Raw genomic sequence first — 57,671 nt, 5'->3', positions numbered from 1 at the left:
TGGCGTTGACGACGGTTGGCAGCGCCCAGGGTAGGATCATCAGCGCACGAAGTGCGGTGCGGCCACGAAACTGCTGGTTCAGCAGCAAGGCTGCCAGAACGCCGATTACCATTTCGGCGGCGACCGAAACGATCGCGAACCATGCGGTGGTGATGAGCGTGCGCTGGAAATTCGAGCCGGAGATCATGTTCGCGTAGTTGTCGATGCCGACGAAGTTCCCTTCCGTGCCGACGAGCTTGGCATCGGTGAAGGAGAGGCCGACGGTATCGATCAGAGGCCAGCCAATGACTGATATCATGACCACGAGAAGCGGCAGCATCAAAAGCCACGCGCGGGTTGTCAGCCAAGTGCCCGACATCAAGGCGACCCTTCTTCATTACAGGTTTTGGAGACCGGGCGACGGCCGGCGCCGCCCGGGTTTTCATGGCTTGATCAGAGGCCGCTATTATCTGCGGCCGACTTCAGCGCGTCCTCTGGAGAGGACTGGCCGAGCAGCGATTCCTGGATCGCCTGCTGCAGCGCGGTCGAGAGCTCCTGGTATTTCGGCGTCGTCGGACGCGGATACATCGCGGCCAGGCCGATCTTGGCGGCGGAGATCAGCTCTTCCTGGCCCTTGGTGACGGCTGGGTCCTCATAGGAGGACGCCCAGATCGGCAGGCTGAGCTTGGCATAGGCATTCTGCGTCGCCTGCGAGGTCATGAAGGTGATGTATTTCCAGGCTTCATCCGGATGCTTGCTGGCCGAGGTGATGCCAAGGCCCATCGAGCCGTTGACGGCGGAAGCCTCGCTCTTGCCGGCAACACCGGGCGCCGGCACGACGCCGACCTTGCCTGCGACCTTGCTGTCCTTCGGATCGTTGGCCATGTTGTACATGTAGGTCCAGTTCAGCGCGAAGGCGGCATCGCCGTTTTCGAAGACCTTGCGGACGTCCTCTTCCAGGAATTCCTTGGAATTCGGATTGGTGAGGCCGGAGGAATAGCTGGAGACCATGTACTTCAGGGCGTCGAGGCCGCCGCCGGTCTGGAAGGCCGGCTTGCCGTCCTTAAGGAAATCGCCGCCATAGGCGCTGACGAGCGTGGTGTAGTCGCAGATCGCGGCTTCGGCCTGCGACCAGCTCCAGGCGATCGGCGTGGCAAGCAAGCCCTTGTCCTTGATCGTCTTTGCCTGTTCGGTCAGTTCGTCCCAGGTCTTGGGCGGGGTCTTGATGCCGGCCTTTTCGAGGATTTCCTTGTTGTAGAACAGGTATTTGGTGTCGAGGATCCACGGCATGCCGTAATATTTGCTATCATATTGCACAGTGGTCCAGGCACCCGGCAGCACGCCTTTCTTCATCTCGTCGGTGACGCGAGAGGAGACGTCGACCAGCACCTTGTTGGTGGCGTATTCGGCCGGCCAGATGACGTCGAAGAGGACGACGTCATAACCACCGCCGGAACCCTGCGCCAGCACCGTCTTGTCGTGCAGGCCTTCATAGGGAACGAATTCGAGATTTACCTTGATATCGGGGTTCGCCTTGGCGAAGGCGTCGGTCATGGCGCGTACATCGGCCTCGCTATAGGCGGCCTGCGCCATGAAGAGCGCGTTCAGCGTCGTTTCGGCGAAAGCATGCGGCGCAAGGGATGCGCCGATCAAGGCCGCACCCAGAAGCGTCTTGTTAAAGGATTTCAGCATTGCAGCCTCCAGATTTTGACATTTACGCATTGCCGAGGGCGGTCCTCCGCCATCGGTGTTCGAGAAGGCACGCGCGAAAACGTGCCGGTTCGTCGTCTCGGAGCGTCGTCGGAGGCCTTGCCGGCCTCCTGCGTTCCCTGGAACTCTTCGGTCCCTTAATAAGTCAAGTGTCTTGACTTATTACTTCTTCAACATTCTATTGGAGTCAAGAGGAAATTGCACATGAATGACAGCCGCCCGATCCGGGCCAAGAGCGGGACCAATCACGAAGGCACCAGTGCGCATAACCGGCGCGTGATGATCGATGCCCTCAGGATCAACGGTGCGCTTTCACGCGCCGATCTGGCGCGGGCGACGCGGCTGACCAAGCAGACGGTGTCGAATATCATCGAGGAACTCGAGCGCGACGGTCTCGTCAGTTCGCAGGAGGCAGTGAGGAGGGGCAGAGGCCAGCCGTCGACACCCTACGGCCTGGTGCCCGAGGGCGCCTTTGCGATCGGCCTGCAGATCGACCGGCATGTGACGCGGGCGGTCGCAGTCGATCTCGTCGGCAGCGTTCTCGTGCGTGATGAGGCCGGCCTCCCACCCGGAGGTCCGTCGAACGGGACGAAGGTCATCCTCGACCTCGTCGCCGGCATACGCTCAAAGCTTGCCGGGATCGTCCAGCAGTCGGAAAAGCGGCTGGTTGGTCTCGGCGCCGCCATGCCCGGGCCTTTCGGAGTTGCCGGCAGCGGCGACGATCCGTGGATGATGGAGGCCTGGCAGAAATTTCCATTGTTGGAAACGCTGACCGCCGGCACCGGGCTCGATGTCGGCCTGCAGAACGATGCGGCGGCGGCGGCGACTGCCGAACGCATGGTGGGAGCTGCCCATGGCCTCGACCATGCCGTCTGCCTCTTCGTCGGTTATGGCATCGGCGCCGGCCTCATTCTGAACGGCGAACTCTACCGCGGCACCAACGGCAATGCCGGCGAGATCGGCATGGCGCTGCTGTTTGCCGACGGCAAATCGACGCCGCTCGAACATCGCGCCTCGCTCGCCTCGCTGTATCAGCATCTATCGGTCGATCCCGCCGATCCTCATCTGCACGCACGTATCAACGATCTTGCCTTGAGAGGCGATCAAAGCATCCACTCCTGGGTCGAAGCAGCGGCATTGGACCTGCGCTGGAGCATCCATCTCATCGAGACGCTGTTCGATCCGCAGACGGTGATCCTCTGCGGCAGCGCGCCGGAAGCGCTGGTGAACAGGTTGATTGCGGCAATCGGGCCGTTGCTGCCCTCGATCGCCGAACGTCGTGGCCGGACGCTGCCGCGCCTGCAGCCCGGCATGGCCGATTCCTGGTCGGTGGCGCTTGGCGCTGCCGCCGGACCAATCAGCCGTGCATTCGATCCGCGTTTTGCGGCGATCCTGAAGGATTCTCTTCAATCTTAAGGCCCAAACCCTGAAGCCTAATCTCTGAGGTTGCACACCAGTGCAATGGCGAAAATGACAGAGTTTTTGCAAGTTTCGTTGCGGCGGAGTAACCGAATAAAGGCGCTCTGCCACAATATAAATAAATATTAAATATCCCCTAAAATTCCATTGTTTTCGAATATATCTGTAATTTATTGGCAACATGCTGAAGCAAGCTTTGAAATTTCTCTAAATATTTCTCTGGGATTTGCGAATAATGGTTGTATGAATGTTTTGTGACAACTGTATTTAGAAAGTTTCATCTCATGTAATATTCATTGGCCGCGGCAATTTGAACCGGCTAATAGGGCGTGCGCTGAAAGTGCGCGTCTCTTTTACGTTCGAGGTTCTCATGCAAGCCAAGCTTCTCGGCGCCGTTGGCGCCCTTCTCGCTACAGCGTTTCTTGCTGGCCCCGCCGCCGCCGCCGATAAGACCAAGATTGACTTCTGGTTCGGCAATTCCGGTGACATCGCAAAGCGTGTCCAGGAGCAGTGCGATCGCTTCAACCAGTCGCAGGCAGACTACGAAGTCGTCTGCACCAGCCAGGGCAGCTACGACGCGTCCCTGCAGAATACCATTGCTGCGTTCCGCGCCGGCAAGCAGCCGACCATCGCCCAGGTCTCCGACGCCGGCACCCTCGACATCATGCTCTCCGGCGCGTACTACCCGGCCAACAAGCTGATGGCCGACATGGGCTACACCGTCGACTGGAAGGACTACTTCTCCGGTATCTCCGGCTACTACGCGACATCGAAGGGCGAGATGTACTCCTTCCCCTTCAACTCCTCGACCGCTCTTCTCTACTGGAACAAGGACGCCTTCGCCAAGATCGGCAAGGATCATGCTCCTTCGACCTGGAAGGAAGCAGGCGAGGACCTCAAGGCTCTGAAGGATGCAGGCTATGCTTGCCCGCTCGGCTTTGACATCTCCAACAACGAAGTCTGGCAGTACATCGAGCAGTTCGAAGCGGTCAACGGCGAAGCGATCGCCACGAAGAAGAACGGTTTTGAAGGTCTTGATGCGGAGCTGGTGTTCAACAAGAACCCGCTTCTCGTCAGCTACGTTAAGGACCTCAAGTCCTGGTACGACAACAAGCTTGCCGTCATCAAGAACAAGGCTGTCGGCCAGACCTTCGTCGAAGCCTTTGCCGCTGGCGATTGCCAGGTCATCCTGACCTCTGTCGGCGACCACGGCAATGTTGGCCGCACCGCCAAACAGGGCATGAACTGGGGCGTTGCCATGCTCCCGACCTACGGCGACGCAACCCGGCACAGCTCTTATGTTGGCGGCGCTTCGCTCTGGGTTTTGAAGGGTCATTCCGACGCTGAATACAAGGCTGCCGCTGCCTTCTTCAATTTCATCGCAAAGCCGGAAGAAGCTCTTACCTGGTCAACCGTTACTGGTTACATCCCGGTTCGTAACTCCGGCTTCGAATATCTGAACAAGCAGGGCTTCTACGACAAGGCTCCTTATGCCGGCCGCGAACTCGCCATTCAGAGCCTGACCGCTTCGCCGGCTGGCGACGCGGCTCCGCACGGCATCCGCCTCGGTGGCCTGCTGCAGGTCCGCACCGAAATCGCCAATGGTCTGCAGGCAATCTTCGTCAACAATGCCGATGTCCAAGCTTCGCTCGACAGCGCTGCCGAGCGTGGCAACACGCTGCTGCGTCGCTTCCAGCAGACCTACAAGAACGTTCAGCTCCCCTGATCGCTTGGATAATGAGCCGCACCCGGCCCGCGTTTCGCGCGCCGGGTGCGTCTTTGTAAGTTCTTCAGTCGGCCGCGGATGCGGACTCGCCGCCCGCGCATGAAGCGCGCCGCAATCTTTCAGATTCGCTCCTCGCGCTTTAGATCTCTATTGTGACGCATGTCGTTACCGCAAAACTGCTGCACAGTTTTGCGCGACATGTTTTAAACCAGACCAGGACGAAAACGACCACTCATGGAAAAGCGCGTCACCTTCTCCTCGACGACGATCGGGCTGCTCTTCGCATTTCCGATGCTGTTGCTGATCTTCGTCTTCTTCTATTGGCCGAGCGCGCAGGCGCTCTATTGGGCGTTCACGCTCGAGCAGCCATGGGGCGGCGGTAATGCCTGGGTCGGTTTCGACAATTTCAAACAGCTGCTCACCGACCCGATTTATTGGGACTCGATCACCCGCAGCATGATCTTCGGCTTCAGCTCAACGGCCATTGCCATGGGGCTGGCGCTCATCCTGGCACTTTTGACGGATCGTGAACTGCGCGGCCACAAAGTCTACCGGTCGGTCTTCATCTGGCCTTACGCAATTGCCGCTCCCGCTCTCGGCCTCGCCTTCCGCTTCATCCTGGCGCCGGAGGCCGGCCTTCTGTCGGTTATCAACCATGTCTGGCCCGGCCTCTGGAACCCCGCGCTCGACGGCAAGGATGCGATGATCGCCGTCATCGTCGCCTTCTCCTGGAAGTATATCGGCTACAACTTCATCTTCTTCCTCTCGGCGCTGCAAGGCATCCCGCGCTCGCTGATCGAGGCCGCCGCGATGGATGGTTCGGGACCGATGCGGCGGATCTGGGATATCCAGCTGCCCCTGCTGACGCCGACGCTGTTCTTCCTGCTCGTCATCAACATCACCGAGAGCTTCCAGGATTCCTTCGGTATCGTCGACGTGATGACACAGGGCGGCCCGGCGCGCGCCACCGAACTCATGGTCTATAAGATCTATTTCGACGGTTTTAGAGGTCTCGACTATTCGGGCGCCGCAGCGCAGTCCATCGTCCTGATGGTGCTCGTTGTCCTGCTCACCATCTTCCAGTTCCGCTTCATCGAGCGGCGCGTGCATTACAAGTGAGGTCGCGGACATGATCGAACGCACGCCGATATTCAACTTCATCTGCTATAGCCTTCTCGCGCTCGGCATGGTGATCGCGCTTCTGCCTTTCGCCATCGTCATCATTGCCTCGACGCTTGATCTGGAGACGGCCAATCGCGTGCCGCTGCCGCTGGTTCCAGGCTCGCATTTCTGGGAAAACGCTGAGACCGCCTGGGTTCGCGCCGATCTCGGCAACAAGCTGTTCCACAGCATTATCTTCGCCGCAACCGTTGGCGCCGGCAAGGTCCTGCTGTCTTCCATGGCAGCCTTCTCGATCGTCTACTTCCGCTTCCGCGGCCGGTATGTGATTTTCTGGATCATCTTCATCACGCTGATGCTGCCGCTGGAAGTCCGCATCGTGCCGACCTATTCGATTGCGGCCAACGCGCTGCAGCCTTTCCAGACGATCCTCGACATCACCGGCATAAGCTGGCTCGTTGCGCAGATCACCGGCGTCCAGATCAAGCTCGAATGGGGCCTGCTGAATTCCTATCCCGGTCTCGTTTTGCCGCTGGTCGCAACCGCGACCGGCACCTTCCTCTACCGGCAGTTCTACCTGACGGTTCCGGACGAGCTGGCCGAGGCTTCGAAGATGGACGGATCGGGCCCGGTCCGGTTCTTCTGGGACATTCTGCTGCCGCTTTCGCGGCCAAATATGATCGCGCTCTTCACGATCATGTTCGTCTGGGCCTGGAACCAGTATCTTTGGCCACTACTGATCACCACCGATCCGAAATTCGGCATCGCCGTGACCCAGCTCAAGACCCTCATCCCGTCCGAATTCGGCCTGCCCGACTGGAATGTCGCCATGGCCGGAACCCTGATCATCATGTCGCCGCCATTGATCCTCGTCATTCTGATGCAGCGCTGGTTCGTACGCGGCCTTATCTCCACCGAGAAGTGAAGGAGTACTCCCTTGGCACCGATCTCCATTCGTGGCGTGAAGAAAAACTACGGCAAGACCCCCGTCGTTCACGGCGTCGATCTCGACATCCAGTCGGGCGAGTTCATCGTCATCCTCGGCCCGTCCGGCTGCGGCAAGTCCACGCTGCTGCGGATGATCGCCGGCCTCGAGGAAATCACCGGCGGCGAAATCGCCATCGACGGCCGCGTCGTGAACCAGTTGGAGCCGCGCGAGCGCGGTTGCGCCATGGTGTTCCAGAACTATGCGCTTTATCCGCATATGAGTGTTGCCGAGAATATCGGCTACGCATTGAAGGTGGCCGGAGTCTCGAAGGCGGAGCGTCAGCGGCGCATCGGCGAGGTCGCCAAGGCGCTCAGCCTCGAACCCTTTCTCGACCGTCGGCCGGCCGCTCTTTCCGGCGGTCAGCGTCAGCGTGTCGCCATGGGCCGCGCGATGATCCGCGAACCGAAGGTGTTCCTCTTCGACGAGCCATTATCGAACCTCGACGCCAAGCTGCGCATCGCCATGCGCGCCGAAATCCGCCGCCTGCACCGCCGCCTCGGCGCCACGTCGATCTTCGTCACGCATGACCAGACCGAGGCGATGACGCTGGCCGACCGGCTGGTGGTGATGAACGGCGGCAGGGTGGAGCAGGTCGGTACGCCGGAAGAGGTCTATCATCATCCAGTCTCGCGCTTCGTCGCGGGTTTCGTCGGCACGCCGGCGATGAACCTGCTCGAGGGCACGATCAATGACGAGGGCGTCTTCGTCTACGATCAAAGCCGCAAGATCGCGCTGCCGCGCGAGCGCGCCGCACCGCTGAAAGGCAAACGCGTCGTGCTCGGCATGCGCGCCGAGGCCGCCCGGCTGGTCGCCCCGGATGCGCCCGGCGCCCTCACCGCAACGGCCGATTTCATCGAAGAGCTCGGCGCAAGCCGCGTCGTCCACGCCGATTTCGATGGGCTGCCGTTTGCCGTGGCGCTGACCGAAGCGGTGAAGGTGAAGTCGGGCGATCCGATCGGCATCGCCATCGATTACGACCAGATCCACCTCTATGCCGCCGACACCGGCCGGATCATCGAAAACCCGGTTACAGCAGGTGCAGGTGCCGTTCACGCCTGAAGCAGTCTGCGATGGTCCTTGCAGAGCGTTCGGCGGCTGAGGATGTCAGCCACTTGCTCGAAGGTGAATTATCGGTGGATCGGGTCGATCCACGCAACGTCTTCCGGCTTTTCGACCGGCTCGATGTCGAGGTTGACGACGACCGGTTCCTGGCCAGAGCGGACGAGAACGCATTCCAGCGTCTCGTTGCGGCTGGCGTTGATCTCCTGATGCGGCACATAGGGCGGAACGTAGATGAAGTCGCCGGGGCCGGCCTCGGCGGTATACTCCAGATGCTCGCCCCAGCGCATGCGGGCCTTGCCCTTGACCACGTAGATGATGCTTTCGAGATCGCCGTGGTGATGGGCGCCGGTCTTGGCATTGGCATGGATCGTCACAGTGCCGGCCCAGATCTTCTCGGCGCCGGCGCGCGCATTGTTGATCGCGGTCGCGCGGTTCATGCCCGGCGTCTGCGCAGTGTTCGGATCGAGCGAATTGCCGGGAATGACCTTGACGCCATGTTCCCGCCAGTCGACATGATGATGCTCGTGGTCGTCGCTCATGCCTTGCCTCCACTTTCGATTTAATCAGTCTAGGTGAGCCGGGCGGCAGCCAAGCGGATTTGCCGCTGCGCAGCCGCATAACGTCTCGGCCCTATCGCTTCGGCGTACAAAGGAAAGAAAGGACCCGATGAGCCACCTCCTGCAAATCGACTACGACACCGCTTCGGAAGAGGTTCGTGCGGCCCACGACGAGGAAGTCAGGCTGCGCGGCCGGATGACCAACATGAAGCGGACGCTGCTGCATTCGCCCGCCGCGCACCGTATCTATGCCGAATGGTTCACGCTGCGGGCTGAGCTCGATCCTGCGTTCAGCGACCGGGCGATCTGGATCTTCTCGCATGCGATCTCGAAGACGGCGAAATCGAAGATCGCCATCACCTTCTTCCGCCGGGCGCTGATCAACAAGGGTTTCAATCCCGATGCGCTGGAGTTTTCAGACGAGGAAGCGCTGCTCGACGCCTTCGGCAAGGCGATCGTCGCCGATTCCAACGCCGTTCCCACCGAACTCTGGGCGAAGCTGAAACAGCGCTACGAGACCAAGGTGCTCGTCGATCTCGTCGCCTTCGCCGGCATCATGCTGGCCACCGCCGTCTTCAACAATGTCGTCGATGTCGATTTCGATTCCGAGCTTGAAGGCTTTGCCGAACGCGCCAGTTCATCCGCGTCCTGAAGTTTCAGCTATTGAGCGGCAGGATCAGCACATCGCGCGGCGGCACCTCGATGCCACTATTGCCGATGTGGTCGATCGGCCAGACTGCCTGGCTTTGGGCAAGCGCTCCCCGGGCGAGCGTCACCTCGGTCTTCTGCGCCGCCCTTGTCGGATTGACGAGCCAGAGGAAGCTGCCCTTTTCTCCCTCGTGGATACGGGCGAAGAGTGCGGCATTCGACAGCGTCACATGGCGCTTCGTCCCGCTCCATCTCAATAGCTCAGCGAAGAAAGCGCCGTTCGCCTTCCCCTGCGTGCGGTAATAGGCCACGGAAGGATTGGTGCCGATCAGCAGCGTGCGGCCCTTGCCATAGGCATTTTCGACGACGGCAAGACGGCCGTCGGTGAAATGGCCGCGCCCGTTCCCGCCAGCCAGCCGGTAGGATTGCAGGAAGCCGCCGCCGTCGACGGCTGCACCATCCAGATCGAAATGGATGCGGTCGCCGATATCGGGCATGAATTCGACGTCCTCCTCGCGCGCGCCGAAGACCTCGTCGAGGCCCATGTTCGGCTGCACGGCGCCGACATGGCCGCGATCGCCGAAATAGCCGGGGCATGCCTCGGCAATCAGCGTGCCGCCGTTTTCGACCCAGTCTTTCAGACGCTTCGCCTGCTCTGATGTGAACATGATCGGATAGGGGAAATAGAGGAAATCATAGGCCGCGATGTCGTCGATATGCACCCAGTCCGGCTGCACGCCGTTTTCGAGGAAGGCGCGATAGGCGCCCCACATGGCTTCCGGATAGGGTTTCTCCTTGCGGTCGTGGTTCAGGAGGTAATCGAACTCCTGCGTTTCGCGAACGACAAGGATGCCGACCTCGCCGCGCACGGGCTTTGCTTCCCAGAGGGGGCCTTGCGCCTTGTCATTTGCCCATTTCGCCACGGCGCTTGCCATATCGGAGCGCGGCGTGCGCGAGCCGTCCATGCCGTAGGAGCCGAACGCGCCGAAGAGCGGGCCATCGAGCAGCGGGCGCCAGCGCAAGTTGATCACGCCGCGGGCGCCGCCGGCAAGCGAAGTCATGCTCCAGAGGCGGATATCCTCGGGCTCGGCGACGCGGCCATCCTCCTTGTCGCGGCCGATCACCTGCGGCTGCAGCCAGAGCGGGCCGCCCTGGCGCTCGGCGTGCCAGAAGGGTTTGCCGCGGGCGGCAGCGCGGTTGATGTCGACGCCATACCAGTTCTTCCAGGCTTCCGATCCCTTGCGGGCCTGGATCCAGGTGAAGCCGTAGACTTCGACCTTGGAGGCAGCGAGCCAGTCGTCGCAGCCGTTGGCCGCCATGTTGGGAATTGCGCCGGATATGCCGTGAGCAGCGATGGTATTCTTCTGGTCGACGGCGCGGATCGTGTCGATGCGCCACTGCATCTGGTCGTAGAAATTGTCGCGCTTGAACTGCAGCCAGTCGATGCATTCGGTATAGGGGGCCATGTGCACCGGCGGCTCGATATCGTCCCATTCGGCATAGCTGTAGCGGTACCAGGCTTTCGCCAGGACCTTCAGGCTGCCGTACTTCTTCTCCAGCCATTTGCGAAAGGCTGATTTGGCAAAGGGGCTGTAATCGACATCGGCGGAATAGTTGCACTCGTTCCAGACGTCATAGCCATAGATCGCCGGATGATCCTTGTAGCGCGTGGCGAGCGCGGTCAGGAATTTTCCCGCCGCTTCCTTCACTTCGGGGCAGTTCAGCGTCAGGGCGCCGGCGCCGCCACCATTGTTGGAGAAGCCGCCGGTCGCCGAGGAGACGCCCATATAGGAACCGAGTTTGGTGCCGTCGGCATTGACCTGCAGCGCATGAGCATATTTGCGCACCGCCCAGTCGGGTACGGCATGGATCAGTTCGGCGATAACGGTCTTGATGCCGTTTGCAGCGGCAAGGTCCATCTGACGATCATATTCCTCCCAGTCGTAGACGCCGGGGGCGGTTTCGATCGCGCTCCACATGAACCAGTGGCGGAAGATGTTGAGGCCGTCTTGGCCGGCGGTGGCATAGTCGCGTTCCCAATCTTCGCGGGGCGGGTTGGACTTGCGGAAATAGACGGCGCCGTAGGGCAGCTGGATATCTTTGTTGAGCATTTTCCTGTCCTTCTCTATCGATGCCCGGACATGGCTTCGCCGTCCGGAAAGAAGGCTCCGGCAGTCGGCAATCGAAGATGTCGTCCGGTTGTTCTAAAAAGCGTTGATCTAAAGCGCGTCGCGATCTTTCAGATTCGCTCCTCGCGCTTTAGGTCTTTATTTCTACGGATGTCGTTGTCGCAAAACCGCTGCACACTTTTGCGCGACATGCTTTAGCGCGGTCCTCCGGCGAGGAGTTCCAGGGTGCGGATGAGGGCGGAATGGTCGCGTTCGCCGTCGCCATTGGCGATCGCGGCATTCATCAGTTGTTGCGTGGCGGCCGTGTTCGGCAGCGACAGATCGAGTGCGCGGGCGGCATCGACGGCAAGCGTCATGTCCTTGCGGTGCAGGCGGATGCGGAAGCCGGGCTCGAAGGTCTCCTTGACCATGCGCTCGCCATGCACTTCGAGGATGCGCGATGAAGCAAAGCCGCCCATCAGCGCGGTGCGCACCTTGGCCGGATCGGCACCGGCACGCTTGGCAAACAGCAGCGCTTCGGCAACCGCCTCGATCGTCAGGCCGACGATGATCTGGTTGGCGACCTTCGCCGTCTGGCCGTCGCCGCTACCGCCGACATGGGTGATATTCTTGCCCATCTTCTCGAAGAGCGGCCTGGCGCGTTCGAAAGCCGGCTCCTTGCCGCCGACCATGATCGTCAGCGAGGCGGCCTTGGCGCCGACCTCACCGCCTGAAACCGGGGCATCGAGATAATCGCAGCCGAGCGCCTCGATGCGTTTGGCGAAAGTCTTGGTGGCGACCGGCGAGATCGAGCTCATGTCGATGACCAGCTTGTCGGCGGAGAGACCTGACGCGACGCCGTCTTCGCCGAACAGCACCGCCTCGACATCGGGTGTATCCGGCAGCATCAGGATGACGATGTCGGAAGCGTGCGCTACCGCCCTGGCGCTTGCTACGGCTTTGCCGCCCTTGTCGACTAGATGCTGCGAGATTTCCTTCACGCGGCTCAGATGCAGCGTGTGGCCGGCATCGATCAGGTGTTCCGCCATCGGGCGGCCCATGACGCCCAGTCCGATAAATCCGATGTTCATGCTGTCCTCGCTGACTTCAGATAGGGTTTCATCCAGCCGAGGCCTTCGCTGGTGCCGGACTTCGGCTTGTACTCGCAGCCCACCCAGCCGTCGTAGCCGAGGCGATCGAGCTCGGAGAGGATGAAACCGTAATTGATCTCGCCGGTGCCGGGTTCGTTGCGGCCGGGATTGTCGGCGATCTGGACATGGGCGATCTTCTCCTTCAGCCGGATGAAGGTGGAGATCAGATCGCCCTGCATGATCTGCATGTGGTAGAAATCATACTGGATATAGAGGTTGTCGGAACCGACCCTGTCGAGGATGCGCTCGGCATCAGCGGTGCTCGACAGGAGGAAGCCTGGAATATCGCGCAGATTGATCGGCTCGATCAGTAGCCTGACGCCGGCGTCGGCACAGCGCTTTGCAGCATATTTCAGATTGTCGACCAGCACCGTTTCCAGCGTTTGAAGGTCCGCACCCCTAGGCACCAGCCCGGAGATGACATTCACCTGCCGGCAATCGAGAGCTGCGGCATAGTCGAGCGCCTGCGCGACCCCGTTGCGGAACTCCTCTACGCGCTTCGGCAGGCAGGCGATGCCGCGCTCGCCGCCGGCCCAGTCGCCTGATGGCACGTTGAAGAGCGCCTGTTTCAGGCCGCTCGCCATCAGCGCCTCGGCGACCGTCTCCTTCGGCTCGGAATAGGGGCCGAGATATTCGAGGGCGCCGAAGCCGTCCTTTGCGGCTGCCGTGAAACGGTCGAGAAAGGGCAGGTTCTGGTAGAGGAAGGAAAGGTTGGCGGAAAATTTCGGCACGGGATCGTCCTTAAATATTGGCAGGCGCGACAAAACGATGCCGGTGCAGCATGCGCTTGTCGCGAGGGTCGGGATTGGGAACGGCGGATATGAGGCTCTTCGTATAGGCCTCCTCGGGAGCGGTGCAGATCCGTTCGGCCTCGCCAAGTTCGACGATTTTGCCGCGATGCATGACGGCGACACGATCGCAGAAATAGCGCACGACCGAAATATCGTGCGAGATGAAGATAAAACTGAGGTTTAGCCGCTGACGGATATCGAGCAGCAGGTCGAGGATCTGGCTGCGGATCGAGACGTCGAGTGCCGTCGTTGCCTCGTCGGCGATGATGATGCGCGGATCGAGCGCAAGGGCGCGGGCGATGCCGATGCGCTGGCGCTGGCCGCCGGAGAAGGCATGCGGATAACGCTCCATGCCCATCGGATCGAGGCCGACGAGACGCATCAGCTCGGCGACGCGGTCCTCCAGCGCCTTGCCCTTGGCCAGCCCGTTGACAACAAGCGGATCGCCGATCACCTCCTTGACGGTCATGCGCGGATTGAGCGAGGCGAAGGGGTCCTGGAAGACCAGACGGACTTCGCGGTGGAAGGTGCGGAGTTCGCGCTTGGTGAGTTTCGTGACGTCGATCTCGCTACCGTCCTTGCCGCGATAGCTAATGCTGCCCGATGTCGGCTCGACGGTGCGCAGGATGAGCCGGCCGAGCGTCGTCTTGCCGGAACCGCTTTCACCGACAATGCCGAGGTTTTCGCCCGGATAAAGATCGAAGCTGGCGTCGTCGACGGCGCGCAGCGTGTTGGCCTTGCCGTGCCAGCCATAGATCTTGCCGAGGTTGCGGACGGACAGGATCGGCTGCGGCGCCTGCGGCGACAGTGCCACGGCGGGCAGCCGCCCTTCGACATGGTGGGTCAGCTTGACCGTCGAGGCCAGCAGCTGGCGGGTATAGGGATGCTTGGCGGCATGGTAAATCGCATCCACCGGGCCGTGCTCGACGATGCGGCCGAAGCGCATGACGGCGACATCATCGGCCACTTCGGCGACGATCCCCATGTCATGGGTGATGAGCAGCATGGCCATGCCGCGTTCGACCTGCAAGCGCTTGATAAGGTCGAGGATTTCGGCCTGCGTGGTGACGTCGAGTGCCGTCGTCGGCTCGTCGGCGATGAGAATGTCGGGATTGCCGGCAAGCGCCATGGCGATCATGGCGCGCTGGCGCATTCCGCCGGAGAACTCGAAGGTGTAGCGGTCGGCCATCTTGTCCGGGTTCGGAATTTCGACCTGGCGCAGCAGTTCGATGGTCCTTTCGCGGGCTGCATGCTGATCAAGATTGCTGTGCAGGCGCACGGCCTCGATGATCTGCGAACCGATGGTATGGACCGGTGACAGCGAGCTCATCGGCTCCTGGAAGATCAGGCCGATGCGGCGGCCGCGGATGGCGCGCATCGCCCGATCCGACGGTTTCAGCGCGGCGATGTCGGCGATCCCGTCGCCGTTATTGAGCAGGATGCGGCCGGAAACGATGCTGCCGGGGCTGTCGACGATCTGCAGCAGCGAGCGGGCGGTGACGCTTTTACCGGATCCGCTCTCGCCGACGAGACAGAGCGTCTCACCGCGCTTCAGCTCGAAGCTGACATTTTCGACGGCGTGCAGGATGTGGGTGCGCAGCCGGAAATCGATCGAGAGGTTTTCGATGGAGAGAACGACGTCGTCTGAAAGATCGGTCATGGTTTCCTCCTCAATTGTCGTAGGGGTCGGCGGCATCGCGCAGGCCGTCGCCGAAGAAATTGAAGGACAGGACGGCGACGACGACCGCGAGCGACGGCCAGATCAGGAGCCACGGCGCGGTGGCGACGGTGCGGATGTTCTGGGCGTCCTGCAGCAGCACGCCCCAGCTGACGACCGGCGGCTTGAGACCGATGCCGAGGAAGGAAAGCGAGGTCTCGGCGACGATCATTGTCGGCACGGCCAGTGTCACGACCGCAAGGATGTGGCTCGTCAGCGACGGCAGGATGTGGCGGAAGATCAGCCGTGCTTCGCTCGATCCGTCGAGCCGGGCGGCGACGACGAAATCCTCGCTGCGCAGCGCCAGGAACCGGCCGCGCACCTCCCGCGCCAGGCTGGTCCAGCCGAGCAGCGAGACAATGATCGTGATGACGAAATAGACATTGACCGGCGACCATGTCAGCGGGATCGCCGCCGCCAGGCCGAGCCATAGCGGGATGGTCGGCATGGCGCTGACGACCTCGATGACGCGCTGGATCAGCGTATCGACCCAGCCGCCGTAGAAGCCGGAGATGGATCCGAGCACGACGCCCAGGATCAGCGACATGGCGACGCCGACGAGGCCGATCGACATGGATACGCGTGTGCCGTAGACGAGGCGCGAGAAGACGTCGCGGCCGAGCCGGTCGGCACCGAGCAGATACATCGGGTCGTTCTGGTTGAGGGGGCCGATCAGGTGGCGGTTCATCGGGATCAGGCCCCAGAGATCGTAGGCCGCGCCTTTGACGAAGAAGCCGATCGGGACGACCTTGGTGTCGTCGACGACGAAGGTGCGGCGCAGCGCCACCTTGTCGATCTCGACCTTGTAGCCCTTCACATGGAAATTGAACTCCGAGCTGCCGTCCGGTTTTTCGACGAAGAAGCTGAAGCCCTGCGGCGGGGCATAGGTATATTGCGGCCGCGAGGTCATCGGCAAAGCCGGCGCCAGGAATTCGGCGAAGAGGCCAACCAGATAGAGGAAGAGGATGATGGCGCCGGCCACCATCGCCACCTTCTGGCGGATCAGTTTGCCGGCGACCAGCCGCCAGGGGCCGATCGCGGCGGTCGAGACGGTCTTGCCCTGTTTCAGCGGGCTGATCGACGGGCCATCGGCAACAGTGTGAAGCGGACCAGCGTGGTTTCCGAAGGTTTCGTGCGTGCTCATCGCATTCCCCTCAATTGAACCGGATGCGCGGATCGAGCAGCGCCAGCAACAGATCCGACAGCAGCATGCCGACGAGGGTCAGCGCGCTCAAAAGCAGGATGAAACTGCCGGCGAGGTACATGTCCTGCGAGATCAGTGCGCGGAAAAGCAGCGGCCCGGCGGTCGGCAGGTTCAGCACGATGGCGGTGATCGTCACGCCGGAGACGAGATGCGGCAGCACCCAGCCGATCGCCGAGACGAAGGGATTGAGCGCGATTCTGACCGGATATTTCAAGATGACCTTGTATTCCGGCAGTCCCTTGGCGCGGGCGGTGACGACATAGGGCTTGTGCAGTTCGTCGGTCAGGTTGGCGCGCAGGATGCGGATCATTGCTGCCGTTCCCGATGCGCCGATGATGATGATCGGGATCCAGAGATGGGCGAGGAAATCACCAATCTTGGCGAGGCTCCAGGGCGCCTCGGCATATTCCGGCGAAATCAGCCCGCCGACGCTCTGGCCGAGATATCTATAGGCGATGTACATCAGCGTCAGCGCCAGGATGAAGTTCGGCACAGCAAGGCCGATGAAGCCGAGGAAGGTGAAGACATGGTCGCCAACGGAGTGGCGGCGGACAGCGGAATAGATGCCGATCGGCAAAGCGACGATCCAGACGAAGAGCAGGCTCAGGAGCGAGATCACCAGCGTCGAGCCCATGCGAGCCCAGATCAGCCCGGAGACGGGCTGGCCCCACTCGAAGGAGTAGCCGAAGTCGCCGCGGCTGACGATGCCCCAGATCCATTTCAGATATTGGACATAGAAGGGGTCGTCGAAGCCGTAGATTTCCTTCAGCCGCTCGATCTGCGCGGGATCGACGGTCTGGCCGCTGTCGCTCATGGTGGCGATCATCGACGTCAGATAGTCACCTGGTGGCAACTGGATGATCAGGAACGAGATCAGCGACATGCCGAATAGGGTCGGGATCATGTAGAGCACGCGCTTGAAGATATAGCCAAGCATCGAAACGTTTCTCCTCCGGTCGGGAACGCCGTGACGCGCTTCCCCGGATCTTTACCCACCTTCGGCCCTCCAGGCCGAAAGCGCTCCTTCGTCGCGTGTCATCTCATTTCCAGGTAAGATGCAGGACCTCCAGCCGATCGATACCAGGCACCTCCACCTGCGCGCGGCCATTCCCGAAGCTGAAGTTTGCGGCGCGGTCGGCAACGACGAGCCAAGCCTTTGCCAGCGATCGGCCCTCCGGAATCTCCACCGAAACGGTCTGCGCTGCCAGAGGGTAATTGTCGCGGATCGGGCCTTTCATCATCATCGGGTTGGTGAGGTTGAAGAGGCTGACTGCCAGGCCCCCATCGTTTTCGCGCAGCGCCAGATCGACGACCCCCTTGCCCTTGACGGTGACACGCGGCGTCTTGTCGAGTGCCCAATGAACGGCGTTGGCGATGAGCCGCGCATGATCAACGGCAAAGACCTCCCAGAAGATCTCGCCGATGTTCCAGGGGATGTAGACCGTGCGGCCACCCTTGCCAGTCTCGCGGGCGATGACGGCAGCACCTTTCGGGGCCTCACGCGGATAGACCTCTTCCATCGGCAGATCGGGAAAGTCGGGGATGTAGAGGAAGGGTGTCTTCGCATCGACCGACGGTTCGGCGTGGATCAGGCGGGTGCCGCCCATGATCCGCTCGGCGCCGTCGAAACCCCGATTGATCGGGTGATCGCCAGAAAGGGCGACATAGGTGTTCTTGACGATGCCGCGCGGGCCGGAGACGTATCTGGCGCCGAGCACGTCGGCCAGGCCGAAGTTGGGGCGCTTCTTGCCGAACTCGTCGCGCAGCGACGTCTCATAGGAGGCAATAACGCTGCCGCCGCGATCGACATAGGCGCGGATTGCGGCGTTCTGCGCATCCGAAAGGCAGGAAGCGTTGGCGAGGATGATCAGCTTGAACCGATCGAGGCTCTCTTCGGTTAGCACCTGGTCCGAGAGCAGCTCGAAGGGCAGGCGGGCTTCGACGAGGGCATGATAGAGACCGAGATCGTGTTTTTCGGCGGAATGCCGCTCTTCCGGCGCCCAATGGCGCAGCGTCGTCGAGGGATCGACGACAGCGATTTCGGCGGTCGGCTTCATGCTTTCCAGCACGGGCTCGACGGCTGCTTGCAGGCCGAATGCGTCGGCCACCGGCTCGACCCAGCGTTTGTCGGGCACGACACCGTTGAATTTGGTGAACCAGGCGTAGAGGCCGTGGGCAGTGCCGTCGTTGATCCAGAGCTGCATCTCCTCACCCGAGGTGACGGCGTCCTTCCAGCGATATTCCTCCTCCGGGCCGATCGAGGTGATCAGCACGACCGGGCGGTCGGGGAAGGTGGCGCGGATGCGCTTGCCGTTGCGGCCTGCCGACCAGCCGAGCTCCAGGCCCTTTCGGCCCTGATGGTCGACGACGAGGAAGGGGCAGTGCCTGGCGATGACCGAGAGATCGAATTCCATCAGCGAAGCGCCACCCATGTTCGGAATGAAGCTCGCATGCGGGCGGATCGCTTTGACGGCATCGTCCCATCGCGCGATCATGTCTGTCAGCACGCGGCGGCGCCATTGCACCCAGGCCTGCCAGGCCGGATCCTCGGCATCGGGCTTCTTCGGCAGAGCATGGCCGGACATGTCCTTGAAGCGGCGGCCGCTGTCTTCGCTATAATCGACGCCGTGGCCCTGCCAGCGATTGGCGAAGACCGCATCGACATCGTATTTGCGGACGATCTCCTTGACCACCTCAGGCATGAAGACGCTGTTGTAGTCGCCATAGGCATTGGTCACCCAGACATCGGGATAGGCCCAGTGGCGGCGCGGGGTTCCGTCGGCATTGATCATCACCCATTCCGGATGGGCTTTGGCGGCATCGTCATGGATCGCATGCGGGTCAACGCGGGCCATGACATGCATGTCGAGCTTGCGGGCGGCATCGACGAGCGAGCCGAAGATATCCTTGTCGCCGAGATATTTGCTGACATAGTGGTAGGGCACGTCGCTGGGATAATAGGCGATGTAACCGCCGGCGCTGAGGCAGACCGCGTTCGACTTCGTACGCTTGAACACGTCGATCCAGAAGGCCGGATCGTATTTCTCCGGGTCGTCTTCCACGAAAGTCAGCTGGGTCCAGCGGGTCGCGGTCTTGAACCAGTCCGGCGTCCTCAGCGTGTGGGTGTTCCGTTTCCTGGCATCGAGCATCGTCTTTATCCAATCATTGGCAAAAGAAAAACCTCGGCGCCAACCGGAAGGGCCGGCGCCTGGCATGCATCATGGGGAATGGGCCATCAGGCCTTATAGAACTGCTCCGGCATCGTCGGAGCGGGCGTCGGCCAGCCGAAGGAGTTCGGCATGATCTTGGTGATGTTCTTCATGTTGTTCTTGACGATGCCGTAGCCGTCGGGCGGCAGCGAGATGCCGAAGACATAGAAGTTGTCGGCGGCGCCTTGCAGGATCTGCTTCATGACCTCGCGCTGGCCTGATGCGTCGGAAGTCGCCTTCAACTTGTCGTATAGCGCAAGCTGGCTCTTCGTGTTTTCCGGCGGTTCCTCGGCATTGGCATTGGCGCGGTCGCGATACCAGAGCTGCCAGGCCGGGGCATACATGGCGTTGGCATCGGTCGGCACGTAATAGCGCGGGTCGAGCATGGCGGCGACGCCGCCATTGGCGCCGAACTGGTGGGCGGTCGCGTCGAAATCGCGGCCCTGGCGGACGCGCGTCTCCCAAAGCGAACGGTCCATCGAGCGCATCTGCGCATCGATGCCGACCGCCTGGAACATCGGAATGACAAGTTGGAAGAGATCGAGGAAGACGGCGCGCGCCTGGTCGATCTCGAAGATGATCGTCAGGCGGCGGCCCTTTTCGTCGAGGCGGAAGTTCTGGTCGTCGCGCTTCGGCACGATCTGATCGAGCATGGCATTCGCCTTGTCGACGTCATAGGCCGTGAACTGCGTGGCGAGTTGCTCGTTGTAAAGCGGATCTTCCTTTTTGATCGACGGCTGGGCAGGCGCGCCCTGGCCAACGAGCACGGCATCGATCAGCGACTGCCGGTCGAGCGCGGTCGAGAGTGCCGCGCGGAAATCCTTGTTCCGGAAGAGCGTCCGCTTGGTCTCGTCGTTGTGGTTCAGGTTGAAGATGAAATTCATCACATTGGCTTCGGTCGAAGTCAGCGTGTAGAAATCATAGCCGCCCTGCTCACGCGCATCGTAGAGAACCGACTTGTTGTTCGGCGTGGCGATATACTGGTCCATCAGGTCGACTTCGCCCTGCATGGCCTTCAGCAGCAGAACCTGCGGGTCGGCGACCATCTGGTAGACGATGCGGTCCATATAGGGCAGCTGGTTGCCCTCGGTATCGACCTTCCAATAGTAGGGATTGCGCTCGGCAACGGCGCGTTCGGTGTTTTCGCCGGGTGCTATGGTGAACATCCAGGCATGCACGCAGGGCTTCTTCGAGGAGTTCAGGAAGAAGGCGTTGTCGTCCTGGAAACCGGCGGCCGCCTGGAAGGAGGCGATCCAGCTTTCGAAGCCGCGTTGCTTGGCGAGTTCATCGGCCTTCGGATTGAAGTCGATGTGGAACTGCTCGAGATAATGCTTTGGCGTGCGCGTCGTCTGGTCGTTGTTTGCCCAGGCGACCTGCAGCGGGAAAAGACCGTTCGGCTTGTCGAAGGTGACCTTGAAGGTCTGCTCGTCGACGATCTCCAGCTTGGCCGGCTTGCCGCCGGACTTCCAATGATCCTGGCCGACGAAGGCGACGCGCTTGTCGGTAAAGACGGTGTCGTACCAGAACTTGATGTCGGCAGTGGTGTAGGGATGACCGTCCGACCATTTCATTCCCTTGCGCAGGCGGATCGTATAGACTCTGGAATCGCCGTCACCCTCAAAAGACTCGGCAACGTTCAGCGTCACGCCTGACCAGTCGGGGGTGTAGCGCAGCAGCGGTTCGTAGGCCTGGTAGCGAAACAGCATCGACAGCGACCCGCCGCCAACCAGCGCCATGTTCCAGTCGCCGCCGTATTTGCCGACGCTTTCGACCGGTTTGACGACGAGCGGATTTTCAGGAAGCCGGTCCTTCAGACCCGGCAGGGCGCCGCTCGACACCTTCGTTTTCAGGATATCCGCTTCCTTGAAGTCAGCGGCGAAAACCGGCAGGGCCGGTAATATCAGGGCGGCCGACGTCCCGGCCAGAAACGCACGTCGTTTCAGCTTGATCATAGGGATCTCCTCCAAAAATCCGTGCCCTTATCATTATTTTTGCTGTGGGCTTGGATGGAGAAAAGATTACATTTGGATATTGTTAGGTAAAGCGTTATGTTTACGTTAGTGTATAAATTTGCTTTACCGGCGCGATTGCTATAGCCAGCGCGCATCAATCGAACGCTGAGGTGCCACGTGGGAAGCAGGGGCCGGGTTACATTGCAGACGATCGCGCGGGAGGTCGGCCTGTCGAAATACGCGGTGTCGCGCTCACTTGCCGGCAAGAGCGGCGTCAGCGAAGAAACGCGCGCGCTGATCCGCGAGACGGCGCAGCGCCTCGGCTATATCAAGCCTGCCGGGCAGGGTACTGCCGGCGAGGTCGCGGTCGTCTTTCACGATCTCGATGCCGTCAACAGTGAGCTCTATATGCAGGTGCAGAACGGTGTGCAGCGCGAGGCTCATCGGCTCGGCATGACGCTACGCGTACGCTGGACCCATGATTCCGGCCAGTTGGAAGAGCTGGCGCGCACTTGCGACGGGCTGATGCTCGTCGGTCCGCACGCTCGTGAGGCTGTGGCGGCGGTGAGTGCCACCGGCGTTCCGATCGTGCGTTTCGGCTGGGTCGGTGCGCTTGAGCAGATAGACCATGTCGGCGGCACCGACCATGAGGCAGGGCAGGCGGTGGTAGAGTATCTGGTCGGGCTCGGCCATCGGTCCATTGTTTACGTCTATGGCATGCCGGGCCTGCGGGGACGCCAAGAGCGGCATTACGGCGCCCGCGAAGTCGCCGAACGTTATCCTGACGTTGCGCTTCATGTTATGCAGTTCGACGAAGAGAATGGCTTCAGAGCGGCCTTCCGAGCGCTCGTGGAAAAAGGCATCCGGCCAACGGCTTTTTTCTGCGCCCATGACGGGCTGGCACTGACCGTGGTTTCCGAGCTGCTCGGTCAGGGATACCGCATTCCCGACGATATTTCGGTCGTCGGTTTCGGCGACTACTCGCCGGCAACGCAGATCTCGCCGGCGCTGACGACGGTGAGGATGGAGGGGCAGGAGTGCGGGGCCGTCGGGCTGCGGCTCTTGCTCGAGCGCATCGAGAATCCACGCCTCCCCGGCATGCCGGCGCGGCGCATCATGATTGCCTCGCGCATTATCGAGCGCCGCTCTGCCGGACCCTGCAAGGCGGTGGCAAGCGTCGATGCCGCCGAGGTTTAACCGCCGAGCGAAGCAATCGCGGCCTTGACTGCGTCCGCGCCGGGCCTGGTCGGCCGGTACTCCAGACCGACGGCGCCGTCGTAACCGTTGGCGAAGATCCAGCCGAGGCGTAGAGCAAGGTCGATGCTGCCGGAGCCCGGCTCGTTGCGGCCGGGGTGATCGGCGACATGGACGTGGATGATACGGTCGAGACGGCCGTTCAGCACGTCTTCGCTGCGCTCGTCCATCACGGCGGAATGGTAGATGTCGTAGACGATGCCGATCTCGGGGCGAGCGACGTCGTCGATGATGTCGAGGCCTTCGCGGGTCGAATCGAGGAAATAGCCGATATGGTCGATGCGGATATTGAGCGGCTCGACGCCGAGGCGCACACCGCTGCCTTTGAGGATATCGGCGCCGGCTCTCAGCGTTTCGGTGAGCGCCCGGCGCTGTTCTTCGCGGCTCAAGCCTGGGAGATCGTCGCCCGCCTGGGCAATTAGCACCGGCGCGCCGAGACGCTTCGCGGCAGTCACGGATTCGGCAAGGCCTTTGAGCCAGACCTGCCGGTTGGCGGCGTCGGTCAGTGCGATCATCGGTTCGGCGACGAGGCTGGAGACGGCAAGGCCGGTTTCCTTCAGCGCCGCCTCGATCGCATTCAGATCCTTGTCGGTCCAGCGCCAGAATTCGATCGCCGTCAGGCCGGCTGCATGGGCGCGGCGGATGCGATCGGGAAAGCTGTCGCCCTCTTCGGCAAACAGCCACTCTATGCAGGCTGAATAACGTCGCATCAAAACTCCTCCCATCCGTTGATGCAGGCATGCGACAGATCGGCGTCTGCCGCAAGAGGAGTGCAGGCGCTTGACGACCGGTATTCATTGGCGGAACACTCAGCACATCAGGCCGGGATCTCCGGCCGTTTTGCGGAGGAAGACATGGATCTCGGATTGAAGCGAAAGACTGCCGTCATAACAGGTGCGTCGGTCGGCATCGGACTGGCGATCGCCGAGGGATTGGCGGCCGAGGGCGCCGACCTCGTGCTGGCAGCACGCGGCGGCGAACGGCTCGAGGCGGAAGCCGCCCGTATCGCCGAGACGTACGGCGTCAGCGCCGCCGCTGTCGCGGCCGATGTGGCGACGGTTGCGGGAACCGAGGCGATCATCGCGGCGGCGGCCGCAAAAGGCGGCGCCGACATCCTCATCAACAATGCCGGCACCGGATCGAACGAGACGGTGATGGAGGCGCCCGACGAGAAGTGGCAGACCTATTGGGACCTGCATGTGATGGCCGCCGTGCGGCTGGCGCGCGGCATCGCGCCGCAGATGAAGGAACGCGGCGGCGGAGTGATCCTGCACAACGCCTCGATCTGCGCTGTCCAGCCACTCTGGTACGAGCCGATCTACAACGTCAGCAAGTCGGCGCTGATGATGTTTTCGAAGACGCTCTCGACCGAACTCATCAAGGACAATATCCGTGTCAACTGTGTCAATGCCGGCCTGATCCTGACGCCCGACTGGATCAAGACCGCCAAGCAATTGACCGCCGAAACCGGCGGCAACTGGGAGGGCTATCTGCAGAGCGTCGCCAACGAGCACGCCGCCTCCAAACGGTTCGGCACGCCGGAGGAGCTGGCCAACGTCTTTGTCTTCCTCAGTTCGGAGCGTGCGAGCTATTGCATCGGCTCGACCTATTTCGTCGACGGCGGCATGCTGAAGACGATCTGACCGAGGTGAGCGGAAAGCGCGCGGCGGCCGGTCTTTGTCAAGGCTGCCGTGCGGGCCTGTGGATGTTGCCGATACAAGCTATAAATAATAGCTATTTTGTTGTATGTTCACGCTTTTGACGCTATTTGCCTGCTATTGGCAGGATAATACTGCGATTTCTACAAGGCGACGACGATGCTGACGAAAAAGGGAAAATACGGGCTGAAGGCGCTGGTCGACCTGGCCCGGCTGGCGCCGGGTGAGACCGCCTTCATCAACGACATCGCGGCCCGCAACAATATCCCGAAGAAGTTTCTCGATACGATCCTGCTCGAACTGCGCAATGTCGGCATCCTGCGCTCGAAAAAGGGACCGGGCGGCGGCTATTCCCTGTCGCGGCCGGCCTCCGAAATCCGCATCGGCCATGTCATCCGCACGCTCGACGGGCCCCTAGCGCCCATCCGTTGCGCCAGCCGAACGGCTTACGAGGCCTGCGACGACTGTGCCGATCCGGAAACCTGTCAGGTGCGGCGCTCGATGACCGACGTTCGGGACGCGATCGCCGCCATTCTCGACAATATGACCCTTGAGCAATTCGTCGCCGGCGGTGGCCGCGTCGACGGTACGACGGAAGAATTCCCGATCTCCGCCGCCAGCTGATTAGGCGCCGCCAACCTTCGACATATATTCGCCTGCGGCATGCACCAGCTTATCGTGCGGCAGCGATAGCGCGTGAATGCGGGCATTGCGCCAATGGCGGTCGAGATTGAGCCCGATGCCGGCCGATGTTTCCCCTGCAAGTTCAAACAGCGCGTTTGCGGTGTCGAGCGCCGTTTCCCCGGCAAGGATTGCGGCGGCCGAGGCGGAAAAATGCGCGTCCGCCATCGCTGCCTCAACAGGATTGACCTGGGCAATGTCGAGTTTGCGCCCAGCCCGTTCCAAGGCTGCCACTGTCGCTTCGATACGGATGGCGCGGCCGCCGATTCGCGGGAGGACGGTCGCGCTGCGATCGCCAATCGCGGTCATCAGGTCGCTCCATGCGGCCCGCGCGATGCCCAGGCTGACGCCGGCCTTGAGCAGCAGGCCGAGCGAGATGCCGGTCGAATATCCGGACGAGGGGGCAGGGGCAATCGCATCGGCATTGACATGAAGTGTGGCGACGATCACCGTCGCTGATCCGTTGGTGCGCTGGCCGAAGCCGTCCCAATCGTCGACCACCTGCACGCCTTCGTCAGCCCGTGCAAGGTAGAGCGTCACCGGGCGGCTGGGCGGGGCGGTGGCGGCAGCGGCGATCCAGTCGGCGAATAGAATACCGGGCGCCTGTCGCGTGCGCCCACTCAGGCGGTAGCCCGGGCCTTCGGCCGCAAGCGCAGCTCCGTCGGTGAAGGCGGCGCCCGAAAAGCGGTCGCCGAGCAGCACGCGGGCAAACAGCGATGCCTTCAAATCTTCGGCAGCCTGGGTGCGGAGGGTTTCCAGCATGCAAAAATGATTTTCCAGCGCCTCGCCGATCGAAGGATCGCCCTCGGCGATGATTGCAACGATTTCGGCGAGCAAGGCGTTCGACACGTCGAGCCCTTGGTGGTCGGGCGGTACCGCGATTGCAGTCAGCCCCGATACCGACAGCGCATCAAGCTCGGCAAAGGGTAGGATGCGGTTGATATCGCGCTCGCTCGCGTGATGCCGGAATGCGGCGGCGAGGTCGCGGGCCGTGGATATCGCCTCCTCTTCGCTTTCGATGCGATGCGCGGGAGCTCTCAGGCTCTGATGAAATTGCGATACCGTTCCCATCGGTCACTCTTTTCTCGACGGATATAGGAGTGAGGGATTGCCCCTCGAATGATAAGGCCGGTTTTTCTACAAAACCCGAAAGCTTTGAATTTTCTTACCAGCTTGATTGCGTTGTCCTTCACTCTACTTACGGTGAACCAGGGCTATCGAGAAATATGATGAGCGACTCTCGTGCTCGCAACAGCGAGGTTTCGAAAATGGCACGCCAGCCGAGACCGCGTCTGACGCTGGATATTGCCGCTATCCCAACCTATGCGATCGGCGACATTCACGGTCGGTATGATCTGCTTGTGAAGGCCGAGGAGGCGATCCTGCGTGATGGCGCGCAGTTGCCCGGGCGCAAGCTGATCGTCACGCTCGGGGACTATATCGACCGCGGCCCGGAATCGTCCCAGGTCATTGACCACCTGATGGAGCCGCCGCCTGATGGATTCGATCGCATCTGCCTTGCCGGCAATCACGAAGTCGCCATGCTCGACTATATCGACGGCTGGACCTCCTATGACGATTGGATGCAGATGGGGTCGGCGGAGTCGCTCAAATCCTATGGCCTCGATCCGGAGCACCTGCCGTTGGTCTTTCCCTCCGGCGCGAAGCTTGATGCCTTCATCCGCCAGTCGCTGCCGCGCACGCATATCGATTTCATGCGGGCGATGCCCGTCCTGCTGGAGACCCCGAACGTGATTTTCGTGCATGCGGGCATCAATCCGAAGCTGCCGCTCAGCGAGCAGACGGACGAGGATCTGGTCCTCATCCGCCAGCGGTTTCTCGAAAGCCGGGTGCCGTTGCCGAAACTCGTCGTTCACGGTCACACGCCGAACGATGAACCCGACATACGGCCGAGGCGGCTCAATCTCGATACGCGCGCCTATCGCAGCGGCAAGCTCACCGTCGCCCGCCTGTGGCAAGGCCAAGTGCATCTGTTTTCGACCTGACTTCCGTTTCTCCTGCCGGTGGGGTCGTGTCAGACGACCCCTTGCTCAACCGGCTCCGTCTTCGCTGGCTCTACAGTGGCCGGCCGCTTGCGGCGCCAACCGCGCAGCACGACGTAAAAGACCGGCGTCAGAAACAGGCCGAAGATCGTCACGCCGAGCATGCCCGAGAAGACGGCGGTGCCGAGCGACTGGCGCATTTCTGCGCCGGGGCCGGTGGCGATCGCAAGCGGCAGAACACCGAAGATGAAGGCGAATGCCGTCATCAGGATCGGGCGCAGGCGAAGATGGCTGGCCTCGATGGCCGCCTCTACCGGCGATTTGCCCTCGTCTTCCGCCTGCCTGGCGAACTCGACAATCAGAATGGCGTTCTTGGCGGCAAGGCCGATCAGGACGATCAGGCCGATCTGGGTCAGGACATTGTTGTCCATTCCCCTCAGCGAGACCCCGATCAGCGCCGCAAGCACCGCCAGCGGGACGATGAGAATGATCGCGAGCGGCAGAACCCAGCTTTCATATTGTGCCGCCAGCGCCAGGAAGACGAAGATGACAGACAGGGCGAAGATGTAGATGGCCGTGTTGCCGGTGTGGGTCTCCTGATAGGCGAGTTCCGTCCATTCGAAGGTCGTTCCCTGCGGCAGGATCTTGGCTGCTAAGGCCTCCATCTTGGCGATCGCATCGCCCGTCGACGTGCCCGGCGTCGGATTGCCCTGAAGCGGCACCGAGACATACATGTTGTAGCGCTGGACAAGGGCCGGGCCGCTGGCATCCTGGATGTCCATCAAGGTTCCAAGCGGAACCAGCGCGCCGGTCGCCGATCGGACTTTGAGGGCGAGGATGTCTTCCCGGTCCATGCGATATTGCCGGTCGGCCTGGGCGCGAACCTGGTAGACGCGGCCGAACGCATTGAAATCGTTCACATAAGCGACGCCGAGATTGATGGAAAGGGCATTGAAGATATTGGGAATCGGCACATTCAGGAAACGCGCCTTGTCACGGTCGATCGCCAGGAAATATTGCGGGCTTGCATCGGAGAATGTCGTAAAGACACCGGTTAGCCCCTCGGTCGTTGCCGCCGCACCCATCATCTGTCGGGCCAGGCCGAGCACGCGCGTCATGTCGGCGTTTTCGAGATCGGAAATCTGCATCTTGAAGCCGCCGGAATTGCCGACGCCACGCACGGACGGCGGCGGGATGGCAATGATGAAGGCTTCCTGGATGCTTTGCAGCTTGCCGTAGAGCTCGCCGATGATCTTGTTGGCGGTCTCGCCGCCCTCTTCTCGCTCGGCAAAGGATTTGAACGGGACGAAGACGACGCCGGCATTCGAGGCATTGGTGAAGGTCGCCCCGCTGAAGCCGGCAAATTGCACCGCATTGCCGACACCGGGCACGGTGCGGGCGATATCGCCGACCTGTTTGACGACGGCGTCGGTACGTGCAAGTGAGGCGCCGTCCGGAAGCTGGATGACGATGATCGCGTAACCCTGGTCCATGGTCGGGATAAAGCCCGCGGGAACTTTCGTGCCAATGTACCAGGTCGCTCCGAGCAGGCAAACGAAGGTGACCATTGCCGCTGTCAATCCAACCCAGCTGCTGACCAGATGGCGAACGGTCCATGAATAGCCGGAACTCAGCCGATCGAATCCATGATTGAAGCCGTTTGCAAGCCCTCTTCCGAGGCGCGAGGCGACATTGGTGCGCTTGGTTTCGTGGTCATGGGCTTTCAGCAATATGCCTGCGAGGGCGGGCGACAGCGTGAGCGAATTCAATGCGGAAATTGCAGTGGTGACGGAGATCGTGACCGCGAACTGCCTGTAGAACTGGCCAGAAATGCCTGGAATGAAGGCTGTCGGCACGAACACGGCGATCAGCACCAGCGAGATGGCGACGACGGCGGTTCCGACTTCGTCCATCGTGACATGGGACGCCTGCTTCGGCGTCATGCCGCGCGCCAGATTGCGCTCGACGTTTTCCACCACCACGATCGCGTCGTCGACAACGATACCGATCGCCAGCACGAGACCGAACAGGGTGAGCATGTTGAGCGAGAAGCCGAAGGCGAGCAGGACGGCGAAGGTACCGATCAGCGATACCGGGATGGCAATGATCGGGATGATCGCGGTTCGCCAGGATTGCAGGAAGACAAGAACGACGATTGCTACCAGGATGGCCGCTTCGGCGATGGTCTTGTAGACCTCGGTGATCGAATCCGAGATGAATTCGGTCGTGTCGTAGACGATACGATATTCCAGACCCGGCGGGAAATTCTGGGATAAGTCCTTCATGAGCGTCTGGACTTGATGGGCGGTGTCCAGGGCGTTGGTTCCCGGCCGGGCGAAGATGCCGAGAGCAACTGCGGGATCGTTGTTGAGATAGCTGTTGGTGACGTAATCCTGTGCGCCGAGTTCTATCCGGGCGACATCCTGTAACTGCACGAGCCGGCCCGATGTCGTCGATTTCACAATGACATATCGGAACTCGCGCACGTCGGAGAAACGGCCATCCGTTCGCACCGTATATTCGAATGCATTTTTGCCGGTGACGGGTGGGGCACCGATCTTGCCGCCTGATACCTGAACGTTCTGGTCTCTCAACGCGGAGACGACGTCGTCGGATGTCATCCCGTAAGCGGAGAGCTTTTCCGGATCCAGCCAGATTCGCATCGAATACTGGCGCTCGCCGAAGATCTGCACGTCGCCGACGCCGTCAAGGCGCACGAGAACGTCGCGTATGCGGTTGCGGGCGTAATTCGAGACGTAAAGCTGGTCATAGCGGTGCGACGGCGACAGCAGGTGCACGACCATCATCAGATCCGGCGAGCTTTTGTCGGTGGTCACCCCAAGCCGCTGGACTTCTTCGGGAAGACGGGGAAGGGCGATGGAAACGCGGTTTTGGACGAGCACCTGGACCTTGTCGAGATCAGTGCCGAGCTTGAAGGTGATCGTCAGTGACATGGCGCCGTCGGCGCTGGAGTAAGAAGACATATAAAGCATGTCTTCGACGCCGTTGATCTGTTGTTCAAGCGGCGTTGAAACGGTATCGGCGATCGTCTGCGGGTCGGCACCCGGATAAGAGGTGCGCACGACGATGGTCGGCGGCGCTATCTCCGGATACTGCGATACCGGCAATTGCGTATAGGCAATGCCACCGACGACGAGAAGCAGGATCGAGATGACGGCCGCAAAGATCGGTCGGTCCACGAAAAAATGAGCAAATCTCATTGTCCGCTCTCCGCGCCGGCGGTTTCGGGCGCAGTGTCCTGCCGCTCCTGCGGCAGTTCGGTCATGTGAGGCGTAATCTTTGCACCCGGTCGGGCGCGCATCAGGCCGTTGACAATGATCGTCTCGGTGCCATCGAGGCCCTCGCGTATGATGCGGTAGCCGTAGAGCCTCGGCCCAGGCCTTACGGGCTTGGTCGACACCGTGCCGTCTTCGGCGACGACATAAACGACGCGCTCATTCTGGTCCGAGCCGATCGCCTCGTCGGGCACGAGAATGGCCTGGTAGGTGTTCGAGGCTTCGACCTGTATGCGACCGAAGAGGCCGGGCTGAAGGACGAGATCGGGGTTGGGGAAGCGGGCACGCAGACGAATGGTGCCGCTCTCATTGTCGACCCGATTTTCGGCGAAATCGAGCTTTCCTTTGAATGGCTTGGCATTGGGATCGGAGATCGTGACGGATACATCCAGTCCGCCACCGCCCTGCTGGAGATCCTTGCCCAGCTTGCGGGCCGTGTCGGCAAAATTCAGCAGGCGGCGCTCATCGACGTCGAAATAGAAATCGATCGGGTCGAGAGAAACGATCGTCGTGAGAATGGTCTGGTCGGTTTGCACGAGGTTGCCGGCGGAGATCAGGCGGCGGTCGATGCGGCCGCTGAGCGGCGCTTTGATTTCGGTATATTCCATGTCGAGAGATGCGCGATCGGCGGCAGCCTGGGCGCCGCGGACATTGGCCTCAGCCGAATCGAATTCGCGGCGGCGATCGTCCAGCGTCTGCGCCGATTGGCTGCCGCTCGAAGCAAGCGATTGCGCGCGCTTATACTGCGCATCGGCAAAGACCAGGGCGGATTGCGAGGCTTCGAGTGCCGCCTTTGCCTGATTAAGCGCGGTGACGAACGGCCGCTGGTCGATGACGAAGAGCAGATCGCCCTGCTTGACCAGGGCGCCGTCCTGGAAATGGATTTCCTCCAGGTAACCACCGACGCGCGAACGGACGGAGACTTCGTCGACGGGCTCGAAACGGCCGATGAACTCGTCGCTGTCGACGACATCGCGCACGACAGGCTTGGCGACGGTGACCGGCGGGGGCGGCGGAGCGCTCTGGGCCAGCGCGGGGAGAGGCATGAATGCGGCAATACAGCCAAGCACCACCATCTGTCGAAGCGCGTAAGTCATACCGGTCCTCCAATCTCGACGGCCGATTCACTGCCGCCAACCTCAAGATGAAGTGATGCTGTTCATGTCTTGCTGCTTTGAATGAGGGCCTTTGCCCCCGTGATTCCCCCGGCATTCAATCCCTTGGAAAAGGAAGGCCGGCACGCAATGCACATCGGAAAAATCGTAACCCTATGGAATTGGACTATAAACGGCAGCGACGAAAAATTGCAAATGCCAATTGGTAACGATTCCGGAATCCATCAAAACGTCACGGGAGGGCATCCGCTCTCGACGATCTCGTCTCTCCCGGGGTAGCAGGGCGCGAGTTCGGCCCCAGTCGAACTCCTGTTCCAGCATGTGAGGGGCATCATCGTCGATCTCGTCGGGGGCGGCGCGCCGCGCCTCCTCCGGAGGCTGTACCTACCGCAGAAATAGGGACGGAGCTGGTCTGCGGCATTTTGGCCGCTTCCGTTGAATCTGCCATCCATGCCCTTGTGCAGCGTACATGCTCAATATATCTACCGATATTATAAGTATGCTTATAAATAGCCGTCACAGGTTTTCATGAACGCCACTCCGACCCTCGGTTTCCTTCTCCACGACGTCGCGCGGCTGCTGCGCAAGCGGTTCGAGCAGCGCGCGAAGTGCCTTGGGCTGACTCGGTCGCAATGGCAGACGCTTGCCTATCTCTCGAATAACGAGGGTATCCATCAGGGCGGCCTTGCCGAAATCCTCGAAGTCGAGCCGATCACGCTGGTGCGCATTCTCGACAAGCTCGCCGAGCGCGGGCTGATTGAGCGCCGCCAGCACCCGACCGACCGGCGCATCTGGCTGCTCTACATGCGCGACGAGGCGCACCCGTTGCTCGCCGAAATGCGCGAGCTCGGCGACACCACCCGCGCAGAAGCGTTGCAAGGCGTTTCGCCAGAACAGCGCGAGCTGCTTTTCCACATCCTATCCGTAATGAAGACGAACCTGGTTCAGGCATGCCGGAGCCCGGTTGACGAGAATGAGACGAACGATGGCTGATCAATCCCCCCTCCGCGTCGTTGCCGACGCCAATGCCAAGACCAAGACTCCTGTCGAAGAAAACGAAGCGAAACAGCAGGAAACGGTAGCCGAAGCGCCTTCATCCAATTCAGCGCCGGCTGCCGCCGTGGCTGCGCCTGGCGGCAACAAGGTCCGCCGCCGGCGCAGTCTCACGCGGCCGATCCTGTTTGCATTGCTGCCGGTGGCGCTCGTCGTCGGTGGTTATTATTACGTCAATGGCGGTCAGGTGATGTCGACCGACAACGCCTATATCCAGGCCGATATGGTCGGGCTTACCACCGATGTCTCAGGCATCGTCGACCAGATCAACGTGCATGAGAACGAGGCGGTCAAGGCGGGGCAAGTGCTCTTCAGCCTCAGGGCCGATTCCTTCAAGATCGCGCTTGCCGGCGCCGAGGCCCAGCTGGGCGTCCAGCGCAACCAGATCATGAACCTCAAGGCAAGCTATCAGCAGTCGCTGGCCGAGATCACCCAGGCCGAGGCCGATATTCCCTATTACCAGGAGGAATTCGACCGTCAGCAGAACCTGGTGACCAGCGGCGGCGCGACCCGCTCGGCCTATGACGAGGCCAAGCACAATCTCGAAGCCGCTGAGCAGAAGGTGACCGTCGCCAAGGCGGAAGCCGCAACCACGCTTGCCCAGCTCGGCGGCTCCGCCGATCAGCCGCTCGAGGAGAACCCGCTCTACCTGCAGGCCAAGTCGAATGTCGACAATGCCCAGCGCGAACTCGACCACAGCGTCGTCAAGGCGCCGTTCGACGGCATCGTCACCAATGTCAACGCGCTGCAGGTCGGCTCCTATCTGCAGGCTTCGCAGCAGGCGTTTTCGCTTGTTGCCACCGACCACCTGTGGATCGCCGCCAGCCCGAAGGAAACCGAGCTCACCTACGTCAAACCCGGCCAGACGGCCGATATCTATATCGACACCTATCCCGGCGTCACATGGAAGGGCAAAGTCGAGAGCATCAGCCCGGCCTCCGGCTCCAGCTTCTCGCTGCTGCCGGCGCAGAATACCACGGGCAATTGGGTGAAGGTCGTCCAGCGCATTCCGATGCGAGTCAGTATCGATGAGACCCACGGCAAGCCGCCGCTGCGCGTCGGCATGAGCACGGTGGTCGATGTCGAGACCGGCCATGCCCGCGGCCTGCCTGATTTCGTCAACAAGCTTCTGGGTCGGCCTCAGGGCAAGGATCATGAGTAACACTTCCGCTTCTCCGGCGACGCCGATTGCCAATCGCGGTGCGATCACGGCCTGCGTCATTCTCGCCGTCATCATGCAGGCGCTGGACACGACGATCGCCAACGTGGCGCTGCCCTATATCCAGGGCAGCGTGTCGGCCTCCGCCGACCAGATCAACTGGGTCCTGACCTCCTATATCGTCGCGGCGGCAATCATGACGCCGCCGTCGGGCTTTCTTGCCGCCAAGTTCGGTCGCAAACGCGTGCTGCTCGTCGCCATCGTCGGTTTCGTGGTTGCTTCCGTTCTCTGCGGCCTGGCGCAATCACTGAACCAGATCGTCGCCTTCCGCCTGATGCAGGGCCTGTTCGGCGCATCGCTGGTGCCACTTTCCCAGGGCATCCTCCTCGATATCTATACCGTCGAGGAGCGCGGCTCGGCCATGGCCCTTTTCGGCGTCTCGGTCATGGTCGGGCCAGTGCTTGGGCCTGTCATCGGCGGCTGGTTGACCGACAATATCAGCTGGCGCTGGGTGTTTTATATCAACGTGCCGATCGGGGCACTGGCCTTCATGGGCATCGTCGTCTTCGTCACCGAGACCAAGAGGGATCTGCTTGCCAAGCTGGACTGGTTCGGCTTCGGGATGATGAGCCTCGGTATTGCCGCGCTGCAGCTCTTTCTCGACCGCGGCGAGCAGCTCGACTGGTTCTCCTCGGGCGAGATCGTCATCGAGGCGCTGATCTGCGCTGCCGCTTTCTATCTGCTGGTCGTGCACACGCTGACGGCAGAGAAATCCTTCGTGAACCCGAAGTTGTTTCTCGATCAGAATTTCTCGATCAGCATGATCTTCATCTTCGTGATCGGCGTCACCTATCTCGCCTCGCTGGCGCTGATGACGCCCTATCTGCAAACGCTGATGGGCTATCCCGTGATCACCGCCGGCATCGTCATGGGGCCGCGTGGGCTTGGCACCATGCTCTGCATGTTCATCGTCGGACGGCTAATCGGCAAGGTCGATACGCGCTTGCTGCTGGTGCTCGGGCTCGGTCTTACCGCCTGGGCGATGTACGACATGACCGGCTGGACGCCCGATGTCTCACAATGGACGATCGTCTCCGTCGGTTTCATCCAGGGCGCCGGCCTCGGCTTCCTGTTCGTGCCGCTGACGACGATCGCCTTTGCCACGCTGCCCGCCCATATGCGCGGCGACGGCACCGGCCTCTATAACCTGTCGCGAAACATCGGCTCGTCGGTCGGCATCTCGATCGTCTCGGCGCTGATCGTCGAAAACACACAGAGCAATCACGAATCGATCGCAGCCTATGTGACGCCGTTCAATCACGCCTTCAACGCGGTAGCGGCACAGGGGCTAAGCCCGCTGACGGCTGCCGGCCGCGCTTCGCTCAACGAAATCATCACGCTGCAATCGACGATCATCGCCTATATGGACGATTTCAAACTGCTGATGCTGATGTCGCTTGCGGTCATCCCGCTGGTGTTATTGCTGCGCAAGCCGAAGGCAGCACCTGCGGCCGACCACAGCGCGGTGATGGAATGATCAGCGGAACGGCTTGCTGAGATAACGCGATCCCTGAATGCCGAAGCGCCATGGTGCTTCGGCATTTTTGGTGATGCCGATGCGTTTTCCCGAGATGATCGGCACGGGTGTTGACGGCGCAATCGCATAGGGCGAGCGATCGAGCAGCCTGTCATTGATCGCGATATCGATGCCGAGCGCCTGGCAGAGCTTGCCGGGACCGCTGCAGAGCGCCGTCAGCATGTCGGTGCCGCGCCGCTCCATCATCACAGGGATTCCCGTTTCCGGCTCCAGGGCGCGGATGAGGGCAGCCGAGCCCGGATGGCAGACGAAATTCAGGCACCAGTACATGCCGTAGATGCGGTAGATATAGACATTGCCCGGTTTGCCGTACATGGCGCCGTTGCGCTTGGTCGGGCCGCGGAAGCTGTGCGAGGCCTCGTCATCGGGAAAATAGGCTTCGGTCTCGGTGATGCGTCCGCCGACGCCATCCACGGTCAGATGGCAGCCGAGCAGGTCGCGAGAGACGGTGATCGCATCGCGCTCGAAAAATTTCCTGAGGCTTTCGCTCGCAAGGGTGCCGACGCCAATCGCACCTGAGATCGTTCCACCATCGGTCATGATCGATGCAGATAACATTCAGCGCGCTTGGCGTCATCCCAAAACCGTTTCATACGTTTGCGCGACAGGGATCAGCGGCCGGCATTCGGATCGCGCATCGGGATCGAGGAGGATGTGACCGAGACCGGGTCGCTCGCCGGGAAGGTATCTTCCAGACCCTCCTCCAGCTCTTCCTCAAGCAAAGCGGGATCCTTGCTGCGCGTGCCGTCGCCATGGGCAGGTTCGATTGCTGCGGCAAGCAGGGCCTTGGCCCGCAAGACGGCGTTTTCCGGCGTCAGTTCAGGCGTGCTGCGCAGCGTCACGGCAATTCTGTCTTCGCCTTCGCCGCCGAATTCGACAACGAAGCCGTCCTCCGTTTGGTAGACGGTGATATCGTTGAGTGCCATGGCCGTTCTCCGAGGGCGCTCATATTAGCAAAGCGCATTTTAGTGAAGCGCGTTTTCAGAATTTTGTCGAGCGAAGACCTTCACCAGCCAGTCGATGAAGACGCGCACGCGCGGCGAAAGCTGTCGGTTACGGGGATAGAGCAGGGACACCGGTGTTTGCGTCGGCGGAAAATCCGGCAGCACTTGGACCAGCGTGCCTTCGGCCAGATCCTTTTCAGCGTGATAGCGCGGGATCTGGATCATGCCGAGGCCCAGCCTGGCCGCTGATATATAGCTTTCGGCGGCATTGACGGCGACGGTCGCCGGAATGCCGATGTTGGCTACTGCGCCGTCGACGATAAATTCGAGCGGCAGCAGACTGCCGGTGCCGCTGGAGCGGAAGCCGACCATGCGATGGCCGGCAAGCCGGTCCGGATGCTGCGGCTGGCCGTGACGGGCGATATAGGCGGGTGACGCGAGGGTCACCTCATCGAGCATGGCGACGCTCCGGGCGACCATGTCGCTGTCCTGAGGCGTGCCGACGCGCAGCACGCAGTCAATGCCCTCGCGCACCAGGTCGACTAGTCGGTCGCCCTCGCTCATGTAGAATTCGATGTCAGGATAGGTCTCCAGGAAGGACGGCAGGCTCGGCAGCACGAAATGGCGGGCAAGCGTGCCGTGCACATCGACGCGCAGCATGCCCTTCGGTTTGGCGCCGGCAAAGGCGCCTTCGGCTTCCTCGATATCGGCGAGGATCGACAGGCAGCGCTGGTAATAGGCTTCGCCGTCGAGCGTCGGGCTGACATGACGCGTCGTACGCTGAAGCAGGCGCACGCCGAGACGGGCTTCGAGCTGTTTTACTGCATCGGTGACGGTCGAGCGCGGCAGGCCGGTATCTTCGGCCGCAAGAGTAAAGCTGCGCCGTTCCACGACGCGGCAGAAGACCCGCATGGCATCGAATCTGTCCATCTTGTTTGTTCGTCATTCCCGGATAGTGATGCTGGATTATGCCCGATTATCCGCGTGTAGAAAAGCGGCATCTTCTCCTCATCGAAAACGCGCTGCGGCGCATTCCTGAAGGAGAACGAAAATGGCCAGCAACGAAAACAAGGTCGCACTGGTGACTGGCGCTTCCCGCGGCATTGGCGCGGCAGTCGCCCCGACCTCGCCAAGGACGGTTTCACCGTCGTCATCAACTATTCCGGCAGCGCCGCTCCGGCCGAGGAACTGGCGCAGGAGATCGAGCAGGCCGGCGGCAAGGCACTGACGGCGAAAGCCGATGTCGGCGATGCCGAAGCCGTCCGCCACATGTTCGAAGCCGCGGAAACCGCCTTCGGCGGCGTCGATGTGCTCGTTAACAATGCCGGGATCATGATGCTGTCTTCTCTTGCCGAAGCCGACGACGTTAATTTCGATCGCCAGATCAACGTCAACCTCAAAGGCACCTTCAATACGCTCAGGGAAGCCGCCAAGCGTCTGCGTGACGGCGGCCGGGTCATCAACTTCTCGACATCCGTCGTTGGCCTGAAGCTCGAAACCTACGGCGTCTACGCCGCTACCAAGGCTGCCGTGGAAACGCTGACGGCGATTATGGCCAAGGAAATGCGCGGCCGCGATATCACCGTCAACGCCATCGCGCCCGGTCCTGTGGCCACCGACCTTTTCCTCAACGGCAAGTCGGACGAACTCATCGCCCGCATGGCGAAAATGAACCCGATGGAACGTCTCGGCACACCGGAAGAGATCGCCGCTGCGGTTGCCTTTCTTGCCGGCCCGGACGGCGGCTGGGTCAACGGCCAGACGCTACGCGCCAATGGCGGCGTGATCTGACGAAAGTCCGGCAGCGGTCCCGAGGCCGCCACCAACTCAAGCTCCACTTCAATCAACCCCAATCGAACCCAGAAGGAATAGGATCATGAGCAAGCAAATCATCGTCATAACAGGCGCTTCCAGCGGTTTCGGTGCTCTTACTGCCCGCGCCCTCGCCAAGGCGGGCCACACCGTCTATGCCGGCATGCGCGCCACGGAAGGCCGCAACGCTGCCGCCGTCGCCGATGCTGCGACTTTCGCCAAGGACAACAACGTCGATCTGCGCAGCGTCGAACTCGATGTCGCCTCCGACGCGTCGGTCGTATCGGGTATCGCCAGGATCGTCGCTGATGCAGGCCGTCTCGACGTGATCATGCACAATGCCGGCCATATGTCCTTCGGCCCGGACGAAGCCTTCACGCCGGAACAGTTCGCCGAGCTCTTCGACATCAACGTGCTATCCACCCAGCGCGTCAACCGTGCGGCACTCCCCTATCTGCGCAATCAGGGCATGGGCCTGGTGGTCTGGGTATCGTCGTCGAGCAGCCGCGGCGGCACGCCTCCCTATCTCTCGCCCTATTTCGCCGCCAAGGCGGCGATGGATTCACTTGCCGTCTCCTATGCCGGCGAGCTTACCCGCTGGGGCATCGAGACCTCGATCATCGTGCCTGGCGCCTTCACCAAGGGCACCAACCATTTCGCCCATTTCGGCTCGCCGGATGATACTGCCCGCGCCGCCGAATACAATGACGGACCCTACAAGGGTGTGCCCGAGCAGGCGCTGCGGGGCCTGGCAGCGCTTGAACCGGCCGATGCCGATGCCGGCGCGGTAGCCGCCGCCATCGTCGATGTCGTCGGCAAGCCCTTCGGTAAGAGGCCGTTCCGCGTCCATATCGATCCGTCCGAGGACGGCGCGGAGATCGTCAACGGCGTTGCCGACCGTGTCCGGGCGGAATTGTTCCGCCGCATCGGCCTCGAGGACCTGCTGAAGCCGGCTGTCAGGAATTGAAACCTCCGCCCCGCGGGAACATCGGAGCCAAGCCGTCATCGCAATTATGTGAATGCGATTGCGGAATTTTTCCTTACAATCCTGCGGGGAGTGCGTATATCTGTTTTATCGCGAGAGAGTGGAATTCCCTGCCGCTCTCTCCCGAACCTCCAGAGCCTGCCGCGTCCTTGCTACGGTGCGACAGGCTTGATGTTCAAAGTTGTACATTGCGGCCCGTCGAAGGTTTCCCCTGCCTTCCGGGCCGTATTTGTTTTGGCGCTCAGACGTCGTTCAGTCTCGCCTCGACCAGAAGCTTCACCAGCCAGTCGACGAAGACGCGTACCTTGTTGCTGAGGTGGCGGTTCGGCGGATAAACGACATAGAGCGGTAACGGATCGCGACGCCAATCCGGCAACAGGCGGACGAGCTCGCCCCTTGCCATCGGCTCGCGCGCCATGAAGATCGGCACCTGCGCGATGCCGAGACCCGTCAGCGCAGCCGTCAGATAGGTGCGGCTATCGTTGACCGAGGCGATGTAACGCGGACTGGTCTCGATCACCTCGTTGTGTCGGCGGAATTCGAAGGGCAGCGTTCGGTTATTCTGGGCGCGGAAATAGTTGACGGTGTAGTGATCCGCCTCCAGATCCTCCGGCCGCTCGGGCATGCCGAATTTCTGGATGTAGCTCGGTGAAGCGCAAGTGATCATCTCGACTTCGGAAACGCGCCGTGCAATCAGCGACTGGTCGGCCGGCGTGCCGGCCCGCAGCGCGCAATCGACATTTTCGGCAAGATAATCGACCGTCCGGTCGCCGACACCGAGATCGATACGGATATCGGGATAACGCTGATAGAAATCGCAAAGTGCCGGAACGACGATCCAATCGGCAAAAGCGCCGGCCATCTCGACACGCAGCCGCCCGCTCGGCAGGCTCTGGGAATTGGAGAGGCTGCCATCCAGTTCTTCCAGCTCGGAAATGATCTGGGCGGCGCGTTCGTAATAAAGCGCGCCGTCCGTGGTCACCATGACCCGGCGCGTGGTACGATTCAAAAGCTTGGTGCGCAGATGCGCTTCCAGGCCCTGGATGAGATTGGTCACTGTCGCCTTGGGCATGGCGAGCATGTCGGCGGCGCGGGTGAAATTGCCCGTCTCCACGACCCGAATGAAGACGCGCATTGCCGAGAGCTGATCCATCGGTTTCAAATCCGCAGTTTGCGTTGCACCATTGTTCGAGATCTGGAACAGAGTTATCGCGATATAGCTTCTTATTCCTCCGTTGGAATAACAATATCTTTTTTATACAAAATGCAAGCTGCAGGCGATGTCTGCTTGTGGCCGACGGAAAAGAGACCGGAAGCATGACGGTGGAATGGAAAGATATGATGCTGGATAAGGTGGCCATCGGCCCCGTTTCCGCGCGCATCTACCAGGGCGCCGATTACGGCAAGGGTCCGCCGATCGTGCTTTACCTGCATGGCGGCGCGTTTCTGGACAGCGACAAGAACATCGACCGGCCGGTGGCGATGAGCCTCGCCAAGGCCGGCGCCATCGTGGTCGCTGCCGATTACAGCAGTCTTTCCGGCAACATATTCCCGCAAGCGCTGGAAGTCTCCTTCTCCGTTTTTACCTATCTCGCCAACAAACGCGCCGGTCTCGGCGATCGGAAGTCGTTGCTCTTCGTCGCTGGCGAAGAAGCAGGCGGCAATGTCGCTGCCGGTGTGGCGCTGAAGGCGCGCGACCAGATGCCGGACGCGCTCGACGGCCAGATCCTGATTTCGCCGCTGCTTGATCCCTTCATGGGCACGTCCTCGATCCGCAAGGCCGAAGCCATCGGCATGCGCCAGCGCTGGACGGAGGGCTGGAGCCACTATCTGAGCGGCGGCGGTTGCCACCCTTACGCGGCGCCTTGCCTCTGTTCTCGTATTTCGGGGGTCGCGCCGGCGCTGATATTCACCGCGGAGGACGATCCTCTGCACGATGAAACGATTGGTTACGGTGCCCGCCTGAAACAGGCCGGTGTCGGTGTGCGCCAGCATGTCCTTCCCGCCGGGACGGGCTGGCCCTCGATTTATGGTGGGAAATCCGAGGGAGTGCCCGACTGGCAGGAAAACGTCAGCCGCCATTTCGGAAGCTTCCTTCGGGACGTAAGCGTTCAACCGCAATTGCATTGAAGAAGACCTGATATTTCGGCGGCCTTGAGCCGTAAGGAGAGTACCGATGACGTCCAGAAAGAAGCGCTGGGCCCTGGTGGGCGCCGGCATAGGCCTTGTTGCGTCCGTTTCCGGCGCCGCACTGTTTTTCGAATTGCCGATGAGCACGACCGCCACGGCCGCTTCCGCCCCTGCACAGGCTCCCGCTGTGCCGGTGACGGTGGCCGTCGTTGCGGCGCACGATGTGACGGCCTGGGAGAATTTCTCCGGCCGTCTGGAAGCCGTCGACCGTGTGCAGGTGCGTTCCCGTGTTGCCGGTGCCATCCTGTCGGTGGCCTTCCGTGAAGGGGCGCTGGTCAAGCAGGGCGACCTGCTCTTCACCATCGACCCAGCCCCCTACCAGGCGAGCGTGGCGCAGGCGCAAGGCCAGGTCGCTTCGGCCGAAGCCAAGGTCAGCCTGGCGCAGACTGAACTCGACCGCGGCCGCAGGCTTTCCGACAACCGCACCATCTCCCAAAGCGATCTCGATCAGCGCCAGAGCGCGCTGGCCGAGGCTCAGGCTGGGCTGCGTTCGGCGCAGGCTGCACTGCAGTCGGCTCAGCTCGATCTCGACTACACGCAGGTGCGGGCTCCGGTTTCCGGCCGCATCGGCAAGATCGAGGTGACCGCCGGTAACCTCGTCGCGGCCGGGTCGGCCTCGCCGGCGCTGACGACACTCGTTTCCGTCGATCCGATCTATGCGAGCTTCAACGCCAGCGAAGAGATGGTAACGCGGGCGCTCGCCCAACTTCCGCAGACGGATAGCGCCGTGCCTGCCGTCGAGCAGATCCCGGTCGAGGTCGGCACGCTGACCGACAGCGGCACGCCGATCAAGGGCAAGCTGCAGTTGATCGACAACGAGGTCGATGCATCAAGCGGCACGATCGGCGTACGCGCCGTCTTCGACAATCCGGGCGGGCGTCTCATCCCCGGCCAGTTCGTGCGGGTGCGCATGGGCCAGCCGAAGGCCGAGAACAAGATCGTCATCAGCGACCGTGCCGTCGGTACGGACCAGGACAAGAAGTTCGTCTTTGTCGTCGATGGCGAGAACAAGGTCGCCTATCGACAGGTCCAGCTCGGCACGCTGGCTGACGGCCAGCGGGTTGTCGAAAGCGGCCTGAAAGTCGGTGAGAAGATCGTCGTCAACGGTCTGCAGCGCATCCGTCCTGGTGCAGTCGTCGCACCACAGATGGAAGAGAAGGTCGCGACCGTGCAATAGGACTTCGCCTTCCTCTCCCCCGGGGGAAGGCCGATACGCGAAATGATATGACCCGCCGGCGGGCTGCCAAACCGCCGGAGAGGGACTTTGCATCCATGTTCACCCCGGAGAGGGCTTTGATATGAACATCTCCAGATTCTTTGTCGACCGCCCGGTCTTTGCCGGTGTTCTTTCGGTCCTCATCCTGGTTGCCGGCCTGATCGGCCTGCGCGCGCTACCGATTTCCGAATATCCGGAGGTCGTGCCGCCGTCGATCGTCGTGCGCGCCACCTATCCCGGCGCCAACCCGTCCGTCATCGCCGAAACGGTGGCAACGCCGCTCGAAGAGCAGATCAACGGCGTCGAAGGCATGCTCTACATGGCCAGCCAGGCGACATCGGACGGCGTGCTCAACGTCACCGTCACGTTCAAGCTCGGCACCGACCCCGACAAGGCGCAGCAGCTCGTGCAGAACCGCGTTTCGCAGGCCGAACCGCGCCTGCCGGCGGAAGTCCGTTCGCTCGGCATCACGACAGTCAAGAGCTCGCCCAACTTCATCATGGTCGTCAACCTCGTCTCTGACGGGGGCGATCACGACATCACCTATCTTCGCAACTACGCGACCCTGAACATCAAGGATCGGCTCGCCCGCATCGCAGGCGTCGGTCAGGTGCAGGTCTTCGGTGCCGGCGACTATTCCATGCGTGTCTGGATCGACCCTCAGAAGGCCGCCGAGCACAATCTCGCCGCCAGCGACATCAGCAGCGCGATCAGCTCCCAGAACATCCAGGCCGCCGCCGGTATCATCGGCGCGTCGCCGAGCCAGCCCGGTGTGGATCTGCAGCTCAACGTCAATGCCCAAGGCCGCCTGCGCACGCCCGAGGAATTCGGCAACATCATCGTCAAGACGGGCGCCAGTGGCGAGATCACCCGCCTTCGCGATGTCGCCCGCATCGAACTCGGTGCTGCGGACTATACGCTGCGTTCGCTGCTCGACGGCAAGCCGGCCGTCGCCGTCGCTGTCCTGCAGGCGCCGGGTTCGAACGCGATCGAAATCGCGGACAACGTGAACGCGACCATGGATCAGTTGCAGCTCGCCATGCCTGCCGGCGTCAAATACGAGATCGTCTACGATACGACGAAATTCGTGCGCGCCTCGATCGAGAAGGTCATCGACACGCTGCTCGAAGCCATTGCTCTCGTCGTCCTCGTCGTCATCCTGTTCCTGCAGACGTGGCGTGCCTCGATCATCCCGCTGATCGCGGTACCGGTATCGATTATCGGCACCTTCGCGGTCATGTATGTCTTCGGCTTCTCGATCAACGCGCTCAGTCTGTTCGGGCTGGTGCTTGCGATCGGTATCGTCGTCGACGACGCGATCGTCGTTGTCGAAAACGTCGAGCGCAATATCGAACAAGGCTTGTCGCCGCGGGCTGCCACCTACAAGGCGATGAAGGAAGTCTCCGGTCCGATCGTCGCGATCGCGCTGGTGCTCGTCGCGGTCTTCGTGCCGCTCGCTTTCATCTCCGGCCTGTCAGGTCAGTTTTATCGCCAGTTCGCGCTGACGATCGCAATCTCGACCGTCATCTCGGCCTTCAACTCGCTCACCCTGTCTCCGGCGCTGGCAGCCCTTCTCCTGAAGGGCCATGATCAGCCGAAGGACTGGCTGACGCGGTTCATGGACGCCATCTTCGGCTGGTTCTTCCGCGGCTTCAACCGTGTCTTCGGCGCGGGCTCGAATGCCTACGGCAAGGGCGTGGGTGGGCTCTTGTCGCGCAAGAGCATCGTCATGGTGATCTATTTGGCACTGGTCGGTGCGACCTACAGTCTGTTCAGCACGGTTCCCGGCGGCTTCGTGCCGTCGCAGGACAAGCAGTATCTGATCGGCTTCGCCCAGTTGCCGGACGCCGCAAGCCTCGACCGCACAGGGGACGTCATCAAGCGTATGACCGACATCGCGCTGGCGCAGCCGGGGGTTGCCAATGCGATCGCCTTCCCAGGCCTGTCGATCAACGGCTTCACCAACTCCTCGAATGCCGGCATCGTCTTTGTGACGCTGAAGGACTTCGAGGAGCGCAAGACGCCTGATCTCGCGGGCGGCGCAATCGCCATGGCGCTGAACCAGAAGTTCGGCGTCATCCAGGATGCCTTCATCGCCATGTTCCCGCCGCCGCCGGTCAATGGTCTCGGCACGACAGGCGGCTTCAAGCTGCAGATCGAGGATCGTGCGGGCCTCGGCAATCAGGCGCTCGACGAGGCGACCAAGGCAGTGCTTGCAAAGGCCTATCAGACGCCTGAGCTCGCCGGGCTGTTTTCCAGCTTCCAGATCAACGTGCCGCAGCTCTACGCCGATCTCGACCGTGCCAAGGCCGAGCAGCTCGGAGTTTCCGTCACCGACGTCTTCCAGACACTGCAGATCTATCTCGGCTCGCTCTATGTGAACGACTTCAACGCCTTCGGCCGCACCTACAGCGTCCGTGTGCAAGCCGATGCGAAATTCCGCGCCCAGCCGGAAGATATCGGCCAGTTGAAGGTCCGGTCGGCATCGGGTGAGATGATCCCGCTTTCGGCCCTCTTGAAGGTGGAACCGAGCACCGGTCCGGAACGCGCGAACCGCTACAACGGCTTCCTTGCCGCCGATATCAACGGCGGCCCGGCACCGGGCTTCTCGTCCGGTCAGGCGCAAGCGGCAATCGAGAAGATCCTTCACGAGACCCTGCCTGCGGGCATCGACTTCGAATGGACAGATCTAACCTATCAGCAGATCCTGGCCGGTAACTCCAGTGTCGTCGTCTTCCCGCTGGCTCTGCTGCTCGTCTTCCTGGTGTTGGCTGCCCAGTATGAGAGCCTGACGCTGCCGCTTGCCATCATCATGATTGTGCCGATGGGCGTGCTGGCCGCGCTGACCGGCGTCTGGCTCACCGGTGGAGACAACAACATCTTCACTCAGATCGGTCTGGTGGTGCTTGTCGGCCTATCCGCGAAGAACGCTATCCTTATCGTGGAATTCGCTCGCGAACTGGAGTTCGAGGGAAGGACACCGCGGGAGGCCGCGATCGAGGCCAGCCGCCTTCGCCTTCGCCCGATCCTCATGACCTCGCTCGCCTTCATCATGGGCGTCGTGCCGCTCGTCGTCTCCACTGGCGCCGGTTCGGAAATGCGCGCGGCCATGGGTGTCGCGGTCTTCTCGGGCATGATCGGCGTGACCTTCTTCGGCATCTTCATGACGCCTGTCTTCTACGTGCTGCTGCGGCGGTTGACGGGCAACCGTCCGCTCGTCCAGCACAAGCCGGACGAACACAAGGAAGAAGAGGCGGAGGTCATCCGGCTCGCGGCGGAATAAACGGAATTCAACCTTCCTTTGTCGGGTAAATCGGGCGGGAACTTCGGTTCTCGCCCGTATCGTTTTCAGGGCATGAAGCCGACAAGTACGCGCGGTTTTCGGACACACCACCCACATCTAAGGACACACCACAAAAATGCGTTACGTCCGTCAAAACGGTTTGCAACGGTGGGCGAGCGGACTATCAAAGACGGACAACAGTTGGGAGGACTGAATGACAGGTTCGGGGAAAGCTCATGACGGCAGGCGGATCGCCTTTCTCGGCACCGGCCTGATGGGGGCGCCGATGGCTCGCCGGCTGCTTGGCGGGGGCTTTTCCGTCACCGTCTGGAATCGCGATCCCGGCAAAGCCGAAGCGCTTGCGGGAGACGGCGCGGTCTGCACGGAAACACCGGCGGATGCCGTTTCAGGCGCCGATGTCGTCATCACCATGCTGACCAACGCCGAGGCGGTGAAGGACGTGTTGTTCGACCGCGGCGCGGCCGATGCGATGACGCCTGGTGCTACCGTCATCGACATGAGTTCGATTGCCCCGCATTTCGCCCGTGACCATTCGGCGAGGCTTGCCGAGCGCGGCGTCGATCACGTCGATGCGCCGGTATCCGGCGGCGTCGTCGGGGCTGAAGCCGGTACGCTCGCCATCATGGCGGGTGGCGACGAGGACGTCATCGACCGGCTTGCGGATATCTTTGCGCCGATGGGGCGGGTGACCCGCGTCGGCCCGAGCGGTGCGGGCCAGCTCGCCAAGCTCGCCAACCAGCAGATCGTTGCGGTGACGATCGGAGCCGTCGCCGAAGCGATGATGCTGATCGAAGCTGGCGGCGGCTCGCCGGCGGCCTTCCGGGACGCCATTCGTGGCGGCTTTGCCGAGAGCCGAATCCTCGAACTGCACGGCAAGCGCATGGTCGAACGGCAATTTACCCCAGGCGGTTCGTCCAGCAACCAGCTGAAGGATCTGAACGCCGCCATGGAAGCGGCCAAGACCCTGTCGCTGACGCTGCCGCTGACGGCGGCGGTGCATGCCGAATTCAGCGAATTCGTCGCCAATGGCAATGGCGAAAAGGATCACAGTGGCTTGCTCCTCCATCTTGAAAAGAAGAATGCCAGGCCGGGAGAAAAACAGTGACGAACAGCCATTCGCCGAAGCGGCGCCTGCGTTCGCAGGACTGGTTTGACAATCCCGATCATATCGACATGGCAGCGCTCTATCTTGAGCGCTTCATGAATTACGGCATCACGCCGGAAGAGCTGCGCTCCGGCAAGCCGGTCATCGGGATTGCCCAGAGCGGCAGCGATCTCACGCCTTGCAACAGAGTGCATGTCGAACTTGCCAAGCGGGTGCGCGACGGCATCCGCGATGCCGGCGGCGTTCCGATCGAGTTTCCGACGCATCCGATCTTTGAGAACTGCAAGCGTCCGACGGCCGCACTCGACCGCAATCTCGCCTATCTCGGCCTCGTCGAGATCCTCTACGGCTATCCGCTCGACGGTGTCGTGCTGACCACCGGCTGCGACAAGACCACGCCTTCAGCGATCATGGCGGCTTCGACGGTCGATATTCCGGCGATCGTGCTCTCCGGAGGGCCGATGCTCGACGGTTGGCACGAGGGGGAACTGGCGGGCTCCGGGACGGTGATCTGGCGGATGCGGCGGAAATATGCGGCAGGCGAGATCGATCGGGAAGAGTTTCTTCAAGCGGCACTCGATTCTGCGCCTTCCGTCGGCCACTGCAATACGATGGGCACCGCTTCGACGATGAATGCGCTGGCCGAGGCGCTCGGCCTTTCGCTGACCGGCTGTGGCGCCATTCCCGCCGCTTACCGCGAGCGCGGCCAGATGGCCTACCGCACCGGACGGCGTGCTGTCGAGATCGTGTTCGAGGATCTGAAGCCGTCGGATATCCTGACGCGCGAGGCTTTCCTGAATGCCATCCGCACCAATTCGGCGATCGGCGGCTCGACCAACGCGCAGCCGCATCTGGCTGCGATGGCGAAGCACGCCGGCGTCGAACTCCATCCCGACGACTGGCAGGTGCATGGTTTCGACATTCCGCTGCTGGCCAACGTCCAGCCGGCGGGCGCCTATCTCGGCGAGCGCTTCCATCGCGCCGGCGGCACGCCGGCGATCATGTGGGAGCTGCTGCAGGCCGGAAAGCTCGACGGCAACTGTCGCACGGTGACGGGCAGGACGATGGCCGAGAACCTGGAAGGCAAGGAAGCACGCGACCGCGAGGTCATCAAGCCGTTCGCCGAGCCGCTGAAGGAGCGGGCGGGCTTCCTCGTTCTCAAAGGCAATCTCTTCGATTTTGCGATCATGAAGATGAGTGTGGTCTCGGAGGATTTCCGCCGGCGCTACCTTGACGAACCAGGGCGCGAAGGCGTTTTCGAGGGAAGGGCGGTGGTCTTCGACGGTTCGGAGGACTATCACAAGCGCATCAACGATCCCCAACTCGGCATCGACGAAAATACCATCCTCGTCATCCGGGGCGCCGGGCCGATCGGCTGGCCGGGTTCGGCTGAGGTCGTCAACATGCAGCCTCCGGATCATCTCCTGAAGCGCGGCATCCGCAGCCTGCCGACGATCGGCGATGGCCGCCAATCGGGCACGGCGGACAGTCCCTCGATCCTCAACGCCTCGCCGGAAAGCGCCGCCGGCGGCGGCCTCGCCTGGCTTCGTACCGGCGATATCATCCGCATCGACTTCAACCATGGGCGCTGCGACATGCTGGTCGATGACACCGAGATCGAACGGCGCAAGGGCGATGGCATCCCGCCGGTGCCTGCGGATGCGACGCCATGGCAGCAGATCTATCGCCGTTCGGTTACGCAATTGTCGGACGGCGCGGTGCTGGAGGGAGCGACGGAATTCCGCCAGATCGCACAAAAACCGCCGCGGCACAACCACTGATCTTGAAGCTGCCGCAGACTGCAAGTCCTTTGATCCGAAATGGGAAAGTCGTAACCAACAGTTCACCTAGTCATTAGTTCGGTGGTCAAGACAAGGCTTCATTAATGCCGGCTTGAGACCATATTGCCGTTATGCAAGCTTCCAAGGCTGGGACCGCGTTGCCAGAGAACAAAGCCACTCGATCCGAACACGAGTTTCAGGATCTTCTGCGTCGGCTCGAACTCGCTCTCGATGCATCCCGGATCGGTGTCTGGGAGCATAGCATCGAGCAGGGCGGGATCTTGTGGGATGCGCAGATGCATCGTCTCTACGAGACCGGCGAGACCTGCCGGTTGGTGCCGGCATCGCTTTGGTCGAATGCCATCCATCCAGATGATCTCGAGCGGGCCGAACGCGACTTCGAGCAGGCGATCGCGACGCGCGGCGCCTATGACTCACAATTCCGGATCGTATTGCCCAGCGGCGAAATCCGCCATTTGCGTTCGCGCGCGCATTTCTATGTCGATGCGGAAGGTCTGCCATCCTTCATCGGCGCCGAATGGGATGTGACGGCCGACGTACTGCTCAACGGGGAACTGGCGCGGCAGAAGGTGGTGGCCGAGGCGAGGGCGCTGGCGCTCGAGGAAAGCAATGCGCGCATCGAGCATGTCGCCGATCACGACTATCTCACCGGCCTGCCGAACCGGCGCCTTCTCGACAAGCGGCTGGCGGAACTGCCGGCCGACAAGAGCATCACCGCGCTTGCGGTCCTGCATCTCGACCTCGACCAGTTCAAGCAGATCAACGACAGCCACGGTCATGCCGCAGGCGATGTTGTTCTCAGGGCGGCAGCCCTTCGCATCATCGCTGCCATTCCTGTAAATGGCACGGTTGCCCGCGTTGGCGGCGATGAGTTCGTCATCGTGCTGGTCAATTTCACCGATCTCACCGAGCTGAAGCTGATCACCGAGGATCTCCAGCGCCGGCTGCGGAAGAAGATCCGCTTCGGCCAAGAGATGCTGCAATCCGGCGCCTCGATCGGCGTTTCCTGGAGCGGCGATCGGCGGGCGCGCAACCTGCTTGCCGAATCCGATCTGGCGCTCTACCAGGCCAAGAAGCTCGGGCGGAACCGCGTCGAATTCTTCACGCGGCAACTGCAGGAGGATCTGCGCTCCAAGCGCCGCCTCGCCGAAGAGCTGAAGCTTGGACTGGAGCGCGGCGAGATCGTTCCCTATTATCAGCTGCAGCTCGACGCCCGGACGCGGGAAGTCATCGGCTTCGAGGCGCTGGCGCGCTGGAAACATCCCGAGAAGGGCGTGCTTGCCCCGGGGATATTCCTGAAGATCGCCGATGAGCTCGGACTTGCGGCGGAGATCGACGCGGCGATCCTGAAAAGCGTTCTCGAAGACCGGCTGTTCTGGCTGTTGCGCGGCCTTGCGGTACCGCGCATCGCCGTCAATATCTCGGCGTCGCGCCTTGCCGATCCGACGCTGCTGGACAAGCTGAGGAGACTCGCCATTCCGCCCGGTGCGATCGTCTTCGAACTGGTCGAGACGATTTTCCTCGACGACAGCGACCAAAAACTGCTCGATCAGATCGGCGATATCAAACAGATGGGCATCGATATCGAGATCGACGACTTCGGATCGGGCCATGCCTCGCTCATCGGTCTCGTCAAGCTGCGGCCGAAGCGGCTGAAGATCGACCGGCAGCTCGTCACCGAAGTTGTCAGCTCTGCCGAGCAGCGGCGCGTCGTGGGTTCGATCGTGGAAATCGCCAAGGCACTCGATGTCGAGGTGATCGCCGAGGGCATCGAGACCGCGGCGCATGCCGTCGTGCTGGCGCAGCTCGGCTGCGACGGCCTGCAGGGCTATGCCTTCGGTCATCCCGCACCGGCGGCCGAGACAGACCGTCTTTTCTCATCGATGACGAGCGGGATCGAAAAGCAGAAGGCCGCGATGGGCGGCTGAACGGCCGGTGATCCGTCCGCTGGCCATTGTCGCCGTCGGTTTCAACAGCGCCTTTGCCGCGTCGCGGAACTGATTTCGGCCGAAATGCTTTCCTCGCCTTTCAAATTGGCAGCAGTGTCTTTTCGGCGCGGCGTGTTTATCTGCATCGGCAGGAAGATAATTGGCGCGCAAGTAATTTTCTTGAGCTTGCAACGGCATTGTTTCATGGTAATGCGGAAACGAAGCTTTCTGCATTGCATCGAAAAATGATTATACGCGTCGTCAAGTCCATGAGCGCGGCTCTCCATCATTCGCAGGTGCAATCGGGGAGCTGGGACCTGACAATTGCTTTGCCATTGCCGGGATGGACTTGCGGGACATTCAATCTAGGAAAATCGCATGAATTCGGAATTTGCCGTTCGTTCGATGCGGCCCGGCGAACTGGAACTCGTGCTCGAATGGGCGCGTCAGGAGGGTTGGAACCCGGGCCTCGACGATTCGCTTGCATTCCTCGATGCCGATCCGTCAGGATTTTTCGTCGGCGCTATCGGCGAAGTCCCCGTCGGGTCGATCTCGGTCGTCAAATATGGCGAGAGTTTCGCCTTCCTGGGCCTCTACATCGTCCATCCCGATTTCCGCGGCAAAGGCTACGGCAAGGCGATCTGGCAGGCGGGCATTGCCAGCGCGGGAGACCGCACGATCGGTCTCGACGGCGTCGCCGCACAGCAGGACAACTACCGCAAGGCCGGCTTCGAACCGGCCTACTCCACAATTCGCTACGGCGGGGTCGCCAACACCTTGCCTGTCTCGACGCTTGTCGCGCAGCCGGTGCTGGATTCACGCCTCGAAGGCCTGCAGCGATATGATTCGGCGATCTTTCCGCAGCCGCGGGATGCCTTTCTCGCTGCCTGGTGCACCGCCCGCAAGGGCCGTCGTTCGGCGGTGGTGCGCAAGAGCCACAAGATCCGCGGTTACGGCACCATCCGCCGCTGCTACGATGGCTACAAGATCGGCCCACTCTTTGCCAACGATGCCGATAGCGCTGCCGCGCTGCTTGCCGAATTGATCCCCGAGGCGAAGGGGGCCGCGGTCTTCATCGATATTCCCACGGCGAACCACGAGGCAGTCGCGCTTGCCGAAGGGCTCGGTCTTCAACCGGTGTTCGAGACGACACGCATGTATCGCGGGCCGGCGCCGGCTATCCCGCTGAAGCACGTCTTCGGCGTGACGACGCTGGAACTCGGTTAGGCTCTAGTCCACGGGTGAGGCGGGCACGGTTTGTGCCGAAGCTTTCGGCCGGCCCTTTTCGGCGATCGCGATGCCGCCTAAGGTCAGCACCAGCGCGATCACATGGAACGACTGCAGCTGCTCGCCGATCAGCGCGACGGAGAGCAGCGTTCCGAACACCGGCACGAGATTGATGAACAGGCCGGCCCGGTTGGCACCGATTGCCACCACGCCCTTGATATAAAGGATCTGCGCCACTAGTGACGGGAAGATCGCCGTGTAGAGAGTGATGACCCAGCCGGCCTGGTCCGGCCACTGCGCCCCGCCACGGCCGGCCTCCCAAAGGAGCAGCGGCAGCGAGGTGAGCATGGCGCCAAGCGCTGGGACCGCCATCAGCGTGCGCCAGTCCAGCGGCGGCTTCCAGCGCAGGAAGATCGTGTAGACCGAATAGGCGGCAATGGCGATCAGCATCAGCCCGTCGCCGCGGTTGAGGCCTAGTTGCAGCAGCGTTGAGAGGTCACCATGTGCGGCGGTCAAAGCGACGCCGATTAGCGTCATGCCGAAGCCGAGACATTGCGCCAGCGAAATGCCGGTACGGAAGAACATGAAATTCAGCAGGAAGATCAGCATCGGGATGCCGGCCTGCTCGATGGCGACGTTGATCGCAGTCGTATATTGCACGGCCGAGTAAAGCATGGCGTTGAAAAGGGTGTAGCCGATGACGCCGTAGAAGAGGAGCAGCGGAAGGTTCTTCCTGACCACCGGCCAGTCCTTGCGCAGTTGCGGTACTGAAATCACGGCGATCACCGCCACAGCGAGGAACCAGCGCAGGAAGGTCAGCATCATCGGGCTGATATGCCCGAGCGCGAGTTTGCCGGCGACGGAGTTACCACCCCAGCAGAGGGTGGCGATAACGAGGCAGATATAGGCCGTGGCTTGCAAGAGCGTTCTTCCCGTCTTTCCGCGATCGCCGTGCGGCGTTTTGTGACGGGAAATAGCCTGTCGGCTGCTGATTTGTCACGTAAAAAGCCCAATCTGCTGTGACAACAGGGTCGCTTTCCAAAAAACAAAGCTTTATAGATGCGCGGGTTTGAGCAGGTGCGCGGTTCCGCGCCGGTAACAGGAAGAGTTGGATGACGAACGTAGTCGTGGTCGGTTCGCAGTGGGGTGACGAAGGCAAGGGCAAGATTGTCGACTGGCTTTCGGAGCGTGCGGATATTGTCGTGCGCTATCAGGGCGGACACAATGCCGGCCATACGCTCGTCATCGACGGCACCAGCTATAAGCTCTCGCTCTTGCCGTCCGGCGTCGTGCGCCCGGGCAAGATGGCCGTCATTGGCAACGGTGTCGTCGTCGATCCGCATGCGCTGATCGCCGAGATCGGCCGGCTGGAGGCGCAGGGCGTGACGGTTACGCCTGACAATCTGCGCATTGCAGACAATGCGACGCTCATTCTTTCGCTGCACCGCGAGCTCGACGCGATGCGCGAGGATGCGGCGTCGAACAGCGGCACCAAAATCGGCACGACACGCCGCGGCATCGGTCCGGCCTATGAAGACAAGGTCGGCCGCCGCGCCATCCGCGTCATGGATCTTGCCGATCTCGATAGTCTTTCCGGCAAGGTCGACCGTATTCTGACGCATCACAATGCGCTTCGCCGCGGCCTCGGCGTTGCCGAAGTCAGCCACCAGGCGATCATGGACGAACTGACCTCGGTCGCCGATCGGGTGCTGCCCTTCCGTGATACGGTCTGGCTCTTCCTCGACAAGGAGCGTCGCAAGGGCTCCCGCATCCTGTTCGAAGGCGCGCAGGGCACTCTGCTCGACATCGATCACGGCACTTATCCTTTCGTGACGTCGTCGAACACGGTGGCCGGTCAGGCCGCTGCCGGTTCAGGCATGGGACCCGGCTCGCTCGGCTATATCCTCGGCATCACCAAGGCCTATACGACGCGCGTCGGCGAAGGCCCGTTCCCGACCGAGCTGAAGGACGCGATCGGTGAATTCCTTGGCGAAAAAGGTCATGAATTCGGCGTGGTGACCGGACGCAAGCGGCGCTGCGGCTGGTTCGACGCCGCACTGGTGCGCCAATCCATCGCCACCAACGGCATCACGGGCATCGCGCTCACCAAGCTCGACGTGCTCGACGGTCTCGAGGAATTGAAGATCTGCGTCGGCTATATGCTCGACGGCGAACAGATTGATCATCTTCCGGCAAGCCAGGGAGCGCAAGCTAGGGTCGAACCGATCTACATTACGCTGGAAGGGTGGAAGGAATCGACCGTCGGCGCCCGCAGTTGGGCGGATCTGCCGGCACAGGCGATCAAATATGTTCGCCAGGTCGAAGAGCTGATCGGGGCGCCCGTCGCGCTCCTGTCCACCAGCCCGGAGCGGGATGACACCATACTTGTGACCGATCCGTTTGAGGATTAAGCTCACGGGTCACTGTGGAGGATGGTTCGGTAGAGTGCCGGACTTCTTGAGAAAGTACTAATGGCGGATTTTATTGCAGTCATTCGGCGGGCCGTCGACGGCCTGGCTGAAAATACCCCTGAGATGCGGGTGAAAGTCTACGAACGTGCCCGCGGCGCAGTGCAGCGGCAGCTCGAGAACATGAAGCCGCGTCCGCCGGAAGCCATGCTGCAACGCCAGCTCGAAAAGCTCGAGGCCGCCATCCGCGAAGTGGAAGGCGAACACTCCGAGGCTTTGCCGCTCGATGCGCCGCTTGCGGACGTCACCGCGCCGGAATCCTTCGAAGAACAAGCGGTTCACGACGAAAGCGAACCGGCGTCGACGCCGGAGACGGCTGTCGAGGAGCCGGTCTACGAAGCCTATGCGGAACCGCGGGCGGCCGAGGCCGCCGACGAGCCCCATCACGTGGAAGCCGCCGCGCCAGAGGAAGCTGACGAAGAGGTCGCTGCCGAGGAGCCCCTTTCCGCGGAAGAACCTGGTCCCGCCGAAATCCCTGTTGCCGCCGAGACAGCGATTTTGCCGGAGACATCCGGTGCCGCCGAGACATACTGGCACCCCTCGCATGAGGAGGAAGCGCCGGCCGAGGAATGGCATGCCAGTGAGGCGCGCGACGTCGCTGCCGAAGATGTGCCCGCCGGATATGACGGCTGGGAGGCGCCTGCCGAGCATCGCAGCGAGCAAGCCGACGAAGACCGTGGTGATGAGCATCATCCCGTGGAAGCCGAAGAGATCGCGGCCGAACCGGCGGCGGCGGAAAGCGGGGGACCGGAGGCCGAGGAGGCTTACGAGCCCGTTGAGCCGTTGCAGCCGATCACCCGCGGCATAGACCATGCATCCAACCGGCTGGTGGAGCCGGTCGCCGATTTCGATCGTCCGCAGGAATTTGTCGAGCACAGCCGCGAGGAGCCGTTGCAGGGCGCCGCGGCGGCGCATTTCGACCCCGTCTGGACCGAACCCGTTGCCGAAACGCCGGCCCCGGCGCCCAAGGATGCGGAGACCGAATGGGCGGAAGAGGAACTCAGGCAATATTCGGAGACGGCGCCGGCACCGATTACGGCCGATGCCTCGGCGCGCGCTTTCGAGGAGGTGATATCGAGCCTCGAAAAAGTGGCACCCGCGGCCGTCATGCCGGCCGCCAAGGAAAGTTTTTCCTGGGAGACGGCTGCGTTCGACGATCTGCCGCCGATCGAGGCAGGCAGCAATAAGAAGACGCCGGTCGCCTCGCATTTCGACGATGTCGATATCTTCGCGGAAGTGCACAACGGCAAGCCGGCGCCTGCTGGCGGCGCGCCGAGCGAGGCCTGGCGAGAGGCGAAGGCGCTGCGCGGCTACGACCGCCGCGGATCGGTCGCCGCTGACGACGATGACGCCGATCCGGCAATGGATATTGATCAGATTGTTGCCTCCAAGCTGCAGGGCAAGAGCTTTCGTATCGAGCCGAAGCGCCGCCGCTTCGGCATCGGCACCGTGATCACGCTCATCTTCGCACTCATCCTGATCGGTGGCGGCGGCTATGCCGGCTGGACGAACAGGGAGGCGCTGGTGGCGATGGTCGACGGGCTCGTCAGCTCGGCACCGTCCCAGGCGACCAGGAACGAGGCGGCAACGCCGCCGGATCGCTCGGCGACGCCTGCTCAGCCCGGCGCGGTGACGCCAGCCCAGCCAAGCGCGGTGACGCCAGCCCAGCCGACCACACCAGGAGCGCAGAATACCCCAGCGACGCCGGCGCAGCCGAGCCCGAACCCGAACCCGAACCCGCAGGTAGCGTCAATGAACAATGACGGCGCTGCGGCCAATTCGAAATTCACCCAACGGCTGCTGACCGACGGGACCGAGGTCGACAGCGGACCGGCAACGGTACCGGGAACACCGACCGCGGAAGGAAAATCGGTCGCCGAACAGAATGTCGCGGCAGCAGATACGCCGCCTGCCAGCGCGCAGGGCGATGCGGCACCCGCCGAAACGCGGACGCCGAACGGCCCGGTGGCATCGCCGCAGCAGACCGCGCCCGTCGGTTCGTCGCAAAAGATGTTTCTCTATGAGGAACGCATCGGCCAGAGCTCGCCGACGGCGATCGAGGGATCGGTCGTCTGGAGCGTGCAGCACGAGGCCGGTCAGGACGGCCGGCAGGAGGCGACAGTGCAGGGCAACGTTACCGTACCCGAGCGCAATCTCTCGGCGCTCGTCACCTTCAAACGCAATTCCGATCCGTCGCTCCCGGCAAGCCATCTGGTCGAGATCGTCTTCTCGGTGCCGCCGAATTTCGAAGGCGGCAGCATCGAAAGCGTCCAGCGCATCTCGATGAAGCGCACGGAACAGGATCGCGGCGATGCGCTGATTGCGGTTCCGGCCAAGATCACCGACGATTTCCACATGATCGCGCTCAACGACTATCCCGATGCGCGCAAGGCCAATCTCGACCTGATGTCGACCCGCAATTGGATCGATATTCCGATTACCTACCGCAACGGCCGCCGCGCGCTGCTGACGATGGAGAAGGGCGGTACGGGGACGGACGCCTTCAATACCGCGATCAAGGAATGGACCGCACTCGGGGATGTCTCGACGAGCCAGTGATGGCTTTTCCCGGGTGCAGCAGAGATCAATGAAAAGAAAAGGCGAGCCGCAAGGCCCGCCTTCGTCAATTCTATCATGTTGCAGGTTTTATGCCGTGGCTTCGACGACCCGGACGGCCTTGGCGCGTTCCAGGGCTTCCTTGCGCACGGCGTCCTGCACCTTTTCGAAGGCGCGAACCTCGATCTGTCGGACGCGTTCGCGGCTGATGTCGAACTCGGTCGAAAGGTCTTCCAGGGTCACCGGATCCTCGGCGAGGCGGCGAGCCTCGAAGATGCGGCGTTCACGCTCGTTCAGCACGCTCATCGCTTTCGCCAGCATGCGCCGGCGAGTGTCGAGTTCGTCCTGTTCGATCAGCACGTCTTCCTGGCTGTCATGGTCGTCCACCAGCCAATCCTGCCACTGGCCGCCGTCACCTTCGGCTGCCTTGATCGGCGCGTTCAGCGAGGCGTCGCCGGAGAGGCGGCGGTTCATCGAAATGACCTCCTCCTCCGAGACGTTCAGCTTGGTGGCGATCTCCGAGACGTGCTCCGGCTTCAGATCGCCGTCATCAATTGCCTGGATGCGTCCCTTCAGCCGGCGCAGATTGAAGAACAGACGCTTCTGGTTGGCAGTCGTGCCCATCTTCACCAGCGACCACGAGCGCAGGATATATTCCTGGATCGAGGCCTTGATCCACCACATGGCATAGGTGGCGAGGCGGAAGCCGCGCTCGGCATCGAACTTCTTGACGGCCTGCATCAGGCCGACATTACCCTCGGAGACGACTTCGCCGATCGGCAGGCCATAGCCGCGATAACCCATCGCAATCTTCGCGACGAGGCGAAGATGGCTGGTGACCAGCTTGTGGGCAGCGTCGCGGTCGCCATGCTCGGCATAACGCTTTGCGAGCATGTATTCCTGCTGCGGCTCCAGCATCGGGAACTTGCGGATTTCGTCGAGGTAACGGTTGAGACCGGCTTCGCCGGCGGTGATGGA

General features: G+C 61.8%; 45 protein-coding genes and 1 pseudogene (2 of these 46 only partly in view). 24 read left to right on the top strand and 22 right to left on the bottom strand.

From position 1 onward, the window contains the following. Together N2A41_RS17170 and N2A41_RS17165 are read right to left on the bottom strand one after the other, a co-directional pair. Positions 1 to 358, bottom strand: the beginning of a protein-coding gene (locus N2A41_RS17170) for a carbohydrate ABC transporter permease (RefSeq protein WP_260109317.1). 527 nt of this gene lie to the left of the window's left edge; 358 of the gene's 885 nt are visible here — the first part of the coding sequence; it begins with the start codon at positions 356 to 358; its stop codon lies off the left edge, out of view. 74 nt (positions 359 to 432) lie between these two features. After that, the gene (locus tag N2A41_RS17165) at positions 433 to 1,671 is read right to left on the bottom strand and encodes an extracellular solute-binding protein (protein WP_018481755.1); all 1,239 of its coding nucleotides are present in this window, start codon (positions 1,669 to 1,671) and stop codon (positions 433 to 435) included. Between the two features lie 222 nt (positions 1,672 to 1,893). On the opposite strand from N2A41_RS17165, the gene N2A41_RS17160 reads away from it, so the two are divergent. The 5 genes from N2A41_RS17160 to N2A41_RS17140 all read left to right on the top strand — a co-directional run bounded on the left by N2A41_RS17160 (position 1,894) and on the right by N2A41_RS17140 (position 8,000). Continuing rightward, entirely contained in the window at positions 1,894 to 3,105 is a 1,212-nt protein-coding gene (locus tag N2A41_RS17160; RefSeq protein WP_260109316.1) for an ROK family transcriptional regulator, read from the top strand. Positions 3,106 to 3,478: 373 nt separating this feature from the next. Then, positions 3,479 to 4,834 (top strand): extracellular solute-binding protein, encoded by a 1,356-nt coding sequence (locus N2A41_RS17155; RefSeq protein ID WP_260109315.1) that lies wholly within the window; start codon positions 3,479 to 3,481, stop codon positions 4,832 to 4,834. A 234-nt stretch (positions 4,835 to 5,068) separates the two neighbouring features. Further along, a complete protein-coding gene (locus tag N2A41_RS17150) occupies positions 5,069 to 5,953 on the top strand; it encodes a carbohydrate ABC transporter permease (RefSeq protein ID WP_018481752.1) in 885 nt (294 codons plus the stop codon). 10 nt (positions 5,954 to 5,963) lie between these two features. Then, the gene (locus tag N2A41_RS17145; protein ID WP_260109314.1) at positions 5,964 to 6,878 is read left to right on the top strand and encodes an ABC transporter permease subunit; all 915 of its coding nucleotides are present in this window, start codon (positions 5,964 to 5,966) and stop codon (positions 6,876 to 6,878) included. Between the two features lie 12 nt (positions 6,879 to 6,890). Further along, positions 6,891 to 8,000, top strand: a complete 1,110-nt coding sequence (locus tag N2A41_RS17140; protein WP_260109313.1) for a sn-glycerol-3-phosphate import ATP-binding protein UgpC — start codon at positions 6,891 to 6,893, stop codon at positions 7,998 to 8,000. Positions 8,001 to 8,068: 68 nt separating this feature from the next. Here N2A41_RS17140 and N2A41_RS17135 read toward each other — a convergent pair whose 3' ends face one another. Then, a complete protein-coding gene (locus tag N2A41_RS17135; protein ID WP_260109312.1) occupies positions 8,069 to 8,542 on the bottom strand; it encodes a cupin domain-containing protein in 474 nt (157 codons plus the stop codon). 127 nt (positions 8,543 to 8,669) lie between these two features. Here N2A41_RS17135 and N2A41_RS17130 point away from each other — a divergent pair, with 127 nt between their 5' ends. Then, entirely contained in the window at positions 8,670 to 9,212 is a 543-nt protein-coding gene (locus N2A41_RS17130; RefSeq protein ID WP_260109311.1) for a hypothetical protein, read from the top strand. A 4-nt stretch (positions 9,213 to 9,216) separates the two neighbouring features. On the opposite strand, the gene N2A41_RS17125 is transcribed toward N2A41_RS17130, so the two are convergent. From N2A41_RS17125 to N2A41_RS17090, 8 genes are all read right to left on the bottom strand, one after another. Further along, positions 9,217 to 11,319, bottom strand: coding sequence for a beta-galactosidase (locus tag N2A41_RS17125; protein ID WP_260109310.1), 2,103 nt, complete (start codon positions 11,317 to 11,319; stop codon positions 9,217 to 9,219). A 212-nt stretch (positions 11,320 to 11,531) separates the two neighbouring features. Next, entirely contained in the window at positions 11,532 to 12,407 is an 876-nt protein-coding gene (locus N2A41_RS17120) for a 2-hydroxy-3-oxopropionate reductase (protein WP_260109309.1), read from the bottom strand. Next, positions 12,404 to 13,198, bottom strand: coding sequence for a 2-oxo-tetronate isomerase (gene otnI / locus N2A41_RS17115; protein WP_260109308.1), 795 nt, complete (start codon positions 13,196 to 13,198; stop codon positions 12,404 to 12,406). The genes N2A41_RS17120 and otnI overlap by 4 nt, the downstream gene beginning before the upstream one ends. Before the next feature lie 10 nt (positions 13,199 to 13,208). Then, positions 13,209 to 14,918, bottom strand: coding sequence for an ABC transporter ATP-binding protein (locus N2A41_RS17110; protein ID WP_260109307.1), 1,710 nt, complete (start codon positions 14,916 to 14,918; stop codon positions 13,209 to 13,211). Between the two features lie 10 nt (positions 14,919 to 14,928). Continuing rightward, a complete protein-coding gene (locus tag N2A41_RS17105) occupies positions 14,929 to 16,119 on the bottom strand; it encodes an ABC transporter permease (RefSeq protein WP_017961798.1) in 1,191 nt (396 codons plus the stop codon). A 10-nt stretch (positions 16,120 to 16,129) separates the two neighbouring features. After that, a complete protein-coding gene (locus N2A41_RS17100; protein ID WP_260109306.1) occupies positions 16,130 to 17,116 on the bottom strand; it encodes an ABC transporter permease in 987 nt (328 codons plus the stop codon). 103 nt (positions 17,117 to 17,219) lie between these two features. Next, positions 17,220 to 19,328, bottom strand: a complete 2,109-nt coding sequence (locus N2A41_RS17095) for a family 10 glycosylhydrolase (protein WP_260109305.1) — start codon at positions 19,326 to 19,328, stop codon at positions 17,220 to 17,222. Between the two features lie 86 nt (positions 19,329 to 19,414). Then, on the bottom strand, positions 19,415 to 21,340 hold the full coding sequence (locus tag N2A41_RS17090) for an ABC transporter substrate-binding protein (RefSeq protein ID WP_260109304.1): 1,926 nt from the start codon (positions 21,338 to 21,340) through the stop codon (positions 19,415 to 19,417). 177 nt (positions 21,341 to 21,517) lie between these two features. Here N2A41_RS17090 and N2A41_RS17085 point away from each other — a divergent pair, with 177 nt between their 5' ends. Beyond that, complete coding sequence (locus N2A41_RS17085; RefSeq protein ID WP_260109303.1) at positions 21,518 to 22,537, top strand: LacI family DNA-binding transcriptional regulator; 1,020 nt, start codon at positions 21,518 to 21,520, stop codon at positions 22,535 to 22,537. Here N2A41_RS17085 and N2A41_RS17080 read toward each other — a convergent pair. After that, positions 22,534 to 23,304, bottom strand: coding sequence for a TIM barrel protein (locus N2A41_RS17080; RefSeq protein WP_017965878.1), 771 nt, complete (start codon positions 23,302 to 23,304; stop codon positions 22,534 to 22,536). The genes N2A41_RS17085 and N2A41_RS17080 overlap by 4 nt on opposite strands. Positions 23,305 to 23,448: 144 nt before the next feature. Here N2A41_RS17080 and N2A41_RS17075 point away from each other — a divergent pair, with 144 nt between their 5' ends. Further along, positions 23,449 to 24,237 carry an SDR family NAD(P)-dependent oxidoreductase gene (locus tag N2A41_RS17075; protein ID WP_260109302.1) on the top strand — a complete coding sequence of 263 codons (789 nt, stop codon included), beginning with the start codon at positions 23,449 to 23,451 and terminating at the stop codon, positions 24,235 to 24,237. Between the two features lie 174 nt (positions 24,238 to 24,411). After that, positions 24,412 to 24,876, top strand: coding sequence for an RrF2 family transcriptional regulator (locus tag N2A41_RS17070; RefSeq protein ID WP_170257941.1), 465 nt, complete (start codon positions 24,412 to 24,414; stop codon positions 24,874 to 24,876). On the opposite strand, the gene N2A41_RS17065 is transcribed toward N2A41_RS17070, so the two are convergent. Continuing rightward, positions 24,877 to 26,004, bottom strand: coding sequence for a monooxygenase (locus tag N2A41_RS17065; protein WP_260109301.1), 1,128 nt, complete (start codon positions 26,002 to 26,004; stop codon positions 24,877 to 24,879). It abuts the gene before it with no gap. A gap of 158 nt (positions 26,005 to 26,162) precedes the next feature. Between N2A41_RS17065 and N2A41_RS17060 the strand changes: the two genes are divergently transcribed. Then, positions 26,163 to 26,939, top strand: a complete 777-nt coding sequence (locus tag N2A41_RS17060; RefSeq protein ID WP_170257943.1) for a metallophosphoesterase family protein — start codon at positions 26,163 to 26,165, stop codon at positions 26,937 to 26,939. Positions 26,940 to 26,968: 29 nt separating this feature from the next. On the opposite strand, the gene N2A41_RS17055 is transcribed toward N2A41_RS17060, so the two are convergent. Then, on the bottom strand, positions 26,969 to 30,157 hold the full coding sequence (locus N2A41_RS17055; RefSeq protein WP_260109300.1) for an efflux RND transporter permease subunit: 3,189 nt from the start codon (positions 30,155 to 30,157) through the stop codon (positions 26,969 to 26,971). After that, a complete protein-coding gene (locus N2A41_RS17050) occupies positions 30,154 to 31,329 on the bottom strand; it encodes an efflux RND transporter periplasmic adaptor subunit (RefSeq protein ID WP_017965872.1) in 1,176 nt (391 codons plus the stop codon). Before N2A41_RS17050 ends, N2A41_RS17055 begins: the two co-directional genes overlap by 4 nt. A 546-nt stretch (positions 31,330 to 31,875) precedes the next feature. Between N2A41_RS17050 and N2A41_RS17045 the strand changes: the two genes are divergently transcribed. Genes N2A41_RS17045 through N2A41_RS17035 form a run of 3 tightly spaced genes read left to right on the top strand, consistent with a single transcriptional unit; the run spans position 31,876 to position 35,096 of the window. Beyond that, entirely contained in the window at positions 31,876 to 32,340 is a 465-nt protein-coding gene (locus N2A41_RS17045; RefSeq protein ID WP_003562008.1) for a MarR family winged helix-turn-helix transcriptional regulator, read from the top strand. After that, positions 32,333 to 33,562: an HlyD family secretion protein gene (locus N2A41_RS17040; RefSeq protein ID WP_162117931.1), complete on the top strand. Its 1,230-nt coding sequence runs from the start codon at positions 32,333 to 32,335 to the stop codon at positions 33,560 to 33,562. Before N2A41_RS17045 ends, N2A41_RS17040 begins: the two co-directional genes overlap by 8 nt. Beyond that, positions 33,555 to 35,096 (top strand): DHA2 family efflux MFS transporter permease subunit, encoded by a 1,542-nt coding sequence (locus N2A41_RS17035; RefSeq protein WP_260109299.1) that lies wholly within the window; start codon positions 33,555 to 33,557, stop codon positions 35,094 to 35,096. The genes N2A41_RS17040 and N2A41_RS17035 overlap by 8 nt, the downstream gene beginning before the upstream one ends. Here the strand turns inward: N2A41_RS17035 and N2A41_RS17030 are convergent, their stop codons facing one another. From N2A41_RS17030 to N2A41_RS17020, 3 genes are read right to left on the bottom strand one after another with little or no spacing between them, the layout of a single operon-like run. Continuing rightward, complete coding sequence (locus N2A41_RS17030; protein WP_260109298.1) at positions 35,097 to 35,714, bottom strand: DNA-3-methyladenine glycosylase; 618 nt, start codon at positions 35,712 to 35,714, stop codon at positions 35,097 to 35,099. It lies immediately after the preceding gene. 53 nt (positions 35,715 to 35,767) lie between these two features. Then, positions 35,768 to 36,082, bottom strand: a complete 315-nt coding sequence (locus tag N2A41_RS17025; protein ID WP_260109297.1) for a hypothetical protein — start codon at positions 36,080 to 36,082, stop codon at positions 35,768 to 35,770. A 39-nt stretch (positions 36,083 to 36,121) separates the two neighbouring features. Beyond that, on the bottom strand, positions 36,122 to 37,030 hold the full coding sequence (locus N2A41_RS17020) for a LysR family transcriptional regulator (protein WP_260109296.1): 909 nt from the start codon (positions 37,028 to 37,030) through the stop codon (positions 36,122 to 36,124). A 121-nt stretch (positions 37,031 to 37,151) separates the two neighbouring features. On the opposite strand from N2A41_RS17020, the pseudogene N2A41_RS17015 reads away from it, so the two are divergent. Continuing rightward, positions 37,152 to 37,891: pseudogene (locus N2A41_RS17015) on the top strand (SDR family oxidoreductase). A gap of 85 nt (positions 37,892 to 37,976) precedes the next feature. Beyond that, positions 37,977 to 38,879, top strand: a complete 903-nt coding sequence (locus N2A41_RS17010; RefSeq protein ID WP_260109295.1) for an SDR family NAD(P)-dependent oxidoreductase — start codon at positions 37,977 to 37,979, stop codon at positions 38,877 to 38,879. 259 nt (positions 38,880 to 39,138) lie between these two features. Here N2A41_RS17010 and N2A41_RS17005 read toward each other — a convergent pair whose 3' ends face one another. Then, positions 39,139 to 40,050: a LysR family transcriptional regulator gene (locus tag N2A41_RS17005; protein ID WP_260109294.1), complete on the bottom strand. Its 912-nt coding sequence runs from the start codon at positions 40,048 to 40,050 to the stop codon at positions 39,139 to 39,141. Between the two features lie 164 nt (positions 40,051 to 40,214). Between N2A41_RS17005 and N2A41_RS17000 the strand changes: the two genes are divergently transcribed. The 6 genes from N2A41_RS17000 to N2A41_RS16975 all read left to right on the top strand — a co-directional run bounded on the left by N2A41_RS17000 (position 40,215) and on the right by N2A41_RS16975 (position 50,442). Further along, positions 40,215 to 41,027: an alpha/beta hydrolase gene (locus tag N2A41_RS17000; RefSeq protein ID WP_260109293.1), complete on the top strand. Its 813-nt coding sequence runs from the start codon at positions 40,215 to 40,217 to the stop codon at positions 41,025 to 41,027. 46 nt (positions 41,028 to 41,073) lie between these two features. Further along, the gene (locus N2A41_RS16995; RefSeq protein WP_260109292.1) at positions 41,074 to 42,264 is read left to right on the top strand and encodes an efflux RND transporter periplasmic adaptor subunit; all 1,191 of its coding nucleotides are present in this window, start codon (positions 41,074 to 41,076) and stop codon (positions 42,262 to 42,264) included. 121 nt (positions 42,265 to 42,385) lie between these two features. Further along, positions 42,386 to 45,586, top strand: coding sequence for an efflux RND transporter permease subunit (locus N2A41_RS16990; RefSeq protein ID WP_260109291.1), 3,201 nt, complete (start codon positions 42,386 to 42,388; stop codon positions 45,584 to 45,586). 214 nt (positions 45,587 to 45,800) lie between these two features. Beyond that, entirely contained in the window at positions 45,801 to 46,712 is a 912-nt protein-coding gene (locus N2A41_RS16985; RefSeq protein WP_162117937.1) for an NAD(P)-dependent oxidoreductase, read from the top strand. Further along, positions 46,709 to 48,493, top strand: coding sequence for an IlvD/Edd family dehydratase (locus N2A41_RS16980; protein WP_260109290.1), 1,785 nt, complete (start codon positions 46,709 to 46,711; stop codon positions 48,491 to 48,493). The genes N2A41_RS16985 and N2A41_RS16980 overlap by 4 nt, the downstream gene beginning before the upstream one ends. A gap of 131 nt (positions 48,494 to 48,624) precedes the next feature. Further along, complete coding sequence (locus N2A41_RS16975; protein WP_260109289.1) at positions 48,625 to 50,442, top strand: putative bifunctional diguanylate cyclase/phosphodiesterase; 1,818 nt, start codon at positions 48,625 to 48,627, stop codon at positions 50,440 to 50,442. Here the strand turns inward: N2A41_RS16975 and N2A41_RS16970 are convergent. Further along, positions 50,392 to 50,676 carry a hypothetical protein gene (locus N2A41_RS16970; RefSeq protein ID WP_260109288.1) on the bottom strand — a complete coding sequence of 95 codons (285 nt, stop codon included), beginning with the start codon at positions 50,674 to 50,676 and terminating at the stop codon, positions 50,392 to 50,394. The two genes, N2A41_RS16975 and N2A41_RS16970, sit on opposite strands and share 51 nt — an antisense overlap. Before the next feature lie 144 nt (positions 50,677 to 50,820). On the opposite strand from N2A41_RS16970, the gene N2A41_RS16965 reads away from it, so the two are divergent. Continuing rightward, entirely contained in the window at positions 50,821 to 51,669 is an 849-nt protein-coding gene (locus N2A41_RS16965; protein WP_260109287.1) for a GNAT family N-acetyltransferase, read from the top strand. A 3-nt stretch (positions 51,670 to 51,672) separates the two neighbouring features. Here N2A41_RS16965 and N2A41_RS16960 read toward each other — a convergent pair whose 3' ends face one another. Continuing rightward, positions 51,673 to 52,590, bottom strand: coding sequence for a DMT family transporter (locus N2A41_RS16960; RefSeq protein ID WP_260109286.1), 918 nt, complete (start codon positions 52,588 to 52,590; stop codon positions 51,673 to 51,675). Positions 52,591 to 52,781: 191 nt separating this feature from the next. Here N2A41_RS16960 and N2A41_RS16955 point away from each other — a divergent pair, with 191 nt between their 5' ends. Further along, a complete protein-coding gene (locus tag N2A41_RS16955) occupies positions 52,782 to 54,080 on the top strand; it encodes an adenylosuccinate synthase (protein WP_011653210.1) in 1,299 nt (432 codons plus the stop codon). Between the two features lie 60 nt (positions 54,081 to 54,140). Continuing rightward, positions 54,141 to 56,696, top strand: a complete 2,556-nt coding sequence (locus N2A41_RS16950; protein ID WP_260109285.1) for a hypothetical protein — start codon at positions 54,141 to 54,143, stop codon at positions 56,694 to 56,696. Between the two features lie 87 nt (positions 56,697 to 56,783). Here N2A41_RS16950 and rpoH read toward each other — a convergent pair whose 3' ends face one another. Continuing rightward, positions 56,784 to 57,671, bottom strand: partial view of an RNA polymerase sigma factor RpoH gene (rpoH, locus tag N2A41_RS16945; RefSeq protein ID WP_003542378.1) — the 3' portion only. It continues 21 nt past the right edge of the window; 888 of the gene's 909 nt are visible here — the last part of the coding sequence; its start codon lies off the right edge, out of view; the stop codon is at positions 56,784 to 56,786.

The sequence above is a fragment of the Rhizobium sp. SRDI969 genome (genome assembly GCF_025152725.1).
GTDB lineage: Bacteria > Pseudomonadota > Alphaproteobacteria > Rhizobiales > Rhizobiaceae > Rhizobium > Rhizobium leguminosarum_I.
Note: the sequence above shows the minus strand (reverse complement) of the source record. Positions and strands in the feature narration are given on the sequence as shown.

What these genes read in the sequence shown, in the direction of transcription:
- N2A41_RS17165 (WP_018481755.1), bottom strand. Translation starts at nt 1,671, where the DNA reads ATGCTGAAATCCTTTAACAAGACGCTTCTGGGTGCGGCCTTGATCGGC.
- N2A41_RS17160 (WP_260109316.1), top strand. Translation starts at nt 1,894, where the DNA reads ATGAATGACAGCCGCCCGATCCGGGCCAAGAGCGGGACCAATCACGAA.
- N2A41_RS17155 (WP_260109315.1), top strand. Translation starts at nt 3,479, where the DNA reads ATGCAAGCCAAGCTTCTCGGCGCCGTTGGCGCCCTTCTCGCTACAGCG.
- N2A41_RS17150 (WP_018481752.1), top strand. Translation starts at nt 5,069, where the DNA reads ATGGAAAAGCGCGTCACCTTCTCCTCGACGACGATCGGGCTGCTCTTC.
- N2A41_RS17145 (WP_260109314.1), top strand. Translation starts at nt 5,964, where the DNA reads ATGATCGAACGCACGCCGATATTCAACTTCATCTGCTATAGCCTTCTC.
- N2A41_RS17135 (WP_260109312.1), bottom strand. Translation starts at nt 8,542, where the DNA reads ATGAGCGACGACCACGAGCATCATCATGTCGACTGGCGGGAACATGGC.
- N2A41_RS17130 (WP_260109311.1), top strand. Translation starts at nt 8,670, where the DNA reads ATGAGCCACCTCCTGCAAATCGACTACGACACCGCTTCGGAAGAGGTT.
- N2A41_RS17125 (WP_260109310.1), bottom strand. Translation starts at nt 11,319, where the DNA reads ATGCTCAACAAAGATATCCAGCTGCCCTACGGCGCCGTCTATTTCCGC.
- N2A41_RS17120 (WP_260109309.1), bottom strand. Translation starts at nt 12,407, where the DNA reads ATGAACATCGGATTTATCGGACTGGGCGTCATGGGCCGCCCGATGGCG.
- N2A41_RS17110 (WP_260109307.1), bottom strand. Translation starts at nt 14,918, where the DNA reads ATGACCGATCTTTCAGACGACGTCGTTCTCTCCATCGAAAACCTCTCG.
- N2A41_RS17105 (WP_017961798.1), bottom strand. Translation starts at nt 16,119, where the DNA reads ATGAGCACGCACGAAACCTTCGGAAACCACGCTGGTCCGCTTCACACT.
- N2A41_RS17100 (WP_260109306.1), bottom strand. Translation starts at nt 17,116, where the DNA reads ATGCTTGGCTATATCTTCAAGCGCGTGCTCTACATGATCCCGACCCTA.
- N2A41_RS17095 (WP_260109305.1), bottom strand. Translation starts at nt 19,328, where the DNA reads ATGCTCGATGCCAGGAAACGGAACACCCACACGCTGAGGACGCCGGAC.
- N2A41_RS17090 (WP_260109304.1), bottom strand. Translation starts at nt 21,340, where the DNA reads ATGATCAAGCTGAAACGACGTGCGTTTCTGGCCGGGACGTCGGCCGCC.
- N2A41_RS17080 (WP_017965878.1), bottom strand. Translation starts at nt 23,304, where the DNA reads ATGCGACGTTATTCAGCCTGCATAGAGTGGCTGTTTGCCGAAGAGGGC.
- N2A41_RS17075 (WP_260109302.1), top strand. Translation starts at nt 23,449, where the DNA reads ATGGATCTCGGATTGAAGCGAAAGACTGCCGTCATAACAGGTGCGTCG.
- N2A41_RS17070 (WP_170257941.1), top strand. Translation starts at nt 24,412, where the DNA reads ATGCTGACGAAAAAGGGAAAATACGGGCTGAAGGCGCTGGTCGACCTG.
- N2A41_RS17065 (WP_260109301.1), bottom strand. Translation starts at nt 26,004, where the DNA reads ATGGGAACGGTATCGCAATTTCATCAGAGCCTGAGAGCTCCCGCGCAT.
- N2A41_RS17060 (WP_170257943.1), top strand. Translation starts at nt 26,163, where the DNA reads ATGAGCGACTCTCGTGCTCGCAACAGCGAGGTTTCGAAAATGGCACGC.
- N2A41_RS17055 (WP_260109300.1), bottom strand. Translation starts at nt 30,157, where the DNA reads ATGAGATTTGCTCATTTTTTCGTGGACCGACCGATCTTTGCGGCCGTC.
- N2A41_RS17050 (WP_017965872.1), bottom strand. Translation starts at nt 31,329, where the DNA reads ATGACTTACGCGCTTCGACAGATGGTGGTGCTTGGCTGTATTGCCGCA.
- N2A41_RS17045 (WP_003562008.1), top strand. Translation starts at nt 31,876, where the DNA reads ATGAACGCCACTCCGACCCTCGGTTTCCTTCTCCACGACGTCGCGCGG.
- N2A41_RS17040 (WP_162117931.1), top strand. Translation starts at nt 32,333, where the DNA reads ATGGCTGATCAATCCCCCCTCCGCGTCGTTGCCGACGCCAATGCCAAG.
- N2A41_RS17035 (WP_260109299.1), top strand. Translation starts at nt 33,555, where the DNA reads ATGAGTAACACTTCCGCTTCTCCGGCGACGCCGATTGCCAATCGCGGT.
- N2A41_RS17030 (WP_260109298.1), bottom strand. Translation starts at nt 35,714, where the DNA reads ATGTTATCTGCATCGATCATGACCGATGGTGGAACGATCTCAGGTGCG.
- N2A41_RS17025 (WP_260109297.1), bottom strand. Translation starts at nt 36,082, where the DNA reads ATGGCACTCAACGATATCACCGTCTACCAAACGGAGGACGGCTTCGTT.
- N2A41_RS17020 (WP_260109296.1), bottom strand. Translation starts at nt 37,030, where the DNA reads ATGGACAGATTCGATGCCATGCGGGTCTTCTGCCGCGTCGTGGAACGG.
- N2A41_RS17010 (WP_260109295.1), top strand. Translation starts at nt 37,977, where the DNA reads ATGAGCAAGCAAATCATCGTCATAACAGGCGCTTCCAGCGGTTTCGGT.
- N2A41_RS17005 (WP_260109294.1), bottom strand. Translation starts at nt 40,050, where the DNA reads ATGGATCAGCTCTCGGCAATGCGCGTCTTCATTCGGGTCGTGGAGACG.
- N2A41_RS17000 (WP_260109293.1), top strand. Translation starts at nt 40,215, where the DNA reads ATGACGGTGGAATGGAAAGATATGATGCTGGATAAGGTGGCCATCGGC.
- N2A41_RS16995 (WP_260109292.1), top strand. Translation starts at nt 41,074, where the DNA reads ATGACGTCCAGAAAGAAGCGCTGGGCCCTGGTGGGCGCCGGCATAGGC.
- N2A41_RS16990 (WP_260109291.1), top strand. Translation starts at nt 42,386, where the DNA reads ATGAACATCTCCAGATTCTTTGTCGACCGCCCGGTCTTTGCCGGTGTT.
- N2A41_RS16985 (WP_162117937.1), top strand. Translation starts at nt 45,801, where the DNA reads ATGACAGGTTCGGGGAAAGCTCATGACGGCAGGCGGATCGCCTTTCTC.
- N2A41_RS16975 (WP_260109289.1), top strand. Translation starts at nt 48,625, where the DNA reads ATGCAAGCTTCCAAGGCTGGGACCGCGTTGCCAGAGAACAAAGCCACT.
- N2A41_RS16970 (WP_260109288.1), bottom strand. Translation starts at nt 50,676, where the DNA reads ATGCAGAAAGCTTCGTTTCCGCATTACCATGAAACAATGCCGTTGCAA.
- N2A41_RS16965 (WP_260109287.1), top strand. Translation starts at nt 50,821, where the DNA reads ATGAATTCGGAATTTGCCGTTCGTTCGATGCGGCCCGGCGAACTGGAA.
- N2A41_RS16955 (WP_011653210.1), top strand. Translation starts at nt 52,782, where the DNA reads ATGACGAACGTAGTCGTGGTCGGTTCGCAGTGGGGTGACGAAGGCAAG.
- N2A41_RS16950 (WP_260109285.1), top strand. Translation starts at nt 54,141, where the DNA reads ATGGCGGATTTTATTGCAGTCATTCGGCGGGCCGTCGACGGCCTGGCT.